The following is a 57671-nucleotide window of genomic DNA, read 5'->3' on the forward strand; positions in this document are numbered from 1 at the left end:
TGTGGGCGGGCGCCGGCACCTTGGAGCTTCTGGTCTGGTTTCTGGCGCGGGCTCTATATTTTACCGTTTACAACTACACCCGCGCCCCTCCTTACCTCTCAGGCGACCTGGGTCAGCCGCCACCGCTGGTTGGCCCCGCCGCTACAGCCCCACTGGATCAGCGTGGCGCCGTCGTTCATCGAGTTTCCGTTGACGTCGAGGCACTGCCCCGAGTGGGCCGCCCGTAGCTCGTAGACGCCCCCGGACTGGGCCACCGGCTGCCACCGCTGACTGGCCGCGGTGCCGCACGGGACCTGGGTGACCCCGGTGCCGGCGGCGGTGGAGCCACCGGTGACCGCCATGCATTTTCCACTGTGCACGGCCCTGAGCTGCACCGTTCCGCCACCCGCGTCGACCGCCTGCCAGCGCTGGTTGCTGCCGCCGGTCGCCGCCCACTGGTGCACGACCGCACCATCGGCGGTCGACACCCCGTTGACGTCGGCCAGTTTGCCGCTGTGCGTGGCGGTGAGCGTCCAGGTCCGTCCGGCGATGCCCCCGGACGGCGTGGTGCCGACACCGGCTCCGCCGAAGGTGAACGAGTCGACGTCGAAGTTGTTGTCGACCGACGACTTGAAGACCATGTACAGCTTGTGCGTGCCGGCGAGCGCGGTGACCGGTACGGCGGCCTGGGAGACGTACGTGTCCCAGCCACCGGTGCTCGCCACCGGGGCGGTCGCGAGCAGTTGCCCCGTGGGGGAGTCGGCCCGCAGTTCGATCGAGCCGCCACCGCTGGGGCTGGAGAGGCGGTAGCTGACCGAGGTGATGCCCTGCAAGCTCATCGGGTCGAACATGATCCAGTCGTTGTTGCTGACGTCACCGATGCGTTTGCCGCTCTCGGCACCCGCCTGGTCGATCACCCGCACGCCGGACATCCCGGTGAGGTACTCCGCCTGCTTGTGTTTGGGTTGCAGGATCGTGTTCGCGTAACCGGTCAGCCGGGCCACCGATCCGGCGCCGTTGTCCTGGTAGCGGGCGTTGAGCACGTAGTAGAGGTCGGCCCCGTCCGGGTGTCCGCCGAGCAGTTCGGTGGAGACCGTGCCGGCGCAGCCGGCGTAGTCGCTGGTCGGGTGCTGGTGGTCGTCGTGTCCGAGGGCGGGGTTCATGAACACCTGCGTGCAGTTGACGGTGCCGTCCTCCGGATCGGTCACCGACACGGTGTAGGCGACCTGTTGGCCGAAGTCGAGCATGCCGCCGTTGGGTGGGCCGGTGATGGCAACCGTCGGCGCGGTGTTGCCGACCGTGACCGGCACGTTGGCGAACGCGCTCTTGCCGGTGTTGTCGGTGACGGTCAGTCGAGCGGTGATGTTGCCGTTGCTGGTGTAGACCCGCGACGGGTTGGGCGCGGTCGAGTCGGTGCTGCCGTTGCCGTCCAGGTCCCAGGCGTACGTGATCACGTCGCCGGGATCAGGGTCGTACGAGCCGGCGCTGGAGAACTGCACGGTCAACGGGGTACGCCCGTTGTTCGGGGTGGCGGTGGCCTTGGCGATCGGTGACCGGTCGCCACTGGAGTAGTCGATCCGGTAGAGCCCGGAGTCGTTGTTGCCGCCGCCGAAGTTGGCTCCCCATTCCAGCAGGTAGAGCGACCCGTCCGGGCCGAACCGCATGTCCATCGGCTTGTTGAAGAAGACGCCGGGCAGGAACGGGTTGATCTTCACCAGGCCGCCGTTGGCGTCGAAGTGGATTTCCTTGACGTAGTTGCGGGCCCACTCGTAGAAGAAGTGCACCCCGTCGTAGTACGCCGGGAACTTGGTCGGCGAGGTGGAGGCGGCGTTGTAGCGGTAGACCGGTCCGCCCATCGGCGCGGCACCGCCCTCACTCAGTTCCGGGAACTGTGGCGAGGCGCCGTAGCCGTACCAGACCTGGGGCTGGACAAGCGGGGGCAGGGTGGTGAGTCCGGTGTTGTTCGGCGAGTTGTTGACCGGGGCGTTGCAGTTGAACTTCGCCCCCACCACGCCGGTGTCCGGGTTGTACGGCGCGTACGCCTGGTTGTTCCCGTGGCAGAACGGCCAGCCGAAGTTGCCCGCCTGCTTGATCACGTTGATCTCGACCAGCCCTTCCGGGCCCCGGTTGGTGGTCGGCCCGCTGCGGTCGGGTCCGTAGTCGGCCATGTTGATCCAACCGGTCTGCGGGTCGACCTGGAAGCGGAACGGGTTGCGGAAGCCCATCGCGTAGATCTCCGGGCGGGTGTTCGCCGTTCCGGGGGAAAAGAGGTTGCCGCTGGGGATGGTGTAGGTGCCGCCCTGCTCCGGGTGGATGCGCAGGATCTTGCCGCGCAGGTCGTTGGTGTTGCCGGCGGAGCGGGCCGCGTCAAGGAACGACCTGCCGGCACGCCAGTCCAGCGGGGCGTAGCCCTGCCAGGCCGGGTCGTAGTTGGGTGGTGTGTCGTCGCCGACCGAGAGGTAGAGGTTGCCGCCCGGCCCGAAGGCGACGTACCCACCGGTGTGGCCCGGTTCAGGGTTGGTCCGGGACCGGTACGCCGGCACGTCGAGCAGGACCCGCTCGCTTGCCGGGTCGAGGGTGTCGCCGTTGACCGTGAAGCGGGAGAGCCGGTTGATGTCGGTGGTCGCGGCCGACGGCGAGTAGGAGAGGTAAATCCAGTTGTTGGTGGCGAAGTTCGGGTCGAGAGCCATGCCGACCAGGCCGTCCTCGCCTCCGGTGTAGACGCTCAACGTGCCCGAGGTGACTGTGGAACTGGTAGCCGGTTTGAAGATCTTCAACTGGCCGGCGCGCTGGACGTAGAAGACCCGTCCGTCGGCCGCGATGTCGACCGCCATCGGGTCGACGGTGTTCTCGTCGAGCGCGACCTTCTCGAAGTTGCCCCAGATAGTGCCGCCGCAGTCGCCGGGCTTGTCCCCGGCGGCCCACTGCACGCCGCCGAGCAGGTGGTGGCGGAAGAGCGTCTCGCTGTACGAGGAGGCGGCGTGCCCCATCGCGGTGGTCCAGACCCTGCCTCCCTCGGCCTCGCGGCACCAGGAGATCGGGTGGTCGGCGCCCATCGCGGCGCCGCCCGGGTTGTAGGTCCGCTCGTCGGCGGTGACGAGGACGTGTACGTCACCGCGCGGGTTGCGGTCGAAGTTGTACCACTCCTCGCTGCGGTTCCACCGGTCCGGTAGGCCGACCGTCGAGGGGTGTACCCGGTCGGCGACGTGTGCGGTTCCGGGCAGCACGCCGGGGGAGTGTTCGGGCATGTGGGCCCCGCCGTTGACGAGGTTGTCCCACCATGGGAAGGAACTCTCGATGCCCATGTCGGTGGCGTTGTGGATGGCGGCGATGCCGCCACCGGCGGCGACGTACCCCTGGATCGCCTGGCGTTGGGCGTCGTTGTCCCAGACCATGCCGGAGGTCTGGAACATGATCACCACGTCGAAGGTGGCGAGGTTGGCGGGGGTGAAGACCGCGGAGTCCTCGGACGCGACCACGGTGAACCCGTTCTCGGCGGCGAGCTGGTTGAACATGGTGATGCCGGCCGGGATCGAGTCGTGGCGGTAGCCGGCGGTCTCGGAGAAGAGCAGTGCGCGGAACGGCGCGGCCGAGGCTGGCTGGGCTGGTAGGACGAGGAACGTGAGCAGTAGGGCGAAGGACGTGAAGAGGGCTGAGGAATGGCGACGCATGCCGTCTCCTTCCGACGGGCGGCGGTGGTGGTGCGACCGCTGGAATGCGCCGCCGAACAGGGGACCTTCCCCCGCGCATTCGTCTCGCGGTTCCAGGCTGACCCTAAGAATCGACTGATGTCAATGTCTTAATTTCCGCCAATGAGAGGCGGTATGGGCGGCCATCACCCGCCCGGCGCGACAAGACGCCGGGCCCACCGGACGCTCCGGATCAGCGCCCCGCCGCTGCCGGTGTCTCCCTTCCGGCGAGCAGTGCCCGCAGGAAGGCGAGCCCTGCCGTGGCCAGCTCGTCCTGGCTGGGCGCCAGCGGACGCCAGATCGCCGCCGCCGTCGCGATCGTACGGTTCTCCGAGGTGAACGACTCGATGCAGAGCGGTCCGGCGTACCCGACGTCGGCCAACGCGGCGACGATGCCCGGCCAGTCGAGATGGTCCGCTCCGGGTGCGCCCCGATCGTTCGCGCAGACCTGCATGTGCGCCAACCACCGGCCGGCGGCCCGCAGTGCGGCTGGCAGGTCGCGCTCCTCGATATTGAGGTGGAACGTGTCCAGCGCCAGGCCGAGGCCCGGGCTCTGCACCGCCTCCACCACCTCCAACCCCTGCTCGACCGTGTTCACCAGGCTCGTCTCGAACCTGTTCAGCGGCTCCAGAGCGAGCGTCACCTGCTGCGACGCCGCGTAGTCAGCCAGCGGACGCAGCCGCTCGACCAGCCGCCCGATCGTCAGACGACGACCGGCCGGGTCGAGCGGCCAGGTCCGGCCGACCGGGGCGTAGACCGGACCGGCGACCACCCGGGCCCCGATCCGGGCCGCCGCCCGGACACAGGCCCGCAGATAGTCGGCGGTCGTCTCGGCCACGTCCGGGTCGTCGGTCACCAGATCCCGGCCCGGTGGCATGACCGCGCAGGTGGTGGCAGCGAGACCGAGCGAGGAAAGCAACTCCTCGGTACGCCCCGGGTCCCAGTCACCTTCCGACTCGATCGGCAACTCGATCGCGTCGAACCCCCAACCGGCGATGCGTGGGGCGAGCGCCGCGAGCCGGTCGTCGGTGAGCGGGGAGACCCAGATCCAGGTGTTGGCGCCGATGCCGTACACGCTCGCTCCTTCCGCAGGTCCGGGGCCGGCGGCGGCAACCACCGGCCCCGGAGGATCAGCTACTTACCGCCCCAGACCCCGGGGAAGCCGGGCATCTTCTCGCAGCCACAGAGCGCGTAGTGCAGCGGCGGCATGTCCGGCAGCACGTACTGCGCCAGGTTGGCGTCGGTGATGGTCGGCTGCGGCAGCACCCACTCCTTCGGCACCTGCTTGCCGGCGAGGATGTCCACCGCCGCGATGACTGGCGTACGCCACTGGTACGTGGGGTACGTGGCCGCGATCGCGGTCAGTTTCTTCTCCTGCCAGACCTTCAGGAAGTCCTGCTGGTCCTCGCCGTTGATCGGCGGAATCTCCGCGCCGGCGTCCTCGAACGCCTCGATCGCCGCGACCGAGGTGGCTCCGGCGTCCATCCAGACCCCGTCGATCGAGCCGAACCGTTCGATGTAGTCGTTGACGATCGTCTTGACCTTGGCCGCGTCACCGTCGGTGAACTCGACCCCGACCACGTTGGCGCCGGCCTGGTCGAAGATCACCTTCGCCGCCGACCAGCGGGTCTCCAACACGTCCACGCCGGGCAGGATGCGCAGAGCGAGGATCTTGCCGCCCTTCTTGACCTTATCCACCAGGAACTCGGCGGCGGTCGCACCGAAGGCGTAGCCACCGATCGGGTGGATGAAGGTGGTGGCGCACTCGGTCTCCACACCCCGGTCGAAGACCACCACCGGCAGGCCGGCCGTGCACGCCTTCTCCACCGCCGGGGTGAGTGCCTTCGTGGTGTTCGGCGAGACGATCAACGCGCTGCACTTGTTGCCGGCGATCAGCCCTTCGATGTCGCTGATCTGCTTCTCGTCCTTGCCCTCGGCGTCGACCGCGGTGAGCGTGACCCCCGGGTGGAGCTTCGCCTCGGCCTGCATGGTGGTCCAGCCGACCTGCCGCCACGGGTTGTTCACGGCGGCGTTGGAGAAGCAGATGTTGTGCGGACCGGGCTTGGTGAACTTCGCCGTGTCGATCATCTGCGGGGCGATCGCCTGCAACCAGGGCGAGTCAGCCGGGCCGGTGGGACTCATCTCGCGTTGCTTGACCTGCTCGTCGTAGTCGGCCTGGACGAAGAAGGACGACTGGGCACCGGTGCCGCTGCCGGCCGGACCGCCGTCGCCCTCCCCGTCGTCGGGGGCGGTGGAGTTGCAGCCGGCGAGGGCCAGCACCGCCGCCGCGCCGAGCGCGAGACGGCGCAGTGTGGTGGGGGAACGCATCGGGCCTTTCTCCTTCCGGTTCAGGGAAATGCGTGGAGCTTCCGTGAGCGGTGGAATGGCTCTGACCCGCCGATGGTCAGCCCGAGCGGCGCATTCTGCGTGCCGCGTACGCGGCGGCGCCGATAATGATCACGCCCTGCACCACCTGCCGGAGCGACTGGGCAAGGCCGAACTGGTTGAGTAGTGAGAAGAGGGCCTGGAGCGTGAGCGCACCGGCGATCGCCGCACCGACGCTGCCCCGGCCCCCGCCGAGCACCGCGCCGCCGAGCACGACGGCGGCGATGGCCTGGAACTCGTACCCGACACCCGCCTCGGCGGTCACACCCGTGGCGCCGCCGAGCAGGACGCCGGCTACCACCGCGCAGAGCGCGGAGATGACGAACGCGGTGGTACGGACCCGGCGTACGTCCACACCGGAAAGCGCGGCGGCACGCTGGTTGCCACCGGCGGCGTACACCTGGTGGCCGAAGCGGCTGTGGCTGAGCAACCACCAGAGTCCGACCCCGACCGCGACCAGGATCAGCACCGCGTACGGCAGCATGGTCAGGCCGAACACCCCTTCGACGCCCCGCCGGCCGAGTTCCCGGAAGTTGTCGGCGAGGGAACCGCGCGGTGCGCCGCCGGACCAGAGGAAGACCGCCCCGTTCAACACCAGCAACATGCCCAGTGTGGCGATGAACGAGGGCACCCGCAGGCGGGTGGTGACCAGGCCGTTGACCAGCCCGACCAGGGCACCTCCGGCGAGTAGCAGCAGGAGCAGCCACCAGGTGTGGCCGGGCTCGCCGTCGGAGAGCCGCGCGGCGACCACCACCACCGCGGTCACCAACGCGCCGACGGAGAGGTCGAACTCCCCGGCGATGATCACGTAGACCTGGCCGGCGGCGAGGATCGCCAGCGGTGCCGATCGGCGCAGGAAGTTGGCGAACGGATCGGGCTCGACGAAGACCGGGTTGCGCCAGGCCAGCACCGCGATCACCACGAGCAGGATGACCCAGATCGGCGGTACGGCCCGCAGTGCGGTCCAGGCCCGCCGTCCGGCCGTGCCACCCGCCGGTACGTCCCGCGTCGCTTCCTCGGTGACGGTCACAGCCCCGCCTCGTCCCGCCGGGTGCGCCTCGCGTAGAGCGCCACCGCCCCGACGATGATCACGCCCCGGATGAGGGTCTTGAGGAAGGCGTTCACCTCGTACTGGTTGAACACCTGGTCGATGACGGCCAGGATCAGCACCCCGGCGAGGGTGCCGGCGACCGTACCCCGACCACCGGCGAGTGCCGTACCGCCGACCACCGCCGCGGCGATCGACTCCAGGTCGTAGCCGCCGTCGGTGCCGACCCACGGAGCGCCCGAGCGCAGCCGGCTGACCAGGAACAGCCCCGTCAGTACGGCGGTGACGCTGCACAGGACGTGTGCGGTGACGATGACCCGGGCGGACCGGACCCCGGAGAGCCGGGCCACCTCCTCGCTGCCGCCGACCGCGTAGAGGTGGTATCCGAACCGGGTGTGTCGTAGCACCCACCAGGCGCAGCCGACGACCGCGAGCAGCAGGATCACCGACACCGGCACCGGGCCGACCGCGTTGTAGCCCAGGCCCTGGAAGGCACGCGGGACGGAGCCGCTGAAGTTGGTGAAGAGCGCGTTGAGGACCCCGCTGATCACCAGCGAGGTGCCCAGGGTGGCGATGAACGCGTTCACTCTCAGCCCGGTGATGACCAGCCCGTTGACCAGGCCGATCACGATGCCGAGGGCGAGTGTGACCAGCACCCCGAGCAGCATCCGGTCCGGGTCGCCCTGCATCACGAAGGAGGCGACGACCGCGGTCATGCCGACGGTGTACGCCACCGACAGGTCCAGCGAGCCGCCGATCAGGACGATGGTCTGGCCGACCGCGACCAGTCCGAGCGCCACCGACCGGACGGCCAGGTTCTGGAGGTTGCTGACCGTCATGAACGCGCCGCCGTCGAGTTCGACCAGCAGCCAGGCGACGGCGAAGACCCCGCCGAGGACGAACCAGACCGGGGCGCTGGCGAAGCCGCCCCGCAGCAGCGGACCGGTCCGGTCGAGCGTGGGGGAGAGGGTCCGCGCGGTCATCGGGCGACACCTTCCGTCGTACCGTCCTCGGGTGAGGTCCGGACGCCCGTCACGGCCGCGATCCTCGTGCCCGTCGTAGCCGCGATCCGTGCGGCGTCGGCGGCACCGGTCGGGTCGGCCTCACCGGTCGCCAGCAGCATGATGTCGGCTTCGCTGGCGCCGGCCGGCAGCGTGCCGGCGATGGTGCCCTGGCGCATCACCAGGATCCGGTCGGCCATCCCGATCACCTCCGGCAGTTCGGAGGAGATCATCAGGATCGCCACGCCCTCGGCGGCGAGTTCGCGCATCAGCTCGTGGATGCTCGCCTTGGCGCCGACGTCGATCCCCCGGGTCGGCTCGTCGAAGATCAGGACGGTCGCGCCGGTGCCGAGCCACTTGGCCAGTACCACCTTCTGCTGGTTGCCACCGGAGAGATAGCGCACCTCCCGGTGCGGCGTGCCGCCGCGTAACTGCACCCGGTCCAGCAGGTCCCTGACCCGCACCGTGGCGCGGGCGGCCCTACCACGTCCGCCGGCCGAACCCATGGCCCGGACGGCGAGCAGACTGTTGTCGCGTACGGAGAGCGGCAGCACCAGCCCCTCGGACTTGCGATCCTCGGTGAGCAGGCCGATGCCGCACCGGATCGCCTGGCGGGGAGAGCGGAGCCGGCGCTGCCGACCGTCCACGGTCAGCGTGCCGGCCGTCAGCCGGGTCGCGCCGAAGAGCAGCTTGGCCAGCTCGGTGCGGCCCGAACCGGCCAGTCCGGCGAGGCCCACGATCTCGCCGGCCCGCAGTTCCAGGTCGAGGTCGTGCAGTGGTCCGGCTGACCCGCCGCGCAGCGCCAGCCGGACCGGACCGATCTGCTCGGCGGTGGCCCGGGGCGGGAAGTAGTGGTCGAGTTCCCGGCCGACCATGAGCCGTACGAGTTGCCGTGGCTCGACCCGCGCGGTCTCGACCGTGGCGACCCGTCGACCGTCCTTGAGTACGGTGATGCGGTCGGTCAGCTCGAAGATCTCCTTGAGCCGGTGCGAGATGTAGAGCACGGTCAACCCGTTGTCCCGCAGTCGGCGGACCCGGGTGAAGAGCGCGTCGACCTCGTGTGGGGAGAGCGCGGCGGTGGGCTCGTCGAGCACCAGGATCCGGGGCTCGAAGGAGAGCGCCTTGGCGATCTCGACGAGTTGCTGCTGTGCCACCGGTAGCTGTCCGACCGTGGCGCGGGGGGCGATGACGTCGGCTGCGCCGAGGCTGGCGAGCAGTCCGGTGGCGGCGGCCTCCATCGCGCGGCGGTCGACGCCAAAGCGTCGGCGTGGCTCCCGGCCCAGCCAGATGTTCTCCGCCACGGTCCGTTCGGGCAACAGGTTGAGTTCCTGGTGCACGATGCTGACGCCCTCGTCCAGGGCCTGTCGGGGATGGCCGAACCGGACCTCGGTGCCCTCGATCGAAATCCGGCCGCCGTCCGGCTGGTACGCGCCAACCAGGATTTTCATCAGTGTCGACTTGCCTGCGCCGTTCTCGCCCATCACCGCGTGGATCTCTCCTTGGCGGCAGTCCAGGTCGACACGATCGAGTACGGTCACTCCGAAAAACCGTTTGGTGATCCCCTGCATTCGCAGCAGGACCTGGTCCGGGGGCTCGTGGTGCTCCGTCGACCGAGCGTCCGTCATCCGCGCCACCCCCGCGTCCGGCGACCCTTGGCATCGAAGACTAGGCATTCATGACGGTCATGTAAAGCGAAAGTTACGTGTCGAGCCCTAATGCTTTCGTGCACCTGACCAAAAGTTCAAACGGTCGTCCAAAAAGGCCGTCCTCAGTGGACGTCAACGCGTCGGCGGCGCGGTGCTACCCCGCTCGATCAGCGTCGGCGCCACCGCGGCCACCTCCGACACGGTGTCCGGACCGTCGACCGCTTCCAGCAGGCGGAGCAGGGCCGCCATGCTCCGGCGCCCCACCTCATCGAAGTCCTGTCGTACGGTGGTCAGCGGCGGGATGAGGAACTCCGCCTCGGGGATGTCGTCAAAGCCCACCACACTGATCTCCCCGGGCACCCGTACGCCCCGCTCGTGCAGGGCCCGGAGCAGGCCGAGTGCCATCTGGTCGTTGGCGGCGAAGACGGCACTCACGTCGGCCTGCCGGGCCAACGCCTGCCCGGCGGCGTAGCCGGAACGGGCACTCCAGTCGCCCCTTATCGTCGCCGGCACCGGCCGGCCCGCGTCGTGTAGCGCGCCACGCCACCCCTCGACCCGGTCCCGGGCCTCCAACCAGTCCGGTGGACCGGCGATGTGCCACACCGTGCGGTGTCCGAGCGCCAGCAGATGCTCCACCGCGAGTCGCGCGCCGGCGACCTGGTCGATGCCGACGACCGGGGCGCCGCCGTCCGGGCTGCCGGCGTCCACCGCCACCGCCGGCAGCCCGGCCGGCAGGCTGTACAGCGCGCCGGCCGCCTCCAGTTGCGGGGCGATGATGATGACCCCCTCCACCGACTGTTCCGCGAGCGCGTCCACGGCGGCGAGCACACCCGCGCGGTCGATTCGTTCCAGGGTGGCGATGCTGACCCAGTAACCGGCCGCCCGAGCGGCCCGCTCGATCCCGTACAGGGTGGAGGCCGGGCCGAAGAGGGTGGTGTCGAAGCTGACCACGCCCAGCACCCGCGACCGGCGCCGGACCAGGCCACGCGCCAGGGCGTTGCGTCGGTAGTTCAGCTCGGAGATCGCCACCAGCACCCGGTCCCGGGTCTCCGGGCGTACGTTCGGGTGGTTGTTGAGCACCCGGGACACGGTCTGGTGCGACACCCCGGCGAGGCGGGCGACGTCCGCCATGACGGCCGGACGCCCGTTTCCCGGTGTCACCACTCCCGCCTCCCGGGCCGGTTACGGCGCACGCCGGGAGACCGCGCGTTGCAGCAGGATGAAGGCCGCCAGCAGGACGCCGATGACGATCTTCGTCCACCAGGAACTCAGGTTGCCCTGGAAGGTGATGATCGTCTGGATCAGACCCAGCACCAGTACGCCCAGCACCGTGCCGAACAGGTAGCCCGAGCCGCCGGTGAGCAGAGTGCCGCCGATCACCACCGCGGCGATCGCGTCGAGTTCGAGGCCGGTGGCGTGCAGTCCGTAACCGGAGAGCATGTAGAAGCTGAGCAGTACGCCGCCGAGCGCCGAGCAGAACCCGCTGATGGTGTAGACCGCGATTCGGGTACGCCCCACCGGCAACCCCATCAGTAGCGCCGACTGCGGGCTGCCGCCGACCGCGTAGACGTCGCGCCCGAGCCGGGTGTACGCCAACACGTACGCCGCGCCGAGCACCACGACCAGCGCGATCAGCACACTGGTCGAGACGAAGAACCCACCGGCGCGGAGTTTGCTCTGCGCCATCGTGGTCCAGAACCCGTCGGTGATCGGGATCGAGTCGGTGCTGATCACGTAGCAGAGACCGCGGGCCAGGAACATACCGGCGAGCGTGGCGATGAACGGCTGGATCTCGAAGAAGTGGATGACACACCCCATGGCGAAGCCGAAGGCGGCGCCGATCAGCAGCACCAGGGGAAGCACCACCCCCGGCGGCCAGCCCCGCTGTTCGAGCAGGGAGGCCGAGATCATGGTGGTCAGCGCCACCACCGCCCCGACCGACAGGTCGATCCCGCCGGTGAGGATCACGAACGTCATGCCGACCGCGACCACCAGCAGGAACGCGTTGTCGATGAGGACGTTCAGCAGCACCTGGGTGTCGGAGAAGCCCTCGTAGTTGACCGCGCCGAGGCCGTACATCAGGGCCAGCAGGGCGAGCGTCGCCAGCACCGGCAGGTAACGCCGACGGGCGTCGAGCAGGCGGGGCAGGGCGGCACCGGTGGTGCGCGTACCTGTCTTCGTGTCGCCGAGGTCGATCATGCCGGGACCTCCAGCTTCGCTGCCGGCGCGGTGGGCGCGGGCGGTTCGGGGTGCCGGCGCCGGGCGAACACCCGGTTCCGGAAGGCGGGCGACTGGGCAAGGCAGAGGACGATCACCACGACCGCCTTGAACAGCAGGGTGGTCTCGGGGGTGATGCCGATGGTGTAGATCGTGGTGTCGAGGGTCTTGATGATGACCGCACCGAGCACCGTGCCGGCGATGGAGAACCGGCCTCCGGACAGTGCGGTGCCGCCGATGACCACGGCGAGGATCGCGTCGAGTTCGATCAGCAGCCCGGCGTTGTTGCCGTCGGCGCTGGAGACGTTCGAACTGATCATGAGGCCGGCGACTCCGGCGCAGAGCCCGCAGAAGACGTACGCGCTCACGATCAGTCGGCGCGACCTGATGCCGGCGAGCCGGCTCGCCCGGGGGTTCCCGCCGACCGCCTCGATCAGCAGGCCCAGGGCGGTACGCCGGGTGAGCGTCACCGCGATCGCCGTCACCGCCACGGCGATCAGCACCGAGAACGGGAAGGTGAGCCAGTACCCGGCGCCGATGAGCCGGTACGGGTCCGAGTTGATGGTGATGATCTGTCCGTCGGTGATGAGCTGGGCGATGCCCCGACCGGCCACCATCAGGATCAGCGTCGCGATGATCGGCTGGATGCCGACGGCGGCGACCAGGAAGCCGTTCCAGAGTCCGAGCAGGAGCGACCCGAGCAGCGCCAGCCCGACGGCGGCGAGGACCACCGCCACGCTCTGCTGGTTGTCCTGTTCGCTGATCCGCAGGCAGGCCAGGGCTCCGGCGATCGCCACGACCGCGCCGACGGAGAGGTCGATGCCTCCGGTGGCGATGACCACCGTCATGCCGAGCGCGACCAGCACCAGGGGTGCGCTGAGCCGCAGGATGTCGATCAGGCTGCCGTAGAGGTGGCCGTCGCGGAGTTGGACGGAGAAGAAGCCCGGAGTGAAGACGAGGTTGCCCAGCAGCAGTACGGCGAGGATGGCCAACGGCCAGAAGAGGCGGTGTCGCAGCAGGTTCGTCACGCCGGGCCTCCGTCCGCGATGACCGCCATCACCCGATCGGCGTCGAGGTCGCCGGTGTTCTCCAGTTCGGTGACCAGTCGCCGGTCCCGGAACACCGCGACCTTGTGGCTGAGCCGGAGCACCTCTTCGAGTTCGGCGGAGATGAAGAGGACCGCCATGCCACCGTCGGCGAGTTCGACGACGAGGCGTTGAATCTCGGCCTTGGCGCCGACGTCGATGCCCCGGGTCGGTTCGTCCAGGATCAGCAGCCGGGGCTCGGTGATCAGCCAGCGGGCGAGCAGCACTTTCTGCTGGTTGCCGCCGCTGAGGGCGCGTACCGGTAGTTCCGGGTCGGCGGGTCGGATCCGCAGCGCCTGGACGTACCGGTCGACCAGTTCGTCCTGGCGACGGCGGGGGATGGGGCGGGACCAGCCGCGGCTTGCCTGTAGGGCGAGCACGATGTTCTCCCGTACGGTGAGATCTTCCACCAGGCCCTCGGTCCGGCGGTTCTCGGAGCAGAATCCGATGTGGTGTGTCGTCGCGGTGTGGGGGCCGCTGAGCACGACCGGCTTGCCGTCGACGAGGAGTTCTCCCTGGTCGGCGCGGTCGGCTCCGAACAGCAGCCGGGCCGCTTCGGTGCGTCCGGAGCCGAGCAGCCCGGCCAGCCCGACCACCTCACCCTGGTGGATGGCGAGGTGGTACGGCTCGATCGAGCCGGCGCGTCCCAGCCCTCGGGCCTGCACCACCGGGGCGCCCTGTTCGATCGCGGCAACCGAGGGCTTGGGCTGCTCGTCGAGCTGTTCGAGTACGGCCAGTTCGCCGCCGATCATCTTGCCGACCAGGTCGAGTTGGCTCAGCTCGGTGGTGCGGTATTCGCCGATGAGTCGACCATTGCGCAGCACCGTGATCCGGTCGGATATCTCGTAGACCTGGTCGAGGAAGTGGGTGACGAAGATGATCGCCATGCCCTCCTCCTTGAGCTGTCGCATCACCCGGAACAACTGCGCGACTTCGGCGGCGTCCAGGCTGGAGGTGGGTTCGTCGAGGATGAGCACCTTGGCGGAGATGTCGATCGCCCGCGCGATCGCGACCATCTGCTGGATGGCGAGCGAGTGGGCACCGAGCGGACTCGACACGTCGATGTCGAGATCGAGCCGGCGGAGTCGGTCGGCGGCCCGGCGACGCAGCTCCGACCAGCGGATGTGTCCGAAGCGCCGGGGTTCGCGTCCGATGAACATGTTCTCCGCCACGGAGAGGTTGGCGCAGAGGTTGATCTCCTGGTAGACGGTGCTGATCCCGGCCTGTTGGGCGGCGAGCGGGCCGGTGAACCCGACCGGACCACCGTCGAGTTCGATGTGGCCGTGGTCGTGCTGGTAGACACCGGTCAACACTTTGATCAACGTGGACTTGCCGGCACCGTTCTCGCCCATCAGGGCGTGTACCTCGCCCGGAAAGAGGCGGAAGTCGACGTGGTCCAGGGCGACGACCCCTGGGAAGTGTTTGCCGATGCCGGTCATCGTGAGGATCGCCCGGCCTGTTGCCATGGCTGAAGCCCTTCTCCCGTGCGGTGGGCGGGGTCGCCCCGGCGGTGTGCGCCGGGGCGACCGGTGAGCCGTCTGCCGCGTCGTTCAGTACTTGCGGTTCGGCAGCGCCGCCTTGGCCTGCTCCTGGGTGAAGGTGGTCTCCTCGGTGAGCACCCGCTGTTGCACGGCCTCACCGGCGACGACCTTCTTGGCCAGGTCCATCAGTTGTGGGCCGAGCAGCGGGCTGCACTCCACGATGTAGTTGATCTTTCCGTCGGCGAGGGCCTGCATGCCGTCCTTCACCGCGTCGACCGTCACGATCTTGATGTCGACGCCGGGCTTCTTGCCGGCTGCCTCGATCGCCTCGATCGCACCCAGTCCCATGTCGTCGTTGTGCGCGTAGAGCACGTCGATCTTCGGGTGTGCCTTCAGGAAGGCGTCCATGACCTCCTTGCCCTTGGCGCGGGTGAAGTCGCCGGTCTGGGAGGCGATCACCTTGAACTTCGGCTCGGCGCCGATGACCTTGGCGAAGCCCTCCTTGCGGTCGTTCGCCGGAGCGGCGCCGGTGGTGCCCTGGAGTTCGACGATGTTGACCGTGTCGGTCTTGCCCTCGTACTCCTTCTTCAGCCACTCGCCGGCCCGCTCGCCCTCGATGATGAAGTCCGAGCCGATGAAGGTCTTGTAGAGCGAGGTGTCCGATGAGTCCACCGCGCGGTCGGTGAGGATGACCGGGATGCCCGCGTCCTTGGCCTCTTTGAGCACGGTGTCCCAGCCGGACTCCACCACGGGGGAGAAGGCGATCACGTCCACCCGCTGGGTGATGTAGCTGCGGATCGCCTTGATCTGGTTTTCCTGCTTCTGCTGCGCGTCGGAGAACTTGAGTTCGATGCCGGCCGCCTCGGCAGCCTCCTGGATGGACTTCGTGTTGGCGGTACGCCAGCCGCTTTCGGCGCCCACCTGCGCGAATCCCATGGTGATCGTGTCGTCGGAGCCGCCTCCGGCACCGCTGTCGCCGCCGCACGCGGTCAGCGAGGCGACCAGGAGCAGGCCACCCATTGCCGCTGCGGAGATCCTTCTGAACACCGCTTTCTCCTCACCCGTCTGGAACGTGTCGTGGGGTGGCGTCGAGGGGACATCCGCCGCCTGGTGTCCCGCGTCCCCGGCCCCGCTGAGCCGTTTGGTCGTGTCGCATGGGGCAGGTCGGGGCGGGTGTCTCCACCCGGAACCAACCGTCCACTGATCGATCGCCGACCGATGTCGGTCGACCGCAGGTGCTGTTTGGGGCCGCTGTGTGGCCCTTGCGTTTCGGTAGTGTTAACGCTCTCATCGTGGCCGTCAAGGGTTTCCTTCGACCGCGACCGATCTGTGATTTGACACCGATCCAGAGTGGACCAGAGATCATCGCGAGGGCATAGACATCGAGCGGACAGGCTGTTAGCGTTCACATCCAAGCGCCCGGGACGCACCAGCTCAGGCGCCGGATCCGCTTGGCCTGACCGGGTTTCGCAGCCGCCGCGCCGGTCCGGCCGCCATCGCGTACGTCCACCCGACCGGCCCCTGCTCGGGCAGCCGGCCGGGTCGAGTGGCGCCCCGGCTCAGCGGGTGGGTGAAGTCCTGGGAACGCGAAAAACACCGCCTGCCACGTCGGAGACGATCGTGGCAGGCGGTGTTCGGGGAGGTTCAGGAAATCTTCGGGTCGCCGTATGGGCGGACGGTCAGCGGGGGACCGGTTACGCGTCGCGGCGCTTGAGCATGACCGCCGCCGCGGCGAGCGCGGCCACCAGGTAACCGGCGAAGACCGCCAGCCCGGCCCACGGACCGAGCATGCCGGCGCTCGGGGTGACGGACATGAACGACTCCCCGGCGTGCGACGGCAGGTACGGTCCGACCGTGTCGTTCCAACTGCTCGGCAGGAGAGGGAAGAGTCCCGGTACGACCAGCATGGCACCGAAGAGCGCGGCGATGGCTGCGGCAGTGCCGCGCAACAGCGCGGCGAGGGTCAGGCCGAGCAGGCCGACACCGGTCAGGTAGACGGCTGCCCCGATCACCGCCCGGAGCACTCCCGGGTCGAAGAGGCTGACGCCGTGCGTACCCATGATCTGCTGGCCGCCGAAGAAGGCCGCGAGCGTGCCGACCAGCATCAGAGCCAGTGTGACCGCACCGAAGACGATGGTCTTGCCCCAGAGCACCGGCAGCCGCTTCGGCACCGCGGCCAGCGTGGTCCGGATCATTCCGGTGGAGTACTCGCCGGCGACCAGGAGCACCCCGATCACCCCGATCACCAGTTGCGCGAGTTGTACGCCGCCGAGGCTGGCGCTGACCGGATCGCTGGTCCCACCGGCACCGAGCCCGATCGACTCGCCGCCGACGTGGCCGGAGGCGACGGCGGCGAAGAGCAGGCCGAGCGCGACCACCACACCGAACGTGGCAAAGAGGCTGACCATCGTCGACCGCAGTGACCTGATCTTGATCCATTCGGAGTGGATCACGCGGGCGAGGGTGACCCGTCCGGTCCGGCGGCGGTGCGCGACCGGCACGGGCGGTGCGTCGGTCAGCAAGCGGGGTTCGAGAGCCGTGCTGGTCATCAGACCGCCTTTCCGGCGAGTACGGGCTGCTTCGGGGTGGTCGCGGTGTACTCGACCGAGTCGTGGGTCAGCTCCATGAAGGCTTCCTCCAGCGATGCCTGCTGGAGGGAGAGTTCGTGCAGGGTGAGGCCAGCGCGCGCGGCCCGGTCGCCGATCTGCTCGGTGGTGAGCCCGCAGACCTCCAGCACCCCGCGCTCACAACTGCTGATCGTCACGGCCGGACCGGCGAGCAACTCGCTGAGCTGGTGCGACTGGGGCGAGCGGACCCGGACACTGTTGGCGGAGGCGAGTCCGCAGAAACCGTCCATCGGCACGTCCGCGATCAACCGGCCCCGGCCGACCACCACCAGATGCTCGGCGGTCAACGCCATCTCGCTCATCAGGTGCGAGGAGATGAAGACGGTACGACCCTCGGCGGCCAGCCCCTTGAGCAGGTTGCGGATCCACCGCACCCCTTCCGGGTCCAACCCGTTGACCGGCTCGTCGAGCAGCACCGTCTGCGGGTCGCCAAGCAGCGCCGAGGCGATGCCGAGGCGCTGCCCCATGCCGAGCGAGAAACCACCCGCGCGCTTGCGGGCGACCTCGCGGAGGCCGACGAGGTCGATCACCTCGTTCACCCGGCGACGGGAGATTCCGGTGGTGGCGGCGAGCGCCAGCAGGTGGTGGTACGCCGATCTCCCGGTGTGTACGGCCTTCGCCTCCAGCAGCGCGCCGATCTCGTGCAGCGGCGCGGCGTGGTCGGCGTACCGACGGCCGTTTACGGTGACGCTGCCGGAGGTGGGTGCGTCCAGACCGACGATCATCCGCATGGTTGTCGACTTGCCGGCACCATTCGGGCCCAGGAAGCCGGTGACGATGCCGGGCCGGACGGTGAAACTCAGATCGTGCACCGCCACCTTGTCGCCGTACCGCTTCCCGAGGTTCTTGACTTCGATCATGCTTGAAGGCTCCTTGTCGGGCTGAGCCGCACCAGCGGCGCATGGCCACAACAATCGCCTCTGCTCGGGGTGCGCGTCGTCGTCCGGCCGTAGACACCTGACGTACTGCGATGGCGGTATAGCCGACAAGTTGCTCAGCGTGATGGCGGCTCGCTCGGGCGAACTAGTCCGCTCTGGTACGCGATCACCACGAGCTGCGCCCGGTCCCGTGCACCCAGCTTCGCCATAGCCCGGTTGACGTGCGTTTTAGCGGTTAGCGGCGACACCACGAGCCGCTCGGCGATGTCATCGTTGGAGAGCCCGGCGGCGACCAGCATGAGAACCTCGCGCTCACGTTCGGTCAACGTTTCGAGTTGGATGGGGACCGTGGCGGCCGAATCCTCCGGCTGGGACAGGAACCGGGCAATCAGCCCTTTGGTCGCCACCGGGGAGAGCAACGCGTCTCCCCGAGCCACCACCCGGATCGCGTCCAGGAGTTCGGCGGGGTCGACCCCCTTGCCGAGGAAGCCGCTCGCCCCGGCCCGGAGCGCCTGGAGGACGTACTCGTCGACCTCGAACGTGGTCAGGATCAGGACCCGTACGCCGACCAGGCTCTCATCCTCGGTGATTTGTCGGGTTGCCTCCAGGCCGTCCAGTTCCGGCATGCGGATGTCCATCAGGACCACGTCGGCCCGGGTTGTCCGGGCCAGCGCCACCGCCTCGACCCCGGTGGTCGCCTCACCCACGACCTCAAGATCCGGAGCCGAGTCGACCAGCACCCGGAATCCCGCCCGGATCAGGTTCTGGTCGTCGGCGAGCAGCACCCGGATCGTCATCGCTTCTCCTGTCGCGGGGGCACCCGGATCGTCATCGCTTCTCCTGTCGTGCCGGTAGCACGGCTCGGACCCTGAAACCGCCACCGGCCAGCGGACCCGCCTCCAGCGTGCCGCCGACCGCCGTCACCCGCTCCCGCATCCCGAGCAGCCCGTGTCCGGTCCCGGCGACCGGCCCGGCAGCCGGTTCTCCCGGCCCCGGATCGTTTTCCACCTCGACGGTGAGGTCGTCCGACCGGTACGTCAGCCGCACCTGGGCGGCCCCGCCGCCGTGCTTGTGCACATTGGTCAGCGACTCCTGGACTACCCGGTACGCGGCGAGGTCCACCGCCGCCGGCAGTGGAAACGGCTGACCCGCCAGGCGCCACCGCACCGCGAGCCCGGTGCGGTGGAACGAGTCGACCAGCTCCTGTAGGCGGTTCAGGGTGGGGGTCGGCTCGGTCGGTGCGGCGGTGTCATCGGACTGACGCAGTACGCCCAGCACGGTGCCCAACTCGTCCAACGCCGCCCGCCCGGCCCGGCGTACGTGCCCCAACGCCTCCTCGGCGGCTTCCGGATTGGTACGCAGCACGTGCCCTGCCACCCCGGCCTGTACGTTGATCAACGCGATGTTGTGCGCCATCACGTCATGCAGGTCCCGGGCGATGCGCAGCCGGTCCTCGACCACCCGCCGTCGGGCCTCCTCCTCCCGGCTCTGCTCGGCCCGGGTGGCACGCTCCTCCACGGCGACGATGTAGTCCCGGTGGTTGCGTACGGCGTCGCCGATGGCGGTGGCCAGCCCGCTCCAGAGGGCGAGCACCACCTTCTCCGAGTCGAGCCAGGACCCCTTCGACGAGGACCAGATCGCCCCGGCGACCAGGAGTAGCGCGGTGAACGTACCGGCGAGGATCGCGGTGACCCGGTTGGTGGTCGCGGCGACGGTGTAGACCGCGATCACCACCGCGAAGGTGGAGAGGTTGCGGGCGGAGCCGAAGGCCACCGACGCCGCCGTGGCAGCGCTACAGAACGCCAGGACCGGCAGTGGCCAGCGTCGACGCAGCGCCACAGCGGTGCAGACCAGCGCGCTGAAGGCGATCTCGCCCGCGCTCAGTTCGCCTCGGGCGGGGGAGGGGTCGATCAGGGGTTCGCCGATGCTGATGACGAAAAGCCCCACTGCGGCGGCGGTGTCAAAGGCATAAGGGTGGAACCGGGCTGTCCGCCGCCACCACCCCATATCCCACATACCGTGACGTTACGTCAACCCCGGCCCGGTCGTCCGTGGCCGCGTACAGGCCGCCTCGGCATCTCGAATCCGACTGCGTCGGAATCACGCGTCTGCGATAGTCGCACCCCGTGAACAGTGCTGAGCCTGTGTTTCGGCGTGCGGATGATGCTGATGCGGCCGAAGTGGCCGACGTGTGGCTGCGGTCCTTCACCGCCGCGCTGCCGACGGTGCGCCGCGCGCACGGCGACGACGAGGTGCGGGAATGGTTTTCCTCCGTGGTGGTGCCGCAGTACGAGACCTGGGTAGCCGTCGCGGAGGGCTTCGTGATCGGGCTTCTGGTGCTCGATGGCGAGGAACTCGAACAGCTCTACCTCGACCCGTCGTGGCGCGGCCGGGGTGTAGGCGACCGTTTCGTCGACTTGGCCAAGCAGCAGCGACCCGACGGACTGGGGCTGTGGACCTTCCAGGTCAACGGATCAGCCAGGCGGTTCTACGAGCGGCACGGATTCACCGCGGTCGAGTACACCGATGGCCTGCGCAATGAAGAACATGAGCCGGACGTCCGTTACACATGGCGGCCTGACGAGGTCGCACTCCCGATCTCGTCCCACACCCGGAAACTGTGACAGTTTCGCCCGTCGGTTCACCCCCGCACCCCGACGCCTCCCGCCGACACGGAGGCGTTGCCGTGCTCGTACGAGGGGATCTCGGTTTGGGTCCTCGCTCGCCCTCCGGGTACGGCGGGAGCCGTGTCAGGCGGTGGGCCGCATGTGCTGCTGTGCCCATTCCTCGAAGCTGGTGAGCGGGATGCCGAGGTCTCGGGCATCCTTCGGGAGGCCCGGCTGCGGCACCGCGTTCATCCACTCGTGCGAAGCACCCATGGGGGGCATTCCGGCGGCGATGGCCTCCTCCACGGTCATATTCGGCGCCGACAGGTGTGTGCCCAGGGCGCGGGAGAGCACCTCGGCGATCTCCGTCATCGACAAGCGGTCGCTCGCCAACTCCAGTTCGACCCTGTTGAAGCGCTCCGGTGCGGCGATGGCTGCGGCGGCGGCCGCGCCGATGTCGTGCGCCGTGACGAGGGGCAGCCGGGTCTCGGGCTTCAGCACGCTCACCAAGCCGCCCTCGATGCCGCGCGGGAACAGGAACGCCATGGCGGGGAGGAAGTTCTCCATGAAGAAGCCCGGCTTGAGCAGGGTCCAGTGGGGGAAGTCGGCCGCGCGGAGCCGGTCCTGGATCGCGCTCTTGGCGCCAAGGGTGGGTTCCATCGACGCCCAGCGGCCCTCGGCCCAGCCGGGGGCCTCGGTGTGCTGGCCGGCGCCGGAGACGGACGTGTGCACGAACTGCGGCACTCCGGCGGCCTTCGCACCCTCGACGAGGTTGACGCCCTGGGCCACCTCCCCGGGGTAATCGAAGCCCTCCGTGGTCGCACGGGGCATCTGCACGGAGAAGACGGCACGGGCTCCCTCGGCGGCCCGGATCACCGAGTCGCGGTCGTCGAGGTCGCCGGTGACCAACTCGGCGCCGAGTGCCGCCACGGCCTTGGCCCGGTCGGTTGCCGGGTCGCGTACCAGAGCGCGGACGGGAACGCCCGCCGCGAGCAGGGCGCGGGCGGTGGCCCCGCCCTGCCTGCCGGTGGCGCCGGTGACCAGGACGGGTGCGGGATCTGCAGACATGTCGCTCCTCGGGTGCTCGTCCGCTAAACGGCGGGGCCCGCCATTTACTCCCGGGTACGATACGGCGGACCCCGCCACTTAGCAATCCTGGAGATGACGCCAATGCCCGAGGGTCAGCGCGCGGACGCCCGGCGCAACTACGCGCGGATCCTCGCCGTAGCCGAGGCCGAGGTTGCTGCCCATGGCGCCGCCGCCTCCCTGGAACAGATCGCCCGTACCGCTGGGGTTGGCTCAGCGACCGTGCGCCGACACTTCCCCAGCCGGCGTGCGCTGCTGGAGGCCGTGTCCCGGAAACAGATGGAGGCCCTGTGCGCCCACGCCCGGGGCCTGGCCGACAGCAGCGACAGCCGAGGCGCGCTACTGGAATGGCTAGGCGACGTCGTCACCTACTCCGTCTCCGCCCGGGGGCTGGCAGCCGCGTTGGTCTACGACGGCGCCGGGTCTGACGACATTTACGAGAATGGCTGCTCGGCGATGCTGGAAGAGGCGGGAAGTCCGCTGCTGCGCCGCGCCGTGCAGGACGGGACGGTAGCAACAGGCATCACCGTCGCCGACCTGATCACACTCGTCGTCGGCATCGTCCTCGCGACCGAGCAGCGCCCGGACCCCGCCGCCGCCGCGGATCGGCTGTTCCGGCTGGCCGTGGCCGGCCTGAGCCCGCAGGGCTGAGCCCGGCAGAGCGGGAGGCGGTCCTGCACCGCCACCGTGCCCGGTGCCGGACAGCGTCGCCCTCCTAGTCCCAGCAGAGGCAGAACGGCTTGCCAGTCGGATCGGCGTAGACCCGCCAGTCCGCGCCGCCGGAGGAGAGCGAGGTGGCGCCGAGCTTGAGTACCGCCGCCTCGGCCGCGTCGACATCGTCGACCGTGACGTCGAGATGGAACTGCTGCGGGTACGCCGGGTCGGGCCACTTCGGTGCGTGGTAGTCGGTGACCTGCTGGAACAGCACCGGCTGCCCCCCGTCCTCGCCGATCATCGCCATGCCCTCACCCTCGTACGTGACCGGCTTGCCGAGAAGCTCCGCGTAGAACGTGCTCAGCTCCTTCGCGTCCGGGCAGTCGAGCGTCACGCCCATGAGGGTGGTCTCCTGCTTCGCCGGAAACAGGCACAGGTCGAACGGGTGCCCGGCCGGGTCGACCAGCGTGTACCAGTTCTCGTTCCTGCGCAGCAGTTTGGCGCCCAGCTCGACCGCCTTCGCCGAACCGGCGTCGAGGTCCGGCACGCGTAGGTCGAGGTGCGCCTGCTGCGGACCCGCTGGATCGGGCCACCGAGGCGCCACGTGGTCGAGGCTGCGCTGGGCGGCGACGCGCCACCCGTCCCCGGTCTCCATCGTGATCCATGTGTCGTCGGCGTACTGCTCGGTCCATCCGCCGAGGGCGGTGTAGAACGCGGCGAGCCGCCGGATGTCGGGTGCGTCGAGCACCACCGCGCGCAACGTGCCGATCATCGGACACTCCCTCCTGAACCACCGCCCATCATCCCCCGGCCCGGCCGCCGGCACATGCCCGAGCTGTGGACGATTACTGCCCCCAGGGGGGTAGAAAACGGCCACAGCCCGGGAAGGCCCTTACCGGTTAGGTGCGGACGTAGGTGGCGAGGTGTTCACCGGTGAGGGTGGAGCGGGCGGCGACGAGGTCGGCGGGTGTGCCCTCGAAGACGATCCGACCGCCGTCGTGGCCGGCACCCGGGCCGAGGTCGATGATCCAGTCGGCGTGTGCCATGACCGCCTGGTGGTGCTCCACCACGATGACCGACTTACCGGAGTCGACGAGTCGGTCGAGCAGGCCGAGCAGGTGCTCGACGTCGGCGAGGTGCAGGCCGGTCGTCGGCTCGTCGAGGACGTACACGCCGCCCTTCTCGGCCATGTGCGTGGCCAGCTTGAGTCGTTGCCGCTCACCACCGGAGAGTGTCGTCAGCGGCTGGCCGAGGCTGAGGTAGCCGAGCCCGACGTCGGCGAGCCGACCGAGGATGCTGTGCGCGGCGGGCGTACGCGCCTCGCCGGTGCCGAAGAACTCCTCAGCCTCGGTCACCGACATCGCGAGCACCTCGCTGATGTCCCGGCCACCGAGGTGGTAGTCCAGCACCGACGGCTGAAACCGCTTCCCCTCGCACTCCTCGCAGAGGGTGGCGACTCCGGCCATCATGGCCAGGTCGGTGTAGACGACACCGGCACCGTTGCAGTTGGGGCAGGCGCCCTCGGAGTTGGCGCTGAACAGCGCCGGCTTCACCCCGTTGGTCTTCGCGAACGCCTTGCGGATCGGATCGAGCAGACCGGTGTACGTCGCCGGGTTGCTCCGGCGCGAGCCCCGGATCGCGCCCTGGTCGATCGAGACCACACCCGCGCCCGCCGGGATCGAACCGTGCACGAGCGAGGTCTTGCCGGAACCGGCTACACCGGTGACGACGACAAGCACTCCGAGCGGGATGTCGACGTCGACGTCGCGCAGGTTGTGCGCCGTCGCGCCACGGACCGGCAGTGTGCCGGTGGACGTGCGTACCGTCTTTTTGAGGGCGGCTCGGTCGTCGAGATGGTGACCGGTGAGCGTGCCGCTGGCCCGCAGCCCCGCGACGGTGCCCTCGAAGCAGACGCTGCCACCCCCGGTGCCGGCGCCGGGGCCGAGGTCGACGACGTGGTCGGCGATAGCGATCACTTCTGGCTTGTGCTCCACGACGAGCACCGTGTTGCCCTTGTCCCGCAGCCGCAGCAGCAGGTTGTTCATCCGCTGGACGTCATGCGGGTGCAGGCCGCTGGTGGGCTCGTCGAAGACGTACGTGACGTCGGTGAGCGAGGAGCCGAGGTGGCGGATCATCTTGACCCGCTGTGCCTCGCCGCCTGACAGCGTGCCCGAGGGCCGGTCGAGCGAGAGGTAGCCCAGCCCGATCTCCACGAACGAGTCGAGGGTGTGTCGCAACGTCGCGAGCAGCGGCGACACCGTCGGCTCGTCGACGCCGCCGACCCATTCGGCCAGGTCGCTGATCTGCATCGCACACGCGTCGGCGATGTTGATCCCGCCGATGCGTGACGACCGGGCCGCCTCGCTGAGTCGGGTGCCGTCGCACTCGGGACAGGTCGTGAAGGTGGCCGCCCGGTCCACGAACTCCCGGATGTGCGGTTGCAGCGCCTCCCGGTCCTTGGCGAGGAACGACTTCTGGACCTTGGGGATCAGCCCCTCGTACGTGAGGTTCACCCCCTCGACCTTCACCTTGGTCGGTTCCCGGTAGAGGAAGTCGTGCATCTCCTGCTTGGTGAACGTGCGGATCGGCTTGTTCGGGTCGAGGAAACCCGACTCGGCGTAGATCCGTACCGTCCACCAACTGTCCGACTTCCAGCCGGGGATGGTGAGCGCGCCCTCGGCGATCGACTTGGAATCGTCGAAGAGCTGGGTGAGGTCGATGTCGGAGACCTCGCCCCGGCCTTCGCAGCGCGGACACATGCCGCCGGTGCGGCTGAAGGTCTGTTTCACGGTCTTGCCGGCACCGCGTTCGACCGTGATCGCACCGCTCGCCCGGACCGAGGGGACGTTGAAGGCGAACGCGCTCGGCGAGCCGATGTGCGGCTGCCCGAGTCGGCTGAAGAGAATGCGCAGCATCGCGTTGGCGTCGGTGGCGGTGCCGACGGTGGAGCGGGGATCGGCACCCATCCGCTGCTGGTCGACGATGATCGCCGTCGTCAGCCCTTCGAGTACGTCGACCTCGGGACGCGCCAGCGTCGGCATGAAGCCCTGCACGAAAGTGCTGTAGGTCTCGTTGATCAGTCGCTGCGAGTCCGCGGCGATCGTGTCGAACACCAGGGAACTCTTGCCCGAGCCGGAGACGCCGGTGAACACCGTGAGTCGGCGTTTCGGAATCTCGATGCTGACGTCCTTGAGGTTGTTCTCGCGTGCGCCCTGCACCCGGATCAGATCGTGGCTGTCGGCAACGTGCGTCGCGGGCGACTGCGGGTCGGTCCTCGTGGCCATGCTTGTCGTCTCTCCATCTGTTGGGCGGGCCGCTGGGCCCCGGGCACACCGCGTGTGCCCGGGGGCGTCAGACCAACCAGCGGCCGTCGTGCATCAGCTCGCGGTCGTCCATCTCGTTCGCCTCGCGCCAGGTCCGGATGTGGCGCGGACAGACGCGCAACCAACGGTACGGCGTGGCCGGCGCACAAGGGTCGAAGCCGGTACGCGTGGCGAACCAGCCAGGCCCCGCTCCTGCGGCAGTGCGCGGTGCTCGGTGTGGTGGCGACGGTGAGCACGGGAACGGGGGAGGCGATCATCGGTCCTGAAGCAGCCCGAGGATGTTGCCGTCGGGGTCGGTGACGGTGGCCACCAGGCGACCGCCGCCCACGTCATGCGCGGGCTCCTGCACGGTGGCACCCGCGGCGGTCACCTCGGCCAGCTTCGCCTCGATGTCCGGCACGTGCCAGTAGGCCACCGGCGCGGTCATGCCCTGCGGTCCACCGTTCGGCACCAGCCCGATGTGCTGGCCCTCGGCCTCGAAGCCCACGTAGTAGGGCTCGTCCGTCTGCGGCGGCACGCCGAGCAGGGCGGCGTACACCTTCTTGGCCGTCGCGAGATCGGAGACGGGGTGCAGCACGGTCTTGATTCCTGGCGCGAAAGAGCTGGTCATGGTCACTCCTGACGTCATGGGTACGCCAGTCACGCTAGCCGTGGCCCGGGGATCCGCGCTTCTCCATTCGTGACCGATCCGGGTGGCGGCTCTCCGGGGTGCTCACGGCGACCGAGCCGAGCAGAGCCAGTGAGCGGGCGGAGTCGGTCCCGGGTTCGGCGTGGTGGGCCACGGGGAACTGCCCGTCGTGGCCCGGGGAGGGTCCTGCCAATGCCGGAACGCCGGGGCACTGCCGGGCGGGGCGCGAGGCGCAGAGTCGTAAACGCGCGGGTTAGTCGAAATGAAGCAGATAGTCTAAAAAGCGTCAAATATACCGAAAGAGGCGAAATGGCTAACAACGTTCCCGGAGGCGCCCTCACCCCCGCCGATGGTCTGACCATCGCCCGGATGGGCTACGGGGCGATGCAACTGGCCGGACCCCACGTATTCGGGCCTCCCAGGGACCGGGACCAGGCGATCGCGGTGCTGCGGGAAGCGGTCGACCTGGGCGTCAACCACATCGACACCGCCGACTTCTACGGTCCGGCGATCACCAACGAACTCATCCGGCAGGCCCTGTACCCGTACCCGGCCGACCTTGTCATCGTCACCAAGGTCGGTGCCCGTCGCGGCGCGGACGGCTCCTGGCAGCAGTCGCTGGCTCCCGACGATCTCAAGGCCCAGGTACGCGAGAACCTCCAGCGCCTCGGTCTGGACGTGCTCGACGTGGTCAACCTGCGGGTCGGCTCGGCGGAGGGCACCTCGGACGAGTCCGTCGCGGAGCAGTTCGGCGCCCTGGCCGAGTTGCGCCGGGAGGGCCTGGTCCGTCACCTCGGGCTCAGCGGTGTCTCAGCCGCCCAGCTCACCGAGGCGCAGGCGATCGCGCCGGTCGTGACGGTGCAGAACCTCTACAACCTCGCCAACCGGCAGGATGACGCCCTCGTCGACCGGTGCGCGGCGGAGAACATCGCCTTCGTGTCGTTCTTCCCGCTCGGCGGCTTCAGCCCGCTCGCGCACGACGCCCTGGTCGACGTGGCGGCCCAGGTCGGCGCCACCCAGCAGCAGGTCGCACTCGCCTGGCTGCTGGAGCGGTCCCCCACGATGGTCGTCATTCCCGGCACCTCGTCCATCGCCCACCTGCGGGAGAACGTCGCCGCCGCCGACCTGAAGCTTCCCGCCGATGCCATCGCAGAACTCGACACCATCGGCGGATAGCTAGCGCGCCCGGTGACGACCTGGTCTCCGACCTCCTCCGCGCCCAGGCCGAGTCGGGCGACCGGCTCAGTGACACCGAGCTGATCACCCTGGTCTGGCACCTCGTCCTGGCCGGACAGACACCGACGAATCTGGTCATCACCGCGGTGCAGACGTTGCTCGCGCACCCCGACCGGCCCGACGTCGGTCGACCCGCCGGGGGAGCGGCCCACCTCGGGTACGCCCACGGCCCGCACTTCTGCCTCGGCGCCGCGCTGGCCCGGACCCAGATCGAGGTGGCGCTGACCGGGTTGCTGCGTCGCTTCCCCGACCTGGCCCTCGCCGACGCGATGGAACAGCAGGCGCGGATTCCCGACCCGGGCACCTGGCGGCTGGCCGCGCTGCCGGTGATTCTCCGAACGCCCGGTACTGCGCCACGGTGACCGTGAGCAGGGGATACGGCGGCGCTCGGCCTGACCCCACGGCTGATTCGAGGCTGGTTATGATCTTCGCCATGCCCACCGCCCCGCCCCTGGCGCCGACCCTGGACCTGGCCGTTGCCTACCCCGAGACAGTCAACCTCCGGGCCGCTCTGCTGGGCCGCGACTGGGCCGCTGTGCAGGCGATTCTCGCCGAACACGACCCCTGCGAGCGGACCCGGCTGATCCGGATGGGGGCGGAGACCTCCGCCGCCGCATCGTTCCTGCGTGAGCGGGTCAAGGCCGACCCAGCCGACACCCTCGCCGCCGCGCTGCTCGCGAGTCGGCTGATCGAGGATGCCTGGGAGGTGCGCACCGGTGCCCGGGCCGAGTACGTCAGCCGGGAGCAGTTCGCCCGCTTCCGCGAGATCCTGCGCGACGCCGAACGGCTCCTGATCGACGCCGCCGCGTACGACCCGAGCGACCCCGCCGTCTGGACCCAGCGTCTGATCACCGCACGCGGGTTGCAACTCGGCCAGTCCGAGGCCCGCCGCCGCTACGACCGGCTCGCCGAGCACCACCCACACCACCTGCCGGCACAGTCGCAACTGCTCCAGCAGCTCGCTCCGAAGTGGAGCGGCTCGTTGGAGGCGATGCACGCCTTCGCCCGTACCGAGATGCTGGCGGCGCCCGAGGGAGCGTCGAACGCGGTCCTGGTCGTGGACGCGCACATCGAGCACGCGCTGCTCACCCTCAAAGGCAACGAACGCGCACGTCACTTCCAACGGGCCGACGTCAAGGAACAGGTCCACGAGGCGGCGTCCCGCTCGGTCCTGCATCCGGCGTACCAGCGAACCGTCGGCTGGGTCTCGGTGGAGAACACCTTCGCCTTCATGTTCACGATGATGGACGACTACGTGCCCGCCGCCCGGCTCTTCACCGGGATCGGGCACCTGGTCAGTGAGCTGCCGTGGGCGTACATCGGCGACCCGGTCAAGCTCTTCGGCGAGTTCCGGGACCGTGCGATCAAGAAGGGCGGTACCCGATGATTCGCCAGACCGAGGTTGACGGCGTACCGACGCTGATCGCCCCCACCACCGGACCGATGCACGCCGGGTTGATGTTCCGGGTCGGCCAGGCCGACGAGACCCTCGCCCGCCGGGGCATCACCCACCTGCTGGAGCACCTGGTGCTCTTCCCGGTCGGCGCCGCCGACTACCACTACAACGGAACCACCGGCAGCGTCATCACCTTCTTCCACATGCAGGGATCGGCCGCCGACATCACCGCCTTCCTGGTCGGGGTCTGCCGTTCGCTGGGCGATCTCGCCACCGACCGGCTGGAAACCGAGAAGAGCATTCTGCGTACGGAGTGGAGCGGCCGGAACGGTTCGGCGACCGAGGGGATGCCGCTCTGGCGGCATGGTGCCCGCGACTACGGACTGGTCAGCTACCCGGAGTGGGGGCTGTCCGGGCTGACCGCGGCGGACCTGCGGGACTGGGCGGACCGGTACTTCACCCGGGAGAACGCCGTGCTCTGGATCGCGGGCGACGAGATACCGGCCGGCCTCACCCTCGACCTGCCGTCCGGGCGGCGTCAACCGGTGCCGGCCGCCTCCACGGCGCTGCCGTCCACCCCGGCCTTCTTCTCCGGCTCGACGGGCGTCACCGGCCTCGACGCGGTCGTGCCGAGGAGCGCCACCGCCCGGGTCTTCAGTGGCGTGCTGGAGCGGGAACTCTTCCGCAGCCTGCGCCAGGAGAGCGGACTTTCCTACACCGCCGTGACGAACTACGAGCCCCGGGGGGACGGCTTCGCCGTCGTCACCGCTATCGCCGACGCGTTGCCGGAGAAGCAGGACGCGGTGCTCGGCGGCTTCGTCGACGTACTGGCGAAGCTGCGGGTCGGTCGGATCGACGAGGCCGACGTGAGCGCGGTGGTCTCCAAGGCCACCGAGTCGCTCACCACGGGCGAGGCCGACGCCGCGCGCCTGCCCGCGGCGGCGTTCAACCTGCTGACCAACCATCCGGCCCAGTCCGGCGACGAGGTGGCCCAGGAGTTGAAGGCGGTCACCGTCGAGCAGGTGCACGAGGTCACCAAGGTCGCGCTCGCATCGGCGCTGTTGATGACCCCGTACGGGCGGACTGCCGACTGGGCCGGTTTCGCCGCAGCCCCCACCGGCTCGTCGGAGGCGCTGCGGGGTACGACGTACCAGGGGCTGGGCGACGTGTCGACCCGGCTCGTGGTGGCGGACGAGGGCGTGAGCCTGGTGTCGAAGGAGGGCGAGCCGGTCACCGTACGGTTCGACCAGTGCGTGGCGATGCTCGCCTGGCCCGACGGTGCCCGCCAGCTCATCGGCGGCGACGCCATCTCGGTCCGGATCGAACCGACCCTCTACCGGGGTGCCACCGCCGTGAACATCGACGCGCAGGTGCCGGCGGGAGTCCGGGTGGACCTGCCGGCCCGCGATCCGGGCCAGATCCCGAGCCCGGAGACCGTGACCGCCGCACCGGTGACGGCGGCGGGCGGCCGGATCACCCCCAACCGGCTCCAGGTCGGCGCCCTCGGCCTGGTCGCCCTCGTGGTCGGCGCGCTGGCACTGGGCGTCACCGTGGCGATGATCGTCGGCGCCGTGGAGTTCCGCCTGCTGCCCGCGATCGGCTCCTGGATCATCGCCGGTTACCTCGGTAGGGCCTTCCTCGCCAAGTGGCAGGGCGACCGTCGATAGGCCCCGAGGGTCAGGGGTTGAAGCTGACGAACCAGCCGTGGTGGTCGGTGTGGCGCATCTCGTACGCCCGGGTCTGCCCGACGTGGAGATCACCGCTGGCCATCAGTTGTTGCACACCGCCGTCGCCGGTCTGCTGGTAGCCGGCGGGGACGCAGGTCAGTACGTCCGGTGTGCCGCCGGGGACGAGGTTGAGGTCCCCGGCGACGACGACCGGGGCCACCGACCCGACCACCGCCCGCATCGCGGGTACCTCGACCTGCAGCAGTCGCCGGCACTGTCCCAGCGCGACGGTCGGCGAGACGTACGTCAGGTGCGTCGTACAGGCGTAGTAGTTGTCGACCGCGGCCACGCAGAGCCAGGCCCGCAACTCGTCCGGGAGTCCACCCTGCTCCGGGTAGAGCCCGTTGAACACCGAGACGCCGTGCCAGTTCCCGGCACCGATCCGGCCGAGGATCCCGATGCCGTACTCGTCGCCGTTGCGGCACCGGTAGGGCTGTGAGCTGTCGGCCGGGTCGCCGGCCGGTTGGAACGCCCAGAACACGTGGTCGTCCGGGAAGTTCTCCACCATCGCCGGGTACAGCGTGGCGGCCACGTCGTCCCGGCAGATTTCGTTCAGGGTGACGATCTGCGGACGCAACGCGGTGATCGCCGAGAACGCCTCGCCCACCGCCCGCCCCTTGTTGAGCTGGGGATAGCAGGCGGCCTGACCGCTGTTGCAGAGATTGAGCTGCAGCGCGCTCAGTGGCTGCGCCGCCGGCCCGTCGGGTCGGCCGGCGCGGGCGTCCAGCACGGCGCCGAGGACGCCGAGTTGGGCGCAGGGACCCTGGCCCGATCCGGGGCAGAAGGTGCGTACCTCGGGTGTCGTCCCGACCGCCGCCCGGTGCCGACCGGGGCGGGTGAGCGTGTGCCCGGCGAGCGCCGCCACCAGCAGCAACACACCGAGAATGGCGATAAGGCGAAGGCGGGACCGGCGGCCAGCGGTGGCCCGCAGCCAGGAGCGCGTCGGCCCAGATGTCATGCGTACGCCGCTCCGCCCGTTACTGGACGGTCACCCGTCGGTGGCCCGAGATCCTGCCCCAAGATAGCCGACGTTCAGTGGATGCCCGAGGGGTTGGTACGCCGGACGAAGACCTCGATCCCGTCGAGCACCCGTTCCAGTCCGAACTCGAACGCGCGCGTCGGCTCGTACGTCCCCTGGTTCGCCTCGCCGGCGGCACTGCCGACCGCGCTCGCGACCGGGTAGCTGCCGGGGTCGAGGACCTGTTCCAGCAGCGGCGCCTGAACGGCCCACCACTGTTCGTCGGTCATCCCGGTACGTCGCTCGACCAGCGCCGCCTCGACCGCGCCCCGGGCCGCCCCGGCGACGTAGCCGAGCAGCAGGGTCAGGACCGAGTCCATCTCGACCTCGGTCAGGCCGATGTCGGTCAGTGCGCGCAGTTCGTAGTCGTACTTGGCGATGAGGTGGGGTCCCATCGGCGGGCGCTGTACGGCGACTTCGATCATCCAGGGGTGTCGCTGGTAGGTGGCGAGGTTCTCCCGGGCGATCTGTTCGAGTCGGCCGCGCCAGTCGAGGGTGCTCTGGTCCGGGCGGGCCATCCGCCCCAGCGCGGTGTCGAGCATGACGTCGACGAGTTCGGCCCTGCTCGGCACGTAGGTGTAGAGCGTCATCACCCCGACGCCGAGCCGTTCGGCGAGCTTGCGCATGGAGAGGGCGGCCAGACCGTCGGCGTCGGCCAGTTCGATCGCGGTGTCGACGATCCGGTCGACGGTCAGCCCGGACCGGGGCGCGGGTTTCTCCGGTCCCCGCCAGAGCAGGGCGATGCTGCGGGCCGGGTCCCCGCCGCTGGTGTACTCGGTGGTCATCTCCGCTCCCCGGGGTCGTGTGCGGTGCGGGTTGGCAGGCGTCAACCGTACGATGTACGGTCGGTTCCGTACAGCGTACGATTCTAAGGGGTCCGGATGGCAGGGTCAGCACCGACCGGCTCCGTCGAGACAGGAGAGCGGGAGCCTGTTCCCCTCATCCGCTGTGCCGTCCTCTTCGAGCCAGCCGATCCGCCCCGGGCCGCGACGATGGCGTTCTGGAGCGCTGGTGGCGCGCCGCAGGCACTGGGTGCAGCGGGAGAGTTGACCGTTGCCGCACCCGACCCGACCGACACCGCCACGGTCACCGCGCGCACCGTCGCGGTACGCCGACTTCCCGTACGCGACGCCCTGCCGCTGCTCGTACGGGCCCGACGGGACAACGGCGACGCGCACCCGAGCGCGGTCTTCTGGGGCGCCGCCGCCGACGAGGCGCTCCACCTCATCGGGCGGGGGCGGCTGCTGCCGGGCATCTCCCCGGGCGGGTTCGACGCCTGGCGGATCGGCCCGTACGACGAGACCGACCGGTCCCGGGTCGACGCCCTCGGCGCGGCGATGCCGGCCGTCGCACGGGCGATCCCACTGTCCGAGCCCGGCCCGCCTCGGCTACCCGACGCGGTCACACTCGTGCGCGCGTTCCTCGACACGGTCGCCGACACCCTGCCCCGCCACCCCGACGGCACCGGTGCGTACGCCGCCGACGAGCCCCGTCACGTGCCGGAACTGCGCGACTGGGCCGGGGAGATCGCCGCGGTGGACACCGGGATACGGCTGTCGCTTCGGGTCGAGGCGGAACCGGACGACGTCGGCATCGGACCGCTGCGGGCGGTGCTGCAGGTCGCCGACCGGGCCGACCCGGGCTCGCTGGTGGACGCCCGTACGCTCTGGGACCGCCCCGGCGCGAGCGGCCCACGGATCAGCCGCTCCGAGACCGTACGCACCGACACCATAATCGCCGTGCGCCGGGCCGGACGGGTCTTCCCGTCCCTGCTGCGACTGCTCGACGACGCGGTGCCGGACACCCTGTTGCTCGACGACGACGAGATCGACAACCTGCTCGGCGGCGGTGCCGCCCGGCTGGCGGCGGCCGGGGTGGCCGTGCACTGGCCCCGGGAACTCGCCGCCGACCTCAGCACCACCGCCGTACTCGCCAGCACCGGCCGGCAACCACCGGCGGGCAACGGCGGCCTCTTCGGCGATGGCCGACTGCTGGAGTTCAACTGGCAGGTGGCGCTCGGCGGGGCCCCGCTCACCGCCGCCGAGATGGACCAGCTCGCCGAAGCGCATCGCCCGGTCGCCCGGCTGCGGGGGCGCTGGGTGCTGGTCGACCCGGAAACCGCCCGACGGGTCCGGCAACGCGCACTGCCCGCACTCCACCCGGTCGCCGCGCTCGGGGCCGCGCTTACCGGCACGGTCGACGTCGACGGGCGCGCGGTCCCGGTCGGAGCGACCGGCTGGCTGGAGGAACTGCGGCGGCGGGTCGCCGACCCCGACGGCGGTGCCGAGCCGGTGGCGGCCCCCGACGGGTTGGCCGCGACGTTGCGCGACTACCAGCTACGCGGGCTGCGGTGGCTGATCCGGATGACCTCGCTCGGTCTCGGTGCCTGCCTCGCCGACGACATGGGACTCGGCAAGACGGTCACCCTGATCGCGCTCCACCTGCACCGGCAGCGAGATCAGGAGAGCGCCGGGTCGACCCTGGTGGTCTGCCCGGCCTCACTGCTCGGCAACTGGGAACGGGAGATCCGCCGGTTCGCCCCCGGCGTGCCGGTACGCCGATTTCACGGCGCCGTACGCGATCTCGACAGCGCAGACGGTTTCGTCCTGACCACGTACGGGACCATGCGGGTCGATGCCGCCCGGCTCGCCGGCCACGGCTGGGGGATGGTCGTCGCGGACGAGGCCCAGCACGTGAAGAACCCCGCCTCGGACACCGCGAAGGCGCTGCGGACCATCGAGGCCCGTACCCGGGTGGCACTGACCGGCACGCCGGTGGAGAACAACCTCGCCGAACTCTGGGCGGTCCTCGACTGGACCACACCGGGGCTGCTCGGCCCGCTCTCCGTCTTCCGGGAGCGGTGGATGCGTCCGGAGGGGAGCGTCGACCTGGACCGCTTGGCCCGGCTGGTCGGCCCGTTCCTGCTGCGGCGGCGCAAGACCGATCCGGGTATCGCCCCGGAGCTGCCGGCGAAGACCGAGACCGACCAACCGGTGACGCTCACCCCGGAGCAGGCCGGTCTCTACGAGGCGGTGGTCCGGGAGACACTCCACCAGATCCGGGGCAGCACCGGCATGGCCCGACGCGGACTGGTGCTGGCACTGCTCACCGCGCTGAAGCAGATTTGCAACCACCCGGCGCAGTACCTGGGCGAGGAGGAGCCCCGACTGGCCGGCCGTTCCGGAAAGCTGGAACTTCTCGACGAACTCCTCGACACGATTCTCGCCGAGGACGGCGCGGTGCTCGTCTTCACCCAGTACGTTGCCATGGCCCGACTGCTCGAACGCCATCTCACCGGGCGTGGGATCAGCACCCGACTGCTGCACGGCGGCACCCCGGTCGAGCGGCGGGAGGAACTGGTGGAGGAGTTCCAGGGCGGCGGGTTCCCGATCTTCCTCCTGTCGCTCAAGGCGGCCGGCACCGGGCTCAACCTGACCCGCGCCGACCACGTCGTGCACTACGACCGGTGGTGGAATCCGGCCGTGGAGGAACAGGCCACCGACCGGGCGTACCGGATCGGGCAGACCCGCCCGGTGCAGGTGCACCGGCTGATCGCGGAGGGCACGGTGGAGGACGTGATCGCGCAGACCATCGCCGAGAAGCGAGGGCTGGCCGACGCGGTTCTGGCCGGCGGGGCGGCGGCGCTCACCGAGCTGACCGACGACGAACTCGCCGAACTGGTCTCGTTGCGGGACCGACCGTGAGCGGCGACGAGGTGCTGGGCTTCCCGGCGTTCCCGTCAGGAATGACCCGGGTGCCCCGGTTCGCCCGTTCGTGGTGGGGGCGGGCCTGGCTGACCGCGATGGAGGAGACCGCGCTGGACACGATCCAGCTCCGCAAGGGACGGCGGTTCGCGTACGGCGGGCACGTCGGCTCGATCACGGTCAGCCCGGGCCGGCTCGCCGCCACCGTGTACGGCGACGACGGCGGCGCCCACCGGACCGTGGTGGAGGTCGAGCGCCTCGGCGACGGCCAGTGGGACCGCTTCGTCGGTGCCGTCACGGCGAAGGCCGGGCACCTTGCCGCCCTGCTCGACGGGGACGTGCCGCGCGAGCTGGTCGAGGCGGCCCAGGATGTCGACGTACGGCTGCTGCCCGGCATCGGTGAGCTGCAACCGCACTGCTCCTGTCCGGACTGGGAGTTCCCGTGCCGGCACGCGGCGGCCCTCTGCTACCAGGCGGCCTGGCTGATCGACACCGACCCGTTCGTGCTGCTGCTCCTGCGTGGACGGGGCGCCAGCGAACTCCTCGGCGACCTGCGCCGTCAGCCGTCCGCGCCCGATCCGGAGCCGGTCGCGGCACCGGCCGGCGTCACCGCCGCAGAGGCGTACGCGCTGCCGGTGGCGGCGCTGCCGCCCGTACCGCCGGATCTGCCGGAGTTGGCGGCCGACGCGTTGTTACCGACGGTCGTACCCGGTCCCGGGGTGGAGCCGGTGGCGTTACGACGGTTGGTCGCCGACGCGGCCCGGCGTGCGCGGGCGCTGCGCGCCGGGAGTGGCCGGATACGGTGACGGTCGGCGGCCCCTGCCCCCGACGAGGCAAGGGGCCGCCGACACCGGCGGGTTGCCTCAGGAGATGGTGATCGTGCCGTTGCCGGACCGCACACAGGCGACAGTCCGGTTCGAGGTGGCCGCCGCGCCCGCCAGGCACTGCGCGAGCACGGCGTGTCCGGCCGCGTTCGGGTGCCACGACTCCTGGCAGGTCTGGAAGTACGAGACACAGGCGTTCGCCATCCGTTGGATGGCGATCTTGTCGTAGCCGGAGAGACTGGTGAGCGGCACGCCCGTCGGTCCGTCCTGGAGCCGGATGGGCGTGGCGAGGGTGCCGGTCGGGCTGGTCGCGCTCTCGCAGAGCCGCGCGCCGTCGAAGGCCCGCTGGACGTTCAGATACACCAGGTCGGCGCTGGGAAACTCGGTCCGCATCGTGTTGGCGACCGACTGCACCAGGCTGCCGAGGTTGCCCGAGAAGAGGTGACCGGCGGCGAGGCTGGCCCGGTGGATCGGGCAGCCTCCGGCGTACCGCTCCGCGCCCAGGTCACGGAACTTGTCCCGGCTGTCGTCGCGCCCGTCCTCCTCGTGGAACTTCGACTCCAGGTCGAACGGGAGCGGGTTGGTGTAGTCCTGGAAGACGATCCGGTGCTGCCCGTCGGGGTCGACCTGGTTGAGTGTGGTGAGCAGTTGTCGTACGGCGTTGGTCGTCTCGGCCGTCGCGGCGCTCACCTGCGCCGGCGTGGCCAGGTCCCCGGCACTGCACGGCGCCTGTTCGACCGGGCCGCCGAGGTAGGCCCAGAACTCCCACCAACCCGTCCAGGCGTCCGCGACGAACCGGTTGGCGCATGTCGCGGCCACGTCGCCGAAGGTGAAGGAGCTGTTGTTGGACCCGAGGCCGACCAGCACCAGGTCGATGTCGTTGGTCTGGGCGACCGCGCGGAGCTGGTCGAGCTGGGCGGAGACGTTCCGACCGCTGGCCCGGTTGATCGAGGCGGTGGCGATGTCGTGCGGCTGTCCGCCGGAGCAGGCGAGGTTGAAACGGGTCTGGATGCCCGGCAGGTTCGCCTTGAGGAGCGAGGCGTTCGCGGACCGGTGACAGAAGAACGCGTTGTTGTTCGGCGCCGACCAGCCAGGGAACCCCTGGGCGACGCCGTTGACGTCGACCACCGAGGTGTACGCGCCGGCGCCCTCGCCGCTGACGAAGCTGTCGCCGAGCGCGACGGCAGCGGTCGGTAGGGCGGCCACCTCGGCGACCGGTCTGGCTGCCGCGCTGGATCGGCCGGTGGTGGCCGACAGCGCATCGACCGAGCCCAGGGTCGCGACGAGCGCGGCCACGAGCGCGATGCGACGGAATGTGGACATGGACGTGTCCTCCCTGCTGGATCGCAGAAGGCGAGAGATCTTCGCGACCGCGATCAGACCATGCCCTGAGCCTGTCGTCAACGATCGATGTCCGGACACCGCTGACGGGCGCCGCGTCCGTCCGGCGGTGCGGTCGCAGGCGAGGTCGGCCCCGGCCGTCCGCCACGGGGACAGGAGGTCAGCGCCGTACCGCGTCCACTTCGGTGGGAAGCTGGCTCGCCAGGTCGGCGAGGTCGGACGCGACGATGTCGAACTGGTCCGTCGGGTCAGGGGCGGTGCCGCCGGGGCGGGCGACGTACGCGGTCATCAGTCCGTGCTCCGCCGCGGCTCGCAGGTCCCAGGGGTGGGTGGCGACCATCATCGTCCGGCTGGGGTCGAGGCGCAGCATCCGCAGCGCCAGCCGGTACACCGCCGGATGCGGTTTGTACGCCCGGACGAGTTCACCCGACAGCACGCAGTGCCAGCGCAGCCCGCCCTGGCGGGACAGGTCGGCGAGTGTCGAGAGATCCGCGTCGGAGAGCGCCACGGTCACGAACCGCTCAGCGAGACTCGCCAGGGCCGTGGCCGAGTCGGGCCATCGCCGCAGTCGGTGTCCCACCGTCGCCAGCCGCTCCAGTGCGGGGCGGTCGAGCGGTATCCCGTGCTCCGCCGCGATCTCGTTGATCGTTGCCCGGCGGATCTGATCCTGCGACGTCCAGACGATCTCGCCGGAGTTGACCAGGCGTTGTTGCTCGCTGATGCGGCGCGCCCACTCCCGGGACAGTCGGGTGGACTGCGACGGGTCGGATCCGGCCCCGGCGAGGGTCGCGCCGACCTCGTCTGCCACGGATCCCGTCTCGTCGACCAGCGTGCCGAGTACGTCGAAGAGAAGGGTGCCGACCCGCCGCCGTTCACCAGCCACTCGCTGAGGCTATCGCGATCCGGTCCTTTCATAACACACACGGGCAATTTCGTCGCGCGTGCGCATTCAGGTTGACCTCAACATTGCGCGTGCTCGTTCAGGTTGACCTCAACATTTGTTGAGGTTGGAGACTGTGTTCTCCGACAACGAGGGGACAGATCGATGAAGGTCGCGGCATTGACGGAGTTCGGTGGCCCGGAGGTGCTCCAGACGCTGGAGGTGGAAACCCCGCAGGCGGGTACGGGCCAGGTCCGGGTCCGGCTGAAGACGGCCGGGGTGCAACCCTACGACTGCGCGGTGCGTGCCGGCTGGACGCCGCCCGGGGTGACGTCCGGGTTCCCCCGCATCCCCGGCAACGAATTCGCCGGAATCGTCGACCAGATCGGCGCCGGGGTGACCGGGGTCGAGGTCGGCGCCGAGGTGCTCGGCTTCGGTCAACTCGGTTGCTACGCCGAGTACCTGGTGATCCCGGCCGACCAGATCACCGGAAAGCCGGAGTCGATGCCGTGGACGGTCGCGGGCGGCTTCACCGCCGGCTCCCAGACCGCCCACATCGCACTCCAGGCACTCGGCGTCGGACCGGGCGACCTGCTGCTGGTGCACGGGGCGGCCGGCGGGGTCGGCACCGTCGCGGTGCAACTGGCCCGGCTCTGGGGCGCCACCGTGATCGGTACCGGCCGCGAGGAGAACCACGACTACCTGCGCGGACTCGGTGCCATTCCGGTCGCGTACGGCGACGGCCTGCGCGACCGGGTCCTGGAGTTCGCCCCGGACGGGGTCAGCGCCGCGCTGGACGGAGCCGGCGGGGACGCGCTGCGGGTCTCACTCGAACTGGTGCCGGACCGGCAACGCATCCTCACCCTGGTCGAGCACGACCAGGCTGAACCGCTCGGGATCCGGGTGACACCCGCCCTGCGCTCGGCCGAACGCCTCGCCGAACTCGTTGAGCTGCACCGGCGCGGCCAGCTACGGATCCACGTCCGCGAGACCTTTCCGCTGGACCGGGCGGCGGACGCGCACCGGGAGGTCGAGACCGGGCACGGCCGGGGCAAGGTAGTTATCACCATCGGCTGACCAGGGTGGTGGGGACGCCCCGGCACGGAGCGTCCCCACCGTCGGCGGAAGCGGCCCGACTCAGCTCGCCAGCGCCACCGGCGCCGGGTGCAACTCCACCCGGACCGGCGTGCCGGGGGCATAGTCGGCCAGCCGGGCGCTGGAGACCTGGGCGACCACCAGGGTGTCGTCCGGCATCGCGACGGTCACCCGGCTGATCGGGCCGAGGAAGCTCGCCGCGAGAACGCGTCCGGTCCCGTCCGCGTCGGCCACCAGGTCGACCGCCTCCGGGCGGACCAGCGCGGTCACCGGCGCGTTCGGGTCCGACGGCGCGCTGCCCGGTTCGACCAGCGGCAGCGTCGCGCCGAGCACCTCCACCTTGTCGGCGGTGATCCGACCCGGCAGACGGTTGCTGAGCCCGACGAAGTCGGCCACGAAGGCACTCGCCGGACGCAGGTAGATCTCCGCCGGTGGCCCCAACTGCTCCAGCCGCCCACCGCGCATGACGCCGACCCGGTCGGCCACCGCCAGCGCCTCCTCCTGGTCATGCGTGACGAAGAGGGTGGTGGTGCCGACCTCGATCTGAATCCGGCGGATCTCGTCCCGGAGCTGGACCCGCACCTTGGCGTCCAACGCCGACAGCGGCTCGTCGAGCAGCAGCACCCGGGGCTCGATGGCGAGCGCCCGGGCCAGCGCCACCCGCTGCTGCTGCCCGCCGGAGAGCTGGTGCGGGTACTTGTCCGCGTGAGCGCCGATGCCGACCAGGTCGAGCATGTTCCCGGCCCGCTCGCGCCGGGCAGCCACCGGACGTCCGCGCAGTCGGAGCCCGAACTCGACGTTCTCCCGCGCGGTCAGGTGCGGGAAGAGGCTGTACGCCTGGAAGACCATCCCCATGTCTCGCCGGTTGACCGGACGGTCCGTGATGTCCTCACCGTCGACCAGCACCCGTCCCGAGTCGGCCTCCTCCAACCCGGCCAACACCCGCAGCGCGGTGGTCTTGCCGCAACCGGAGGGGCCGAGCAGCGCGACCATCTCCCCGGGGGCGAGTTCGAGATCGAGCCCGTCCAACGCGGAGGTGTTGCCGAAGCGGCGGTGCAGGGCCTCGAGGCGCACCGTGACGCCCTGGCGGGTGCCGGGCGCGGTGGCGACGCTGGTCGTACCGGTCACCGTGTCTCCTTCGGGGAAGTCCGGCGTCGACCGCCGACGAGGGACAAGAACATCAGTAGGACGAATGCGAGCACCAGCGCCGTCAGCGACACCGCGACCGACATCGTGGCGCTGCTCTTGCCGAGCAGGTTGATGGCGACCTGGAGGTTGCTCCGGTTGAGCAGGGAGGCGATGGTGAACTCGCCCAGGACCAGCGCGACGGTGAGGAACGCGGCGGAGAGCACGGCCGAGCGGATGTTCGGCAGCACCACCCGCCAGATCACCGTGGCCCAGCTCGCGCCGAGGCTGCGGGACGCCTCGGCCAGCGTCCGTACGTCGACAGCGGAGAGCCCGGCGTCGATCGACCGGTACGCGTACGGCAACACCAGGATCGTGTACGCGAAGGTGAGCGTGAGCGAGGAGCCGCCGAGGAAGTACGTCACCCAGGCGTAGACCGGGGCGAGTCCGACCACCAGCACGATCGCCGGGATGGTCAGCGGCAGCAGGCAGACGAACTCCACCACCCGGCGCAGCCGGGGCAACCGCAGGCGTACCCAGACGACGGTCGGGACCAGTAGCAGCAGGGTGAGGGTGACGGTGAGCAGGACCAGCCCGAACGAGGCGATGATACCGGCCGAAAGGTCGGGGTACGTCTCGCCGAGCTGTCGCCAGTCCAGCAGCAGTTTCCAGGTCTCGAACGTCAGCGCGCCGTTCGCGCCCCGCGTGGTGAACTCCAGCATCGCCAGCAGCGGCAGCATGAAGAAGATGCCGAGTCCGGTGATGACGGTCCAGCGGAAGGCCCGCTGACGTCGGGCGCGGCGTCGGGTCACCCCAGCCATCGCGAACTCCTTCGCTGTAGCACCGCGTAGAGCCACATCACCAGCGCGACCACCACGATCATGCCGAGTGCCATGGCCTTGCCCAGGTTCTGCTGGCCGAGGATCACCTCGCTGGTGAGTGCGCCCCGGATCTGCAGCGGGATGATCGGGCTGCCCTGGCTGACCAGCGCCGCGGCGGTGGCGTACGCCGAGAAGGCGTTGGCGAAGAGCAGCAGCGTCGCGCCGAGGAACGGGGGAGCGAGCAGCGGCATCGCCACCATCCGCCAGTACTGCCAGGTGGTGCCGCCGAGGCTCTCCGCCGCCTCACGCCACTGTGGACGGATGCCGTCCAGTGCGGGGAGGAAGACGATGACCATCAGCGGCACCTGGAAGTAGGTGTAGACGAGCAGCAGGCCCGGCATCTCGAACAGCCACACCCCCTGGGAGTAGATGTCGACGCCGAGATGGTCGCGCAGGAACACGGTGACAAAACCGCTCAGCCCGATCGTGGCGAGGAACGCGAACGCGAGTGTCACGCCGCCGAACTGGGCGAGCACACCGGCCGCCGAGGTGACGACCCGGCGCAGGAGGCCGTCCGGCTTCGCCGTGACCAACGCGTACGCGAGCAGCCCGCCGAGCACGGCGCCGACCAGCGCGGTGACGGCGGAGAGCAGGATGCTGCGCCCGAACGCCTCCAGGATGTAGGAGGTGCCGACCGCCGACAGGTTGTCGAGGGTGAAGCCGCCGCTGTCTCCGGTGAACGCGCCGATCACCACCACCAGGGTGGGGATCGCCAGGAACAGCACGATGAACGCGAAGAACGGGACGACGCCGAGCAGGTCACGGCCCGGCAGGCTGGTCCGGCGCCGGCCGGCGGGGGCGGGCCGGACCCCGGGCGCGGGCGCCACGGGGTCCGGGTGTGGAGTGACGACGGTCATCGTCGCTCAGCCCACTGCCTTCGCCCAGTTCGCGGCCAGGCTCTCCTTGGCCTTCGTGGTCTGCGCGTCGGTGAGGAACACCGGCGCGCCGCTGGTGACGGGGAGCTTGCCGTACGCGGCCTGGTCGATCGTTCCGGCCTTGGCCATCGCGTCGGCCCGAACCGGACGCGCGCCACCGCCGAGCCAGAGGTTCTGGCCCTCGTCGGAGTAGAGGAACTCCTGCCACAGCCGCGCGGCGGCCGGGTGCGGGGCGTCCTTGCTGATCGCCTGCACGTAGTAGGAGCCGACCACGGCGTTCGCGGGTACGACGGTCTTCCAGTCGAGCTTGCCCTGGAGCTTGGCGCCCTGGGCGACGTTCAGGTAGTCCCAGTCGATGACGACCGGCGTCTGGCCGGACTCGACGGTGGTCGCGGTCGGGTCGACCGGCAGGAAGTTGCCGGCCTTCTTGAGCTGCCCGAAGAAGTCGACACCCTTGGTGATGTCGTCCGCGGAGCCGCCGTTGCCGAGCGCCGCCATGACCACGCCGCTGAACGCCGCGCCGGCCTGGGTCGGGTCGCCGTTGAGCGCGACCTTGCCCTTGAACTCGGGCTTGAGCAGGTCGGCGATGCTCTGCGGGGCGGGCACCTTGCTGCTGTCGTAGCCGATCGACATGTAGCCGCCGTAGTCGTTCACCCAGGTGCCGTTCGCGTCCTTGAGCGCGGCCGGAATGTCGTCCCAGGTCGCGACCTTGTACGGGGCGAAGAGCGAGGTGTTCGCCGACGCCACCGCACCACCGAGGTCGAACACGTCCGGAGCGGTGGCCTGACCCTTGAGCTGGTTCGCCGCGTTGATCTCGTCCTGGCTGGACGCGTCCGGCTGGGCCGAGTTGACCTTGATGCCGTACTTGGTGGTGAACGCCTTGATGATCTCGCCGTAGTTGGCCCAGTCCGGCGGCAGCGCGATCACGTTGAGCTGCCCCTCCTTCTTGGCCGCGGCAACGAGCTGGTCCAGCCCGCCGAGGTCGGCCACGCTGACGGCCTTGGCCGCGTCGCTGTTCGACGCCGCGCTCTCCTTCTCCGGGGGCGCGCAGGCGGCGATGGCCAGCGCCGTCGTGGACGCGGCCAGTAGCGCAACTGTTCGGGCAACCGAGATTCGCACACTTCCTCCTTCTACGCCGACGCGGCGTTCGGCCAGCCCGCACGCTGCGCATTTTCGGCAGTCGTACGCTCGCGGCTGGTCCCGCACATCATGCCTGGCGGCAATCTTGTGATCACCGAAGTAAATCGACGCTTCGGTGAACGATTGGCGTTGTCTGGTGGAACGATCGTCGGCGCAGTGGCGGGGATAGGTGATATGGGCGGCAACTGGCATCGAGTGTCCGAAAATGAACAGACCTGTCCGGTGCCCGTGTAGGCACTCGTCGAGTATCCATGCGGGCAGCACCGAGCGGATTGTCCGCAATGGATCAGAGTCTCCGAGTCAATTCCGAGGCTCTTCCGTTCCTTCTCCGAGCTCGCGCCCATAACCGCGCCGATCCGGTCGGCAACCTGGGACGAGTCTTCGTCGTTCGAGTCGGAATCAATCCCGGTCGGGCAGCGCGGAGTGTTGTCCCGGCGGCCAGAAAGGCCATTCCTCGAATGCGCGGCAACGTCCGTCGTCGGCGAAACGCAGAATCCACAGATCGCGGAACTGCTCGGTGACCGGAAGGCCGTACCGCACCTCCGTGCGGATGACCACGGTGTCGCCGTCGATCGCGACCACCTGACTGAGCATGCCGAACACCTCGTCCGGCCCCTCCCGCTGGGCTTCCCACATCCGGGCGAGTGCCGCCAGGCCGTGCACCGGCTCCAGGTACGGCCCCTGCTGGTAGCTCGCGTCCTCCGTGAAGATCGTCGCGAGCGTCTCCGTGCCCGCCGTACGCCACGCCCGCTCGTACGCCGCGACCCAGGCCGCTACCTGCTCCCGATCCATGTCAGTCAGCTTGCCACGCCACCAGGGCGAACGTTCCCGGATGGGTGCGTTCGCGCAGCCGGGAACGTTCGTCCGGCCGCTACCGGGCGGCCCCGCGAAGCCTCACCGCCAGAAGACCGCCACCGCCGCGTTGGCCAGGGTGAGCACGATGATCCCGAGGAAGTGCCCCCGGTTGACGGCGTCCCGCTTGCGGGAGAAGAAGACCATCGTGAAGATCGCCAGCGCGATCAGCAGCTTGGTGAGGAGCTTCGCCGGCGACGGCTCGTCACCGTCGCGCAGCGGCGCGGCGAGACCCAGACCGGAGAGAAGCTGGATGACCGCACCCCAGAGCATCGCGGGGTTGATCCGGATCGCGCCGCTCACGTACTGGGCGATCGACCCACCCAGCAGCAACGCGAAACCGATCAGGTGGACGTAGAGCAACACGAGGCGTAGGGCTTCCACGCCGGCCATTGTTCACCATGCCCCGCCGATCCGCTGACCGGCCTCACCGCACGCTCAACCGGCAGGGTTCGGAGCGGGCGTCGTCCCGGCCCGCCGACTGGCCCGCCGTTCGGACCAGTGCGCCGGCTGGGGCCGGACCCGCACCAGGATGAGAACCAGCAGCGCTACCCCGGCCGAACCCGCCCAGAACCAGAACCACGGCCCCACACCCGACGGCGGATCGGCCGAGCGGACCCGTCCGCCGTGCACCACGTCGTCCGCGACATCGATGGCGAGCACCTGGTCCGGTGCGGTGAGCAGGGTGACCGGTGCGGTCGCGGCCGGGTCCAGGGCGAGCACCCTGACCGTACGGACGTTGTCGTACGCGGTCGCGTCGTCAACCGAGGCCGCCATCGCCGGCTCGGGGTGGTACGCCACCACCATCGCGCCACCGCTCGGGCGCCAGCCGAGCAGCCGGATCGTGGTCACTCCCGGCACCGCCGGCAGGACCGGGCCGGTGGCCGGCGCTCCGGTGGCGGGGTCCAGATAACGCAGCATCCGGGCGCCGTCTACCCCCTCGACCACCGCCAGCGCGCTCCCGTCCGGAGTCCAGGCGCCCTTGCCGGCGAGCGTCGTGCCCGCCGCCACCGCGAACGACGAGAGCACCTGGCCGTCGAGGTCGGCGACGGTGACCGCCCCCGCCATCTGGTACGCCACACGGCGCTGGTCCGGCGCGAACGCCACCGTGAAACCGTCGTGCGAGAGCGGGCCGTCCACCCCTGTCCCGCTGGCCAGTCGCCACGTGCGCCGCGTCCCGACCTCGACGATGCTCAGCACCGTCTCGTAGGCACTACGTTGCGGGTCGACCGGCACCATCTCGCGTACGACCAGCCGGCTGCCATCCGTCGACCAGCCCAGCGGCACCGTCAACGCGCTCCACCGGTGCGGACTGTCCAGACACTCCCGTTCGCCGTCGCCCAGGTCGACGAGCTGGACACAGTTCCGCTCGCCACTGGAGAACGGGTACGCGATCACACGGCCGTCGGGAGAGAGCACCACCTGCTCACCGACCGGAGCCTCGAAGCCGACCTCGAAGGTCCGGTACCGGTCCGAGTCGGCCCCGACGATCCCGACCACTCCGTCCTCGTCCCCACCGGTCAGTCCATCCGCCTGACCGCTGAACAGCAACGCGGCGGGCCCGAGCCGGGGCCGGTCGGTGGCGTGCAGGGTGCCGATCACCGGTGTGTCGATCCGGTCCGGCAGTGCCCCGACGGTCGGACCCGGGGCATCCGCGACGGCGGTCGGGGGAAGCACGACCGGCCCGAGCGCGCCGAGCAGCACCACCACACCCGCCACCGCCGCCTGTGCCGCACGCTGGGGCAGGGCACCCCGTCTCATCGTCACCCACCGATCGTCGCGTACCCGGAGGGCGGTGTCCATCGAACCGTGGACAGCCCGGTTCCGTCGCCTGGTCGTCCCGACAGCCGCTCCCGGTGAACCGAAGTCATTCGATGCGAGACTTCGGTTCGTAGCCCGTCTGGCGCCCGGCGATCCAGACTCGTGGCATGACAGAGCCTGCGCCGGCCAACCCCTCGCGGAGACCCGTGTTTGCCCGGCGGGTAATAGCCGCAGTCGGGCTCGCCTTCATCGCTCCATGTGTGGCGGAGTACCTGCCGCCTTCACCGTCGCGCGCCGCCGCAGCCCCGGTGTCGAGGAGTCGCACCCCCCGACCCGTCCCGCGATCATGCCTGGTTCCCCGGGGCGTCAACTGACCGACTCCGGTGCCGGACTCGACCCCGGATGTCGCCCCCGTTCGCGCTGTGCTGGCCGTACGATGGCTGACCAGTTGGTGCCCGATCCGCCCGTGGGCATCGCCGCGAGAACGACAGGTGTCGACGCCATGCGCATTCGTCCCTACCGGCCCGGTGATTTCGACGCTGTCGGTGACATCTGCATCCGTACGGCCGATGCGGGGGAGGACGCCAGTGGCTCGTACGCCGACCCGGACATCCTGCCGGACATCTTCGCCCACCCGTACGCCCACCTCGAACCGGATCTCGCGTTCGTGCTCGACGGCGACGGCAATGGGGACGGCAACGGCAATGGGGACGGGGACGGCTACGGCTACGGCGACGGCACGGGACGGGCGGTCGGGTACGTACTCGGCACCTCCGACACGACCAGGTTCGTCCGCCGGTTCCGGGACGAGTGGTTGCCCCGGGTCGGGGACCGGTATCCGGCACCGACCGGGGAGCCGAGCACGCCCGACGCGGTGATGGCGCGCCTGCTGCACACCCCGGAACGGATGCTCCTGCCCGAGCTTGTCGACTATCCGGCCCACCTGCACATCGACGTACTGCCGGAGTACCAGCGCGCTGGCCACGGCCGGGCGTTGATGGAGACCTTCACCGGGGCACTGCGCCGGGCCGGCGTGCCGGGACTGCACCTCGGGATGATCACCACCAACCAGAAGGCGCGCACGTTCTACGACCGGCTCGGCTTCCACGTCATCGAGGTCGTCGATCCCGGCCCGCTCACCTATCTCGGCCTGCGCTTCTGACCGGCACGATCACGGCCGGCAGGTGCCGTAACGGCCACGATAGAGTCGCCTGATGGCGACGCTGACGACACGGCGGCTGCTGCTTCGGGAGATGACCGCCGACGACCTCGACGACATGGCCGCGCTGCTCGGTGACCCTGAGGTGATGCGCTACTACCCGCGATCGCTGACCCGGAGCGAGACGCTGGGCTGGATCGAGTGGAATCGGCGGTTGTACCGGGATCGCGGTTTCGGGCTCTGGATCATGTCGGCGCGCGACGGTGGTGAGTTCGTCGGCGACTGTGGACTGACTATGCAACGGGTCGATGGTGTGGAGGAGATAGAAATCGGCTACCACGTACGGGCCGATCTGCAGGGCCGGGGTTTCGCCTCCGAGGCGGCACTCGCCTGCCGCGACTACGCCAGGGACGTCGTGCGCGCGAAGCGCCTGATCGCCATCATCAACCCGGAGAACCTGCCGTCCCAGCGGGTCGCGGAAAAAATCGGCCTGGCGTTGGAGAAGCGTACGACCGACTGGGGCGCTGGGATGAGGGAGCAGGTCATCTACGCCGGCTCGTTGTAGGGCGGCTACGCGCCCCTGCGGTCGCACGGTCGACGTCGTCCTTGACCTCAACCTCTGTTCGGGTTCTAGCGTCGGCTCTCGACGGCACCAGACCGAGCGACCCGAGGGGCCGACCATGCGCGTCACCGACCAGTTTCCCGACCTGACCCGTACGGATGTGGGGGCCGCACTCTCCGACGAGTGGGTGCTTGGTACGCCCGATCGGCAGCGAACCGTCGCGGAGGCGCTCGTCGCCGCGTGGCAGGAGGTCGCGTGGCCGACGGGCCTGCTCACGTACGCCATCTACCTCGACACCGATGGCGAACTCATCCGCCACTACTCGCAGTGGACCGACGACGCGGTGGCCGACGCGTTCGTCCGCGCCGGGCGGGAAACGATCGTCGAGTGGACCGACGCCATCGTGCCCGACATCGGCCGGCGCGACCTCGCCCGCTACCGGATCTACCGGGGCAACCGTGCTGACGACGGACGGACACCGGGCGCGGTGGTGGCCGTCCGGGTCGACACCGAGAGCGCTGACCGGGCCCGGGTCTGGGTCGACGCGGTCTTCGACGCGCTCGGCGCGGACGACAATCTGCCCGCCGGTGGCATCGGCGGTTTCTTCCACATCAGTACGGACGGTTCCCAGGTGTTGAACTACGCCGAGTGGACCAGTCCGGAGGCGCACCTGGAGGCGTTGGAGGCCAACGGCGACGCGATCGCGAGCGGGCCGCTCTGGGATCGGGTCCGGGCCATGGGCGGGGTGCGTCAGGTGAGTGTGAAGCGTTACCGCCTGTACCGGACGCTGACGAAGTGACGGCTGGGTCCGACAGCCGTAGCAGAAGACATCGATGATTTTGAACGCGTGTCGGACGACGCACCGTGAAGTGATCCGTACCGTCGGTCAAAATCATCGATGCCGGCAAGGATCCCACGCCCCTCGTACGTCCGCCACGAAGGGAGCACCAGTGCCCGTATCCTCCCCGCCCTCCCGGCTCCGTCAGCACGCGGCGTTACTGCTGGTCACCACGCTTGTCGCGGTCCTGACGCCGACGCTGGCGCCACCCGCCTGGGCCGCACCCGACGACAGTGCGGGAGACTCGGCGCGGGCCGCGCGCACCGCCCTCTTCCTCACCGGGCCGAACGAGGGCAAACCCGAGACCATCGCGATCGACTACCTGCGCACCCATTCCGCCCGGTACGGCGTGAGCAGTGCCGACCTCAGCGACCTCGTGCTCTCCTCCCGCACGACCAGCAAGCACAGTGGGGTGACGCACGTCAACCTCTCCCAGCGCTACCAGGAGTTGGAGGTCTTCGGCGCGACGGCGACGGTCAGCGTCGCCGCCGACGGCAGTGTCGTCTTCGTCGGCCACAGCCTGGTGCCCGCCCTGGCGGCGAAGCCCTCCGGCAGCGCCGTGTTGGACGCCACCGGCGCGGTGAAGGCGGCGGCCGACGCACTCGACCTGCCCGAGCCGGCCAGTCCACGGGTGCTCGACGACGCCACCGGTCGCGCCCAGCGCACCGTCGTGTCCGGCAGCGGGATCTCCGACGAGCCGATCCCGGCCCGGCTGGGCTGGCAGCGCACCGACGACGGGCTGCGGCTCGCCTGGCAACTGGTGATCGACGACTCGACCGACTCGCACCTCTGGAACGCCACCGTCGACAGCGCCTCCGGCGAACTGCTCAACGTGGACGACTGGACGGTCCACGACGCGCCCGAGCAACTCGCCGACACCCTGGGCCGGCACACCGCCCCGACGGCCGGCGGCCCGGGGCACGGGACCGTGGTCGGCCCGCAGTTCCCGCCCCGCAGGGTCAACGACGGATCGAGCTACCGGGTCTTCACCTTCCCGAAGAACGACCCGAACGAGGGACCGCGCACGCTGGTGACCAATCCTGCCGACGCCACCGCGTCGCCGTACGGATGGCACGACACCAACGGGGTGGCGGGACCGGAGTCCAGTGCCACCGAGGGGAACAACGTACGCGCCTACGCCGACCGGGACGCCAACAACCAGCCCGACCCGGGCAGTGTTCCCGACGGGGGAGCGGGGCTCGACTTCAACCTTCCGGCGAACCTGGACGAGCAGCCGCAGACCTACACCGCCGCCGCCGTGGCGAACCTCTTCTACTGGTGCAACGTCGTGCACGACCTGACCTACCGCTACGGCTTCGACGAGGCCGGTGGCAACTTCCAGGTCAACAACTACGAGCGCGGCGGTGTCGGCGGCGACGACGTACGGTGCGAGGCGCAGGACGGCTCCGGTCAGAACAACGCCAACTTCTCCACCCCCGCCCAGGACGGCGGCGCACCCCGGATGCAGATGTTCCTCTGGCCGGGCAACCAGTTCGGACTGCCGAACGCGGTGACCGTCGGCTCGGGCTCCGGTGCCGGCACCTACCAGGCCGAGTACGCCCGCTTCACTCCCGCTCCCACCAACGCCGGCTTCACCGGCCAGGTCGTCCCGGTCGACGACGGTGTCGAGACGCTCGGCGACGGCTGTAGCGCGTACACCGTGCCGGCCGGCGCGATCGCGCTGCTCGACCGAAGCAGCGCCTGCACCTACTACACCCAGGTCGTCAACGCCGAGGCCGCCGGTGCCGTCGCCGTGGTGGTGGCCAACAACGTCGAGGGCGCCCCGGCGGTCATGAACGGGTCGGTGAACCCGCCGGTCGGCATCCCGGCGGTGATGGTGAGCCAGTCCGACGGCGCCACCATCCGGGCCGGACTGCCGGCCTCGGGGCGGGTGCACCGCAACACCGACCGACCGGCGATGCGTGACGCCGCCTTCCGCTCAGAAACGATCTTCCACGAGTACGGCCACGGTGTCTCGAACCGCCTGACCGGTGGACCGAACGTCAACTGCCTCACCGGCCAGGAGCAGATGGGTGAGGGCTGGAGCGACTTCCTTGCGATCGTCTCCCTGATCAACCCGGATCTCGACGATCCGGAGGGCCCGCGGGGCTACGGCCAGTACGCCCAGTTCGCCGACAGCCGGTCGGGCGACGGCTTCCGGCCCCGCCCGTACTCCCGGAACATGGAGATCCAGCCGTTCACGTACGACAGCATCAAGACCGGTGCGTGGCTGGACGGTACGTCGCTGGCCGCCCCGCATGGCATCGGCCATGGCTGGGCCGCCGTGCTGTGGGACATGACCTGGGACCTGATCGACCGGCACGGGCTCAACCGCAACGCGTACGGCGCCTGGCACACCGGGGGCAACAACCTGGCGATGCAACTCGTCATCGACGGGCTGAAGATCCAGGGCTGCGGGCCGGGGTTCGTGGTCGGCCGGGACGCGGTCATCGCCGCCGACGCGGCCCTGACCGGTGGCGAGAACAACTGCACGCTCTGGGCCTCCTTCGCCCGCCGGGGCCTCGGCTACAGCGCGGTGCAGGGCACCACCGGGCGGGACGACAACTCCGCCGCGTACGACACCCACCCGTCCTGCGAGCGTGGTTTCACCAACCGGGCAGCCAAACCCGCCCTCAACTCGGTGAAGGCGGGCTCCACCACACCGATGCAGTTCGTGCTCGGCCGGGATCGGGACCGGGACCGGGACATCCTCGCCAGCAACTCGCCGTACTCCCGGCTGGTCGACTGCCAGACGCTGGCCACGGTCAACCCGGACGGGACGATCACGCCGGGGCCGCTGCCGGTGAAGGCCGAGACCCCGGGCCGTTCGAAGCTCTCGACGAGCGGGCACGGCCGCCACACCTACCCGTGGAAGACGGATCGGAGCTGGGCCGGGACCTGTCGGGAGTTCGTCCTCTCGTTGGCGGACGGTACGCAGCACCGCGCCTACTTCCAGTTCCGTTAGTGGTTCGGTGGACCGGGGTCCGGAGAGGACCCCGGTCCCACCAGCAGACCGGACAGTTCGCGCAGGTTGGCCGGAGTCGTCTACCTTCTGCGACATGCCACGGTCTTCGCGCCTGATCAACCGGCAGGAAGGCGACTTTATTCGTGTTTACGGCTTCGCCGACCCTCAGTCGACGAGGGTCACAGCCGAACTGGTGGCCTCCTTCCCGGTCCCGGAAGGCGTCGAAGTGGAGAGTCCGACGGTGGCGCCGGACCTGAGTCGTGCGGCGTACGCGACCTCCGGTGCCGTGGTGTGTGCCGACCGTGCGGGTCGGAGGCTCTGGCGGCTGGACGGGGTCGTTGACCCCGTTCCGGCATCGGATCTGGCGACCACGAGTTGCGCCTTCTCGGCCGACGGTACGGTCGTGTGGATCTACACGGTCGATCGTGTGGGTCGGTGGATCGTCGTCGACGCCGACACCGGAACCGTCCTGGCCCAGGCGGTGCTGGACGGCGCCGGGGCCGGCGGGCGTCAGTTCGTCCACTCGGACGGTGTGCACGTACTGCTGGGTGTGGCCGAGGGGCGGGACGCCCTCCGGGTGCATCGGGCCCGGCTGGACCGCAAGGCCATCGAGCTGAGCACGTACCCGTGGGATGACCGAAGGCTGGTCGACCTCTCGCCGGCCGGTGACTCCCTCATGACGATCCACCACGACCGGCGCGATGTCGCTTTCCACAGCTACCCGGAGGGGGAGGTGGTGGTACGGGTGCCAGCGGCCTTGTTCGGTTACGACGACAACACCTACCCGGCGTTCGTCGTCGACGGGGGCTACCTGGACTCCGACACCGCGATCGTCACCCTTTCCGGCGACCTCGACGACACCATGGAGTGGGAACTGAGCCGCTACGTCGACGTGCGCACCGGGCGGGTCGGCGGCATGGTGGAGCGGGAGCCCGGACCGTACCGGGACGGGAGTCTCGTGTCGCTCGGCGACGGGACCTGGTTGAGCATCGACATCGACCGCCTGTTCCGACGCGACGTCCGCTGACCGACCAGCGACCGTCCGCCTCAGGCCAGTGCCGGGTCTACCTGTCGCGCGTCGGGCACGGATTCTTCGTCCGCGTGGGCGATCAGGGTCAGGTTGCGCCAGAGGGCGACGACAAAGATCGCCGACCCGATGAACGCGAACCAGAAGGGTGCGGTCACGTCGATCCGGGCGGCGAGCAGACCGCCGACCGTGGAGCCCACGACCAGCCCGCCGAAGACGCAGGTCATGTTGACACTGCCGACCCGTCCCTGGAACTCCGTCGGTACCGCGCGCTGCCGGACGGTGACCGAGGTGGTGCTCCAGATGAAGGCGTGTGCGCCGAAGACGAAGAGGATCGCCGACGCCACCCATGCCGAGGTCGTGAGGGCCAGGGCCAGGTGGGTGAGCGTCTCGATCACCAGTCCCACCCGCATCACGTTGCCCAGGCTGACCCGTCGGGTGATCCAACCGTAGAGCGCGGTGCCGGCGAGGCCGCCCACGGCGGTGACGGTGCTGGGGATGCCGAAGCCCACGGCGCCGAGGCCGAGCCGTTCGGTGGCGTAGAGCACCAGGACCGACCAGGCCGCACCGAAGGTGACGTTGAAGATCAGGATGGTCAGGGCAAGGGTACGCACCGCCGGGTGTCCCAGCGTCCATCGCAGCCCCTGCAGGATGTCCCGTCCGACGCTGCCCATGGTCGCGAGATCGCGACCATGGGCGGGCAGTTTGATCTGCCACACCAGGGCCACCCCCCAGCCGACGAGGACGGCCTCGGTCACGAACGGCCAGGCGCTGCCGGCCGCGAACAGGGTGGCGCCGATCGCCGGGCCGCAGAGCTGGTTCAGCGTGATGAAGCCGGTCTGTAGCCGGGAGTTGGCGATCGCCAGGTCGTCCCGGTGCACCAGCATCGGGAGCAGCGTGGAGGTGGTGTTGTCGGCGAAGACCTCCGTGGTCGCGAGCAGTCCCAGCGCGAGCAGCGCTCCGGCCACCGAGGCGCGGTCGGTGGCCAGCATGACGACGAGGGCGCCGAGGACCACCGTACGGACCACGTTCGCGACGATGATGATCCGGCGGCGGTCGAACCGGTCGGAGAGGACGCCGGCGTAGAGACCGAAGAGCAACGGTGGCGCCCAGCGCAGCAGCGCGGCGAGTGAGACGAGGAAGGCGTCGGTCGTCAGGGAGGCCACCAGCAGCGGTCCGGCGGCCAGGGCGATGCCGTCGCCGAGGTTGGTCGCCCAGGACGAGGCGAGCAGCCAGCGGAATCCGGTACCGAACCGCGACGGGGCGGCAATCTCGACGAAGCGGTTCACAAGGGGTACACCCTAAAGGTCCGCGTACGTTCCTGTCGTGCGGATATTCGGGCAGACCCCGTGCGCCGGTCGATGGAGTGGCCCAGCTCATAGGGCGGATCTACCTGACCCAAACCTACAGTCGGTCTCGTGAGTGCACCCCTGGACTCGGTAAACGTCACCATCCGGCCCATGACGGCGGCGGACCTGGAGCCGACCATCGCGCTGCTGGTGTCGGCCGCTGGCGCGGACAAGCGGCACCGGCTGACCGAGAGGCTCACCAGCGCGGCGCCGGATGAGATCCACTACGCGTTTGTCGCCGAGCTTGCCGGCACCGTGATCGGTGCCGGCAAGCTGACCACCGAACCGGTCTTTCCCGGTACCGCCTCGACCCTCGTCGCGGTCGCGGAGGCGTACCGGGGCGCTGGCGTCGGCACCGCCCTCGCCGCGAAGCTGGCCGAGGCGGCGCGGGAACTCCCGGCCGGGACCGTGGTGACCAGTGCCCTCCGTGACGACCTTGACCGCGGTCGGCGCTTTGCGGAGCGCTACGGCCTGGCGGTCACCCACCACAGCGTGGGCTGGCGGTTCGACCTCGCTGGCCGGGGTGAGGAGGTCGCCGGTCTCGCAAGGGCGGCCGGAGAGCGGGCGGGCATACGGATCCGGGTCACCGACCTCGCGTCCGACGACGCGACGGTCATGGCGTGTGTCGGCCGTACCCTGGTCGGACTACCGGTGCCCGGCGGCGAGAACCAGGATGTCGACCTGGCGCAGGCCCGCGGATACTTCTCCGACACGTCAGTCGTACTACTGGCTGAACCGCTCGGCCCGGGTCACTCGGAGCCCTGGGGCCTGAGTGTCATCGACGAGCAGGTCGGCACCGGTGACTGGTACACGGTGTATACCGGCGTGGAAGTCGCCCACCGGGGCGCGGGCGTGGCGAGCGCACTGAAGACCGCCGCTCTGCGGTACGCGTACGACGTCGGCGCGGTCGCCCTGACCACCCACAACGACGACACCAACGAGCCGATCCTGCGGTTGAACCGCGCCCTCGGCATGGTGCCGAGCGTCGGCTACTGGAGCCTGGCGCGCACCCCGGACGTGGCGGACCCGGCCTGACCCCACCTGTCGGTTGGCGTCGCGGTACGGATTCACCAAGGTCGGACAGCGTGGGACGACGAAGACGGCTTGGAGATCGTCTACGAGGTGAACGCGGATCGAGGGTGGTCGTCACCCGAACCAGGTGATCTGCTGCCCGTGTGACCGGGTCCAGGCCAGTGGCGTCCCATCCAGCGCGAGCACGTTGTGCAGCGCGTCGACCGGTGGCTTCGGCAACGTCTCGTAGGGCAGCACTTCCGGGGCCTCGTTCGCGACCCAGTGTCCGGGCAGTTCGCGTACCGCCGCCGTGAACGCGTCCCGTCGTGCCGTCGACACCTGGTACAGCACCGAGGTGTGGAAGACCACGAGCGTCGCGTCGGCCGGTGCCCGCGCGGCCAGCGCCGGCAGGTCGTCGACCAGGTCACCGCGTACGAGCAGTGGCGGCTCGGCGGCGGCCACGGACACGGCGGCGCGTAGCCGGGCTCGGCGGTTCGTGTGCTCCGGCCAGATCAGCGCGTCCAGCCAGGCGACGTCCACGGGATCGGTCACCCGCAGAGGGTTCGGGTCCAGGCCAGCGCGCCACACCACTTCGGGTAGGACGGTCGGCGGCGCCACCCCGCTGGCCGCGCACTCCAGAACCGGTTCGCCCGAGCCGATCGCGTGCTGCCCGTAGCGGTAGGCGTACCGGTCGGGGTAGAGGCAGAGCCCGGCGGCGGCACCGACCTCCAGCAGCGCGAGCGGCTGCGGCAACGCGGCGAGCACGGGCAGGAGTACGGCACACCGCCCGGCCTCGTTCGTCTGGGTGGCCCGTGCGCGCATCTCCGCCACGATCGCCGACCAGTTCGCGACCGTGTAGTTGTGGAATTCGGCCGGCTCCTCGACCGGACCGCCGAGGAAACGTACGACGCCGAAGAGGAGGTTCGGCTGCCGCTTGCGCGGTGGCAGTGTGTCGAGCAAGTCCAGGATCGTGTCGTCGCGCGACACCGCGTACGACAGCCGCTCGTACACGGGTGACACACCGTGCGCCTCGCGGGCGGCGAACTCGGCGTACGCGATCGCGGTCCTCATGTCCCAATGATCGCAGCGAGTTCGCCCACCATGGACCCACCGGGGACCGGTGCTGGTGAGCGACTCCTGGCGGTGTGGCGCCGCCATACCGACTGACGACCGGTGGCCGTTCGTGAGAGGTGCGCTCGGTACGAGCGTGGGGCGGCATCGTGACCATGTCGTGAGAGTTGCGGCGTGCCGATCGGGTGGGCCCGCCCCGGGAGAGACCACCCGGTTGTTCGTCGAACGGTCCGACGCCGGTGACGCGGCCGGAGCCGGCGCGTTATACGAGGAGGACGCCCCGAGGAACGTAGGTGCCGACATGCGCAGGTGGCTGCCGCTGACGACGATCTGTCTGGGTACATTCATGCTGCTGATCGACGTCACGATCGTGAACGTCGCCCTGCCCGAGATGGTCGGTGACCTGGACGCGTCCTTCGGCGCCCTGCAATGGGTGATCAACGCGTACGCGCTCGCGCTGGGTGCACTGGTGCTCGGCGCGGGCTCGATCGCTGATCTCGTGGGGCACCGCCGCACGTACGTCGCCGGGCTCGTGATCTTTGCGGCCTCGTCACTGCTCTGCGGGCTCGCCCCCAACCCGGGCGTGCTGATCGCCGCCCGTACGGTGCAGGGCATCGGCGCCGCAGCCATGTTCGCTACCACGTTCGCGTTGCTCAACAGCACCTACGCGGGCCGCGAGCGAGGCAGCGCGTACGGCATCTGGGGTGCCGTCTCGGGCGCCTCGGCCGCGGTCGGCCCGATCCTCGGCGGTCTGCTCACCGACGGCGCGTCGTGGCGTTGGATCTTCTTCGTCAACCTGCCGCTCAGCGCCATCGCCGTCACGCTCTGCCTCACCATGCTCGGCGACGGCCACCGAACCGGCCGGGGCAGGGTGGACATCGCCGGCATCACCAGCTTCACCGCCGCGGCGGCCTGCGCGACGTACGCGCTGATCCGGGCGAACGAGGACGGCTGGTCCGATCGTGGAGTCTGGTGGCTGCTCACGCTGGCAGGTCTGCTGCTGGCCGGGTTCGTCGCGATCGAGACGCGCTCGCGCCACGCCATGTTCGACCTCGGACTGCTCCGTAACCGCTCGTTCGTCGGGGTGCTGCTCGCCGGACTCCTGATGACGTTCGCCGCCTTCGCCGTGTTCACGTACACCTCGATCTGGCTGCAGTCGGTGCTGGGAATGAGCGCGATCGGTGCCGGACTCACCGGCGTACCCATGTCGATCACGGCGTTCGGTGTATCGGCGATCCTCGGCCGGATGCTGCACGGCCGGCGGCCCGATCTGGTGATCGGCGCGGGGTTGTTCTTCATCGGCCTCGGCTGCCTGACCGTCGTCGCGCTCGTGCACGGCGCGGCAACCTGGCCGGCGTTGATTCCGGGACTCGCCGTGATCGGTGTCGGCGTCGGCCTGGCGACACCCATCCTCGGTTCGGTCTCCATGTCCCTGGTGCCGCCCGAGCGCGGCGGCATGGCCGCCGGTGCGGTCAACACCACCCGTCAGCTCGGGTTCGCC

The 57671-nt window shown here is 69.9% G+C and carries 48 protein-coding genes (1 of these 48 running past the window's edge); 16 read left to right on the forward strand and 32 right to left on the reverse strand.

Going from position 1 to position 57671, the window contains the following annotated elements; all coding sequences use genetic code 11:
* Positions 1–98: 98 nt before the first annotated feature.
* The 15 genes from ACIBF5_RS21335 to ACIBF5_RS21405 form a co-directional block, all read right to left on the reverse strand.
* The gene (locus ACIBF5_RS21335; protein ID WP_396814167.1) at positions 99–3650 is read right to left on the reverse strand and encodes a ThuA domain-containing protein; all 3552 of its coding nucleotides are present in this window, start codon (positions 3648–3650) and stop codon (positions 99–101) included.
* Positions 3651–3861: 211 nt separating this feature from the next.
* Entirely contained in the window at positions 3862–4743 is an 882-nt protein-coding gene (locus ACIBF5_RS21340; protein ID WP_396814169.1) for a sugar phosphate isomerase/epimerase family protein, read from the reverse strand.
* Between the two features lie 59 nt (positions 4744–4802).
* Positions 4803–5996 carry an ABC transporter substrate-binding protein gene (locus tag ACIBF5_RS21345; protein WP_396814171.1) on the reverse strand — a complete coding sequence of 398 codons (1194 nt, stop codon included), beginning with the start codon at positions 5994–5996 and terminating at the stop codon, positions 4803–4805.
* A gap of 76 nt (positions 5997–6072) precedes the next feature.
* Complete coding sequence (locus ACIBF5_RS21350; protein ID WP_396814173.1) at positions 6073–7083, reverse strand: ABC transporter permease; 1011 nt, start codon at positions 7081–7083, stop codon at positions 6073–6075.
* Positions 7080–8084 (reverse strand): ABC transporter permease, encoded by a 1005-nt coding sequence (locus ACIBF5_RS21355; RefSeq protein WP_396814175.1) that lies wholly within the window; start codon positions 8082–8084, stop codon positions 7080–7082. Before ACIBF5_RS21355 ends, ACIBF5_RS21350 begins: the two co-directional genes overlap by 4 nt.
* Positions 8081–9727 carry a sugar ABC transporter ATP-binding protein gene (locus tag ACIBF5_RS21360; protein WP_396814177.1) on the reverse strand — a complete coding sequence of 549 codons (1647 nt, stop codon included), beginning with the start codon at positions 9725–9727 and terminating at the stop codon, positions 8081–8083. Before ACIBF5_RS21360 ends, ACIBF5_RS21355 begins: the two co-directional genes overlap by 4 nt.
* 153 nt (positions 9728–9880) lie before the next feature.
* On the reverse strand, positions 9881–10879 hold the full coding sequence (locus tag ACIBF5_RS21365; protein ID WP_396814322.1) for a LacI family DNA-binding transcriptional regulator: 999 nt from the start codon (positions 10877–10879) through the stop codon (positions 9881–9883).
* 51 nt (positions 10880–10930) lie between these two features.
* Positions 10931–11947, reverse strand: a complete 1017-nt coding sequence (gene yjfF, locus ACIBF5_RS21370; RefSeq protein ID WP_396814179.1) for a galactofuranose ABC transporter, permease protein YjfF — start codon at positions 11945–11947, stop codon at positions 10931–10933.
* Complete coding sequence (locus ACIBF5_RS21375) at positions 11944–12993, reverse strand: ABC transporter permease (protein ID WP_396814181.1); 1050 nt, start codon at positions 12991–12993, stop codon at positions 11944–11946. Before ACIBF5_RS21375 ends, yjfF begins: the two co-directional genes overlap by 4 nt.
* Positions 12990–14516, reverse strand: coding sequence for a sugar ABC transporter ATP-binding protein (locus ACIBF5_RS21380; RefSeq protein ID WP_396814183.1), 1527 nt, complete (start codon positions 14514–14516; stop codon positions 12990–12992). Before ACIBF5_RS21380 ends, ACIBF5_RS21375 begins: the two co-directional genes overlap by 4 nt.
* 84 nt (positions 14517–14600) lie before the next feature.
* Positions 14601–15551: an ABC transporter substrate-binding protein gene (locus ACIBF5_RS21385; RefSeq protein ID WP_396814324.1), complete on the reverse strand. Its 951-nt coding sequence runs from the start codon at positions 15549–15551 to the stop codon at positions 14601–14603.
* A gap of 674 nt (positions 15552–16225) precedes the next feature.
* On the reverse strand, positions 16226–17080 hold the full coding sequence (locus tag ACIBF5_RS21390; protein WP_396814185.1) for an ABC transporter permease: 855 nt from the start codon (positions 17078–17080) through the stop codon (positions 16226–16228).
* Complete coding sequence (locus ACIBF5_RS21395; RefSeq protein ID WP_396814187.1) at positions 17080–18018, reverse strand: ATP-binding cassette domain-containing protein; 939 nt, start codon at positions 18016–18018, stop codon at positions 17080–17082. The genes ACIBF5_RS21390 and ACIBF5_RS21395 overlap by 1 nt, the downstream gene beginning before the upstream one ends.
* Positions 18019–18152: 134 nt before the next feature.
* On the reverse strand, positions 18153–18833 hold the full coding sequence (locus ACIBF5_RS21400; RefSeq protein ID WP_396814189.1) for a response regulator: 681 nt from the start codon (positions 18831–18833) through the stop codon (positions 18153–18155).
* 31 nt (positions 18834–18864) lie between these two features.
* Positions 18865–19983: a sensor histidine kinase gene (locus ACIBF5_RS21405; RefSeq protein WP_396814191.1), complete on the reverse strand. Its 1119-nt coding sequence runs from the start codon at positions 19981–19983 to the stop codon at positions 18865–18867.
* A gap of 179 nt (positions 19984–20162) precedes the next feature.
* On the opposite strand from ACIBF5_RS21405, the gene ACIBF5_RS21410 reads away from it, so the two are divergent.
* Positions 20163–20660, forward strand: coding sequence for a GNAT family N-acetyltransferase (locus ACIBF5_RS21410; protein ID WP_396814193.1), 498 nt, complete (start codon positions 20163–20165; stop codon positions 20658–20660).
* Positions 20661–20786: 126 nt separating this feature from the next.
* On the opposite strand, the gene ACIBF5_RS21415 is transcribed toward ACIBF5_RS21410, so the two are convergent.
* Positions 20787–21710: an NmrA/HSCARG family protein gene (locus ACIBF5_RS21415; protein ID WP_396814195.1), complete on the reverse strand. Its 924-nt coding sequence runs from the start codon at positions 21708–21710 to the stop codon at positions 20787–20789.
* A gap of 102 nt (positions 21711–21812) precedes the next feature.
* Here ACIBF5_RS21415 and ACIBF5_RS21420 point away from each other — a divergent pair, with 102 nt between their 5' ends.
* Positions 21813–22379 (forward strand): TetR/AcrR family transcriptional regulator, encoded by a 567-nt coding sequence (locus ACIBF5_RS21420; protein ID WP_396814197.1) that lies wholly within the window; start codon positions 21813–21815, stop codon positions 22377–22379.
* 64 nt (positions 22380–22443) lie between these two features.
* Here ACIBF5_RS21420 and ACIBF5_RS21425 read toward each other — a convergent pair whose 3' ends face one another.
* The 3 genes from ACIBF5_RS21425 to ACIBF5_RS21435 all read right to left on the reverse strand — a co-directional run bounded on the left by ACIBF5_RS21425 (position 22444) and on the right by ACIBF5_RS21435 (position 26315).
* Positions 22444–23154, reverse strand: coding sequence for a VOC family protein (locus ACIBF5_RS21425; RefSeq protein WP_396814199.1), 711 nt, complete (start codon positions 23152–23154; stop codon positions 22444–22446).
* Positions 23155–23281: 127 nt separating this feature from the next.
* The gene (locus ACIBF5_RS21430; RefSeq protein ID WP_396814201.1) at positions 23282–25666 is read right to left on the reverse strand and encodes an ATP-binding cassette domain-containing protein; all 2385 of its coding nucleotides are present in this window, start codon (positions 25664–25666) and stop codon (positions 23282–23284) included.
* A gap of 292 nt (positions 25667–25958) precedes the next feature.
* A complete protein-coding gene (locus ACIBF5_RS21435) occupies positions 25959–26315 on the reverse strand; it encodes a VOC family protein (protein ID WP_396814203.1) in 357 nt (118 codons plus the stop codon).
* Between the two features lie 327 nt (positions 26316–26642).
* On the opposite strand from ACIBF5_RS21435, the gene ACIBF5_RS21440 reads away from it, so the two are divergent.
* The 4 genes from ACIBF5_RS21440 to ACIBF5_RS21455 all read left to right on the forward strand — a co-directional run bounded on the left by ACIBF5_RS21440 (position 26643) and on the right by ACIBF5_RS21455 (position 30632).
* A complete protein-coding gene (locus tag ACIBF5_RS21440) occupies positions 26643–27509 on the forward strand; it encodes an oxidoreductase (protein ID WP_396814205.1) in 867 nt (288 codons plus the stop codon).
* 146 nt (positions 27510–27655) lie between these two features.
* Positions 27656–27931: a cytochrome P450 gene (locus ACIBF5_RS21445; protein ID WP_396814207.1), complete on the forward strand. Its 276-nt coding sequence runs from the start codon at positions 27656–27658 to the stop codon at positions 27929–27931.
* A gap of 71 nt (positions 27932–28002) precedes the next feature.
* The gene (locus tag ACIBF5_RS21450) at positions 28003–28956 is read left to right on the forward strand and encodes a hypothetical protein (protein WP_396814209.1); all 954 of its coding nucleotides are present in this window, start codon (positions 28003–28005) and stop codon (positions 28954–28956) included.
* Entirely contained in the window at positions 28953–30632 is a 1680-nt protein-coding gene (locus ACIBF5_RS21455) for an insulinase family protein (protein WP_396814211.1), read from the forward strand. Before ACIBF5_RS21450 ends, ACIBF5_RS21455 begins: the two co-directional genes overlap by 4 nt.
* Before the next feature lie 10 nt (positions 30633–30642).
* On the opposite strand, the gene ACIBF5_RS21460 is transcribed toward ACIBF5_RS21455, so the two are convergent.
* The gene (locus ACIBF5_RS21460) at positions 30643–31650 is read right to left on the reverse strand and encodes an endonuclease/exonuclease/phosphatase family protein (RefSeq protein ID WP_396814213.1); all 1008 of its coding nucleotides are present in this window, start codon (positions 31648–31650) and stop codon (positions 30643–30645) included.
* A gap of 74 nt (positions 31651–31724) precedes the next feature.
* Entirely contained in the window at positions 31725–32495 is a 771-nt protein-coding gene (locus tag ACIBF5_RS21465) for a TetR/AcrR family transcriptional regulator (protein ID WP_396814215.1), read from the reverse strand.
* A gap of 96 nt (positions 32496–32591) precedes the next feature.
* Here ACIBF5_RS21465 and ACIBF5_RS21470 point away from each other — a divergent pair, with 96 nt between their 5' ends.
* Positions 32592–35414 carry a DEAD/DEAH box helicase gene (locus ACIBF5_RS21470; protein WP_396814217.1) on the forward strand — a complete coding sequence of 941 codons (2823 nt, stop codon included), beginning with the start codon at positions 32592–32594 and terminating at the stop codon, positions 35412–35414.
* Positions 35411–36220 (forward strand): SWIM zinc finger family protein, encoded by an 810-nt coding sequence (locus tag ACIBF5_RS21475; protein WP_396814219.1) that lies wholly within the window; start codon positions 35411–35413, stop codon positions 36218–36220. The genes ACIBF5_RS21470 and ACIBF5_RS21475 overlap by 4 nt, the downstream gene beginning before the upstream one ends.
* A 57-nt stretch (positions 36221–36277) precedes the next feature.
* On the opposite strand, the gene ACIBF5_RS21480 is transcribed toward ACIBF5_RS21475, so the two are convergent.
* Entirely contained in the window at positions 36278–37561 is a 1284-nt protein-coding gene (locus ACIBF5_RS21480; RefSeq protein WP_396814221.1) for a hypothetical protein, read from the reverse strand.
* 178 nt (positions 37562–37739) lie between these two features.
* Positions 37740–38462: a haloacid dehalogenase type II gene (locus ACIBF5_RS21485; RefSeq protein ID WP_396814223.1), complete on the reverse strand. Its 723-nt coding sequence runs from the start codon at positions 38460–38462 to the stop codon at positions 37740–37742.
* Between the two features lie 162 nt (positions 38463–38624).
* On the opposite strand from ACIBF5_RS21485, the gene ACIBF5_RS21490 reads away from it, so the two are divergent.
* Entirely contained in the window at positions 38625–39536 is a 912-nt protein-coding gene (locus ACIBF5_RS21490; protein ID WP_396814225.1) for an NADP-dependent oxidoreductase, read from the forward strand.
* Between the two features lie 60 nt (positions 39537–39596).
* Here ACIBF5_RS21490 and ACIBF5_RS21495 read toward each other — a convergent pair whose 3' ends face one another.
* The 7 genes from ACIBF5_RS21495 to ACIBF5_RS21525 all read right to left on the reverse strand — a co-directional run bounded on the left by ACIBF5_RS21495 (position 39597) and on the right by ACIBF5_RS21525 (position 46194).
* On the reverse strand, positions 39597–40682 hold the full coding sequence (locus tag ACIBF5_RS21495) for an ABC transporter ATP-binding protein (protein ID WP_396814227.1): 1086 nt from the start codon (positions 40680–40682) through the stop codon (positions 39597–39599).
* Positions 40679–41500, reverse strand: coding sequence for an ABC transporter permease (locus ACIBF5_RS21500; protein ID WP_396814229.1), 822 nt, complete (start codon positions 41498–41500; stop codon positions 40679–40681). Before ACIBF5_RS21500 ends, ACIBF5_RS21495 begins: the two co-directional genes overlap by 4 nt.
* A complete protein-coding gene (locus tag ACIBF5_RS21505; RefSeq protein ID WP_396814231.1) occupies positions 41488–42417 on the reverse strand; it encodes an ABC transporter permease in 930 nt (309 codons plus the stop codon). Before ACIBF5_RS21505 ends, ACIBF5_RS21500 begins: the two co-directional genes overlap by 13 nt.
* 6 nt (positions 42418–42423) lie before the next feature.
* The gene (locus ACIBF5_RS21510; RefSeq protein ID WP_396814233.1) at positions 42424–43554 is read right to left on the reverse strand and encodes an ABC transporter substrate-binding protein; all 1131 of its coding nucleotides are present in this window, start codon (positions 43552–43554) and stop codon (positions 42424–42426) included.
* A 420-nt stretch (positions 43555–43974) separates the two neighbouring features.
* The gene (locus ACIBF5_RS21515) at positions 43975–44367 is read right to left on the reverse strand and encodes a YybH family protein (RefSeq protein WP_396814235.1); all 393 of its coding nucleotides are present in this window, start codon (positions 44365–44367) and stop codon (positions 43975–43977) included.
* Between the two features lie 102 nt (positions 44368–44469).
* Positions 44470–44811 (reverse strand): hypothetical protein, encoded by a 342-nt coding sequence (locus ACIBF5_RS21520; RefSeq protein WP_396814237.1) that lies wholly within the window; start codon positions 44809–44811, stop codon positions 44470–44472.
* 54 nt (positions 44812–44865) lie between these two features.
* Positions 44866–46194 (reverse strand): hypothetical protein, encoded by a 1329-nt coding sequence (locus ACIBF5_RS21525; protein WP_396814239.1) that lies wholly within the window; start codon positions 46192–46194, stop codon positions 44866–44868.
* 496 nt (positions 46195–46690) lie between these two features.
* On the opposite strand from ACIBF5_RS21525, the gene ACIBF5_RS21530 reads away from it, so the two are divergent.
* The 5 genes from ACIBF5_RS21530 (at position 46691) to ACIBF5_RS21550 (ending at position 52739) form a co-directional block, all read left to right on the forward strand.
* A complete protein-coding gene (locus tag ACIBF5_RS21530) occupies positions 46691–47350 on the forward strand; it encodes a GNAT family N-acetyltransferase (RefSeq protein WP_396814241.1) in 660 nt (219 codons plus the stop codon).
* Positions 47351–47402: 52 nt separating this feature from the next.
* Positions 47403–47912, forward strand: coding sequence for a GNAT family N-acetyltransferase (locus ACIBF5_RS21535; protein WP_396814243.1), 510 nt, complete (start codon positions 47403–47405; stop codon positions 47910–47912).
* Between the two features lie 115 nt (positions 47913–48027).
* Entirely contained in the window at positions 48028–48708 is a 681-nt protein-coding gene (locus ACIBF5_RS21540) for a hypothetical protein (protein ID WP_396814245.1), read from the forward strand.
* Positions 48709–48859: 151 nt separating this feature from the next.
* The gene (locus ACIBF5_RS21545; RefSeq protein ID WP_396814247.1) at positions 48860–51712 is read left to right on the forward strand and encodes a M36 family metallopeptidase; all 2853 of its coding nucleotides are present in this window, start codon (positions 48860–48862) and stop codon (positions 51710–51712) included.
* A 94-nt stretch (positions 51713–51806) separates the two neighbouring features.
* Positions 51807–52739: a hypothetical protein gene (locus ACIBF5_RS21550; protein WP_396814249.1), complete on the forward strand. Its 933-nt coding sequence runs from the start codon at positions 51807–51809 to the stop codon at positions 52737–52739.
* Positions 52740–52759: 20 nt separating this feature from the next.
* On the opposite strand, the gene ACIBF5_RS21555 is transcribed toward ACIBF5_RS21550, so the two are convergent.
* Entirely contained in the window at positions 52760–54028 is a 1269-nt protein-coding gene (locus ACIBF5_RS21555; RefSeq protein WP_396814251.1) for an MFS transporter, read from the reverse strand.
* A gap of 129 nt (positions 54029–54157) precedes the next feature.
* Here ACIBF5_RS21555 and ACIBF5_RS21560 point away from each other — a divergent pair, with 129 nt between their 5' ends.
* On the forward strand, positions 54158–55123 hold the full coding sequence (locus ACIBF5_RS21560; RefSeq protein WP_396814253.1) for a GNAT family N-acetyltransferase: 966 nt from the start codon (positions 54158–54160) through the stop codon (positions 55121–55123).
* A 111-nt stretch (positions 55124–55234) separates the two neighbouring features.
* Here the strand turns inward: ACIBF5_RS21560 and ACIBF5_RS21565 are convergent, their stop codons facing one another.
* Positions 55235–56170, reverse strand: coding sequence for a DUF2332 domain-containing protein (locus ACIBF5_RS21565; protein WP_396814255.1), 936 nt, complete (start codon positions 56168–56170; stop codon positions 55235–55237).
* Between the two features lie 301 nt (positions 56171–56471).
* On the opposite strand from ACIBF5_RS21565, the gene ACIBF5_RS21570 reads away from it, so the two are divergent.
* Positions 56472–57671 carry the 5' portion of an MFS transporter gene (locus tag ACIBF5_RS21570; RefSeq protein ID WP_396814258.1) on the forward strand. It continues 330 nt past the right edge of the window, so the window shows 1200 of its 1530 coding nt (coding positions 1–1200); its start codon is at positions 56472–56474; the stop codon falls past the right edge of the window.

Origin of the sequence: Micromonospora sp. NPDC050417, assembly GCF_044458865.1 — a bacterium.
GTDB lineage: Bacteria > Actinomycetota > Actinomycetes > Mycobacteriales > Micromonosporaceae > Micromonospora_G.

What these genes read in the sequence shown, in the direction of transcription:
- ACIBF5_RS21335 (WP_396814167.1), bottom strand. Translation starts at nt 3,650, where the DNA reads ATGCGTCGCCATTCCTCAGCCCTCTTCACGTCCTTCGCCCTACTGCTC.
- ACIBF5_RS21345 (WP_396814171.1), bottom strand. Translation starts at nt 5,996, where the DNA reads ATGCGTTCCCCCACCACACTGCGCCGTCTCGCGCTCGGCGCGGCGGCG.
- ACIBF5_RS21355 (WP_396814175.1), bottom strand. Translation starts at nt 8,084, where the DNA reads ATGACCGCGCGGACCCTCTCCCCCACGCTCGACCGGACCGGTCCGCTG.
- ACIBF5_RS21360 (WP_396814177.1), bottom strand. Translation starts at nt 9,727, where the DNA reads ATGACGGACGCTCGGTCGACGGAGCACCACGAGCCCCCGGACCAGGTC.
- ACIBF5_RS21365 (WP_396814322.1), bottom strand. Translation starts at nt 10,879, where the DNA reads ATGGCGGACGTCGCCCGCCTCGCCGGGGTGTCGCACCAGACCGTGTCC.
- yjfF (WP_396814179.1), bottom strand. Translation starts at nt 11,947, where the DNA reads ATGATCGACCTCGGCGACACGAAGACAGGTACGCGCACCACCGGTGCC.
- ACIBF5_RS21380 (WP_396814183.1), bottom strand. Translation starts at nt 14,516, where the DNA reads ATGGCAACAGGCCGGGCGATCCTCACGATGACCGGCATCGGCAAACAC.
- ACIBF5_RS21385 (WP_396814324.1), bottom strand. Translation starts at nt 15,551, where the DNA reads ATGGGTGGCCTGCTCCTGGTCGCCTCGCTGACCGCGTGCGGCGGCGAC.
- ACIBF5_RS21390 (WP_396814185.1), bottom strand. Translation starts at nt 17,080, where the DNA reads ATGACCAGCACGGCTCTCGAACCCCGCTTGCTGACCGACGCACCGCCC.
- ACIBF5_RS21395 (WP_396814187.1), bottom strand. Translation starts at nt 18,018, where the DNA reads ATGATCGAAGTCAAGAACCTCGGGAAGCGGTACGGCGACAAGGTGGCG.
- ACIBF5_RS21400 (WP_396814189.1), bottom strand. Translation starts at nt 18,833, where the DNA reads ATGACGATCCGGGTGCTGCTCGCCGACGACCAGAACCTGATCCGGGCG.
- ACIBF5_RS21415 (WP_396814195.1), bottom strand. Translation starts at nt 21,710, where the DNA reads ATGTCTGCAGATCCCGCACCCGTCCTGGTCACCGGCGCCACCGGCAGG.
- ACIBF5_RS21420 (WP_396814197.1), top strand. Translation starts at nt 21,813, where the DNA reads ATGCCCGAGGGTCAGCGCGCGGACGCCCGGCGCAACTACGCGCGGATC.
- ACIBF5_RS21425 (WP_396814199.1), bottom strand. Translation starts at nt 23,154, where the DNA reads ATGATCGGCACGTTGCGCGCGGTGGTGCTCGACGCACCCGACATCCGG.
- ACIBF5_RS21430 (WP_396814201.1), bottom strand. Translation starts at nt 25,666, where the DNA reads ATGGCCACGAGGACCGACCCGCAGTCGCCCGCGACGCACGTTGCCGAC.
- ACIBF5_RS21435 (WP_396814203.1), bottom strand. Translation starts at nt 26,315, where the DNA reads ATGACCAGCTCTTTCGCGCCAGGAATCAAGACCGTGCTGCACCCCGTC.
- ACIBF5_RS21440 (WP_396814205.1), top strand. Translation starts at nt 26,643, where the DNA reads ATGGCTAACAACGTTCCCGGAGGCGCCCTCACCCCCGCCGATGGTCTG.
- ACIBF5_RS21450 (WP_396814209.1), top strand. Translation starts at nt 28,003, where the DNA reads ATGCCCACCGCCCCGCCCCTGGCGCCGACCCTGGACCTGGCCGTTGCC.
- ACIBF5_RS21455 (WP_396814211.1), top strand. Translation starts at nt 28,953, where the DNA reads ATGATTCGCCAGACCGAGGTTGACGGCGTACCGACGCTGATCGCCCCC.
- ACIBF5_RS21460 (WP_396814213.1), bottom strand. Translation starts at nt 31,650, where the DNA reads ATGACATCTGGGCCGACGCGCTCCTGGCTGCGGGCCACCGCTGGCCGC.
- ACIBF5_RS21465 (WP_396814215.1), bottom strand. Translation starts at nt 32,495, where the DNA reads ATGACCACCGAGTACACCAGCGGCGGGGACCCGGCCCGCAGCATCGCC.
- ACIBF5_RS21470 (WP_396814217.1), top strand. Translation starts at nt 32,592, where the DNA reads ATGGCAGGGTCAGCACCGACCGGCTCCGTCGAGACAGGAGAGCGGGAG.
- ACIBF5_RS21480 (WP_396814221.1), bottom strand. Translation starts at nt 37,561, where the DNA reads ATGTCCACATTCCGTCGCATCGCGCTCGTGGCCGCGCTCGTCGCGACC.
- ACIBF5_RS21490 (WP_396814225.1), top strand. Translation starts at nt 38,625, where the DNA reads ATGAAGGTCGCGGCATTGACGGAGTTCGGTGGCCCGGAGGTGCTCCAG.
- ACIBF5_RS21500 (WP_396814229.1), bottom strand. Translation starts at nt 41,500, where the DNA reads ATGGCTGGGGTGACCCGACGCCGCGCCCGACGTCAGCGGGCCTTCCGC.
- ACIBF5_RS21505 (WP_396814231.1), bottom strand. Translation starts at nt 42,417, where the DNA reads ATGACCGTCGTCACTCCACACCCGGACCCCGTGGCGCCCGCGCCCGGG.
- ACIBF5_RS21515 (WP_396814235.1), bottom strand. Translation starts at nt 44,367, where the DNA reads ATGGATCGGGAGCAGGTAGCGGCCTGGGTCGCGGCGTACGAGCGGGCG.
- ACIBF5_RS21530 (WP_396814241.1), top strand. Translation starts at nt 46,691, where the DNA reads ATGCGCATTCGTCCCTACCGGCCCGGTGATTTCGACGCTGTCGGTGAC.
- ACIBF5_RS21535 (WP_396814243.1), top strand. Translation starts at nt 47,403, where the DNA reads ATGGCGACGCTGACGACACGGCGGCTGCTGCTTCGGGAGATGACCGCC.
- ACIBF5_RS21540 (WP_396814245.1), top strand. Translation starts at nt 48,028, where the DNA reads ATGCGCGTCACCGACCAGTTTCCCGACCTGACCCGTACGGATGTGGGG.
- ACIBF5_RS21550 (WP_396814249.1), top strand. Translation starts at nt 51,807, where the DNA reads ATGCCACGGTCTTCGCGCCTGATCAACCGGCAGGAAGGCGACTTTATT.
- ACIBF5_RS21565 (WP_396814255.1), bottom strand. Translation starts at nt 56,170, where the DNA reads ATGAGGACCGCGATCGCGTACGCCGAGTTCGCCGCCCGCGAGGCGCAC.